The sequence below is a fragment of the Aquamicrobium aerolatum DSM 21857 genome (assembly GCF_900113935.1).
Taxonomy (GTDB): Bacteria; Pseudomonadota; Alphaproteobacteria; order Rhizobiales; family Rhizobiaceae; genus Aerobium; species Aerobium aerolatum.
This window is the reverse complement of sequence record NZ_FORF01000005.1, coordinates 114133-169555: the sequence shown is the minus strand read 5'-3', so window position 1 is coordinate 169555 and position 55423 is coordinate 114133. Positions and strand designations below refer to the sequence as shown.

Here is a 55423-nt window from a genome sequence, read left to right as displayed (position 1 = left end):
TCATGTCGTTCTGGAAGAAACTCTTCGGCGGTAGCGGCGAAGCGCGGGGCAAGGACGAGCCGGCTGCTGAGGCAATCGAGCACAATGGCTTCACGATTGTCGCGACACCCTTCGTCGAAGGCGGTCAGTACCAGACCTGCGGCGTCATCTCCAAGGAGATCGATGGCGAGCTGAAACAGCACAAATTCATCCGAGCAGACCGGTTTGCTTCGAAGGAGGATGCTATCGATGTCACGCAACGCAAGGCACGCCAGATCATCGACGAGCAGGGCGAGCGGATCTTTCAGTGATCTGAGCCGGGCGGGCGCGCTGGCCGCAGCAATTGTGCTTTTGAGCGGCTGTGCCGTCTATGGCGGAGCTGGCGCGGCGCGGATTAGCGACGGTACCGCGACAATATCTTCGGCCAGCGCGCGCGTCGGTCCTGAGGGCGTCTCCGCCCGCTCGCAGCGTAGCGTTCATCAGTTAAGGCCGGTATTTTAGACCGGCCCGGAGGAGGGATCGATCATGTCATTGCAAGGCAAGACGGTGTTCATTTCGGGCGGATCGCGGGGCATTGGCCTCGCCATCGCTCTGCGTGCAGCGCAGGACGGCGCGAATGTAACCATCGCAGCCAAGACGGCACAGCCACATCCAAAGCTGCCTGGGACGATCTATACTGCGGCGGAAGACATCGAGAAGGTGGGCGGCAAGGCGCTGCCGATCCTGTGTGACATCCGCGAGGAAGAGCAGGTAGCGGATGCCGTCGCCAAGACCGTGGAAACGTTCGGCGGTATCGACATCTGCATTAACAACGCCAGCGCCATCAACCTCACGGGTACGCTGGAAACCGATATGAAACGCTATGATCTGATGCACCAGATCAATACGCGCGGCACGTTTCTTGTTTCGAAAATGTGCATTCCGTACCTGAAGTTGGCGCAAAATCCTCATATTTTGAATCTGGCGCCGCCGCTCGACATGCAGCCCAAGTGGTTTGGCAATCACGTTGCCTACACGATGGCCAAATACGGCATGTCGATGTGCACGCTCGGCATGAGCGCCGAGTTTGCGCGCGACGGTATTGCGGTCAACTCGCTATGGCCGCTGACGGCTATCGACACGGCTGCCGTCCGCAATCTTTTGGGCGGAGAGGCTGTCTCGTCAATGAGCCGTTCGCCGGCGATCATGGCGGACGCGGCTTATGCCATTCTCAATCGCCCCTCGCGCGACTGCACCGGTAATTTCTTTATCGATGAGGAAGTGCTGAAAGCTGAAGGCGTGACAGACTTTTCCGTCTACGCGCCCGGCGCGACCGGACCATTGGCGGCCGATTTCTTTGTGCCGGACGAAGTTTTCGAGAACTCGGACACGAAGGTGGTGAGGTCGTTTGGGTAGGGATGTGAGGCAGTCGGCAGTGGGCAATAGGTAGTGCGGATTCCCATTGCCGATTGCCTACTGCCCATTCCCCATTAAAAAGCCCGGCCATCAATGATGACCGGGCTTTTCGCCTTATCCCCTTTTCAGGGGACGGGGCAGGGAAGGGTTACCGCGCTTGCGCGACAGGGGCGACAAGCGGGGTGATACGACGCATCGCTACGCGGCGGTTCTCACGCTCGGGAGCCTGGCTGTTCACCTTGAGATAGCGCTCGCCATAGCCTTGAGTGACGAGGTTTTCCGGCGGGATCCCGAATACGTTGGTCAGCGCCGCCGCAACAGATTCCGCTCGGCGATCCGACAGCGCGAGATTCGCCTGATCAGACCCCACAGCATCGGTGTGGCCTTCGATCAGGAAGGTCTCGGCAGGATTGCGCTCCAGCAGGCGTGCCATCGCGTCGGCGACTGATTCCAGACGGCCGATCTCGCTCTCCGAGATGGTCGCAGCACCAAATTCGAAGGTGATGGTGTCCATGTCCACGCGACGGACGCTGTCACGCACGCGCGCAGAATATTTGACTTCATCGATCGAATAGAGCCGACGGATCGGTTCGACGGGCGGTTGCTCGAAGAACTCGTAATAATCCTCCGGCTCCTGTGCGCGACGGGCATCCAGAATGTACTCGTCACGCGGAATGTCGATCCGCAGCGGGGGCAGATCGCGGGCAGGATCGCGCCACTGACGACGCTCGCCACGGTCGCGTTCGCGTTCACGGTCTTCTGCGTAGACCAGCACGTATTCATGGCCGTCCGGGGTGATCCGCGAGCGACGAACGACATCGCCATAGCGGTCGCGAATGGTGACGACCTGGACGCCATTTGGCCGCGTCACAGTCTCGCGAGTCCGGCCACGCGGCAACTCTTCGTAGTAGACCTCCGACGCGTCGCGTCCGATGCGGTCGCGATCATCACTCTGCACGATCGTCTGGCCGCCAAATTGCAGGATGATGCGGTCGCCGATCTCGCCAAGGACATCAGCGCCTTCGCGGCGTTCCCGGCGTTCGCTTCTACGCTCGATCCGGCGGCCTTCTTCTGCACGCAGCGGCTGGACTTCCACCGGAGCTTCAAGCTGCTGCGCTTCGGCATCGGTAGCTGGAGGCGGAGTGGCAGGCTGTGCCGGGGCTGTGGGGGCAGCCTCTGCGGCAGGCGCAGGCTGACCGGTTTCGCCTTCTTTCTGGCTGTCAAACAGCGGAGCTTCCTTCTCGGGAGCTGGAGCCGGAGCCACAGGTGCAGGCTCCGCCGGGGCTGGCGCAGCCGGTGCAGCTTCAGATGGCGTCGGTGCGGCAGGTTGCGCCGGTGTTTCGGCTGCAGGTTGCTCTGCTGGAGCTGGTGCTGCCGGTTGGGCCTCAGGTGTCGGAGCAGCTTGCGGGGTCTCCTGGGCGGGCGGCGTCTCGGGCACTGGAGGTTGTTCCGGCGTCGGAGCCGGTTCCTCTGCGGCAGGTGCCGTCTCTGCTGGCGGTGTGGCCGGCGCTTCCTGCGGGACCGGCGGCTGCGCGGGTGTGGGCTCAGCTGGGGCTTCCTGCGGAGCTGGAGGTGCTTCCGGTGTGGCTGGCTCCTCTACCGGGGGCGGAGCAGGCTGCTCGGGAGCGGGCGCAGGTTCTTCGGCCGGAGGAGGTGCGGGTTGTTCTGCAGGTTCTTCCACTGGTGGCGCGGGCTCATCGACTTCCGATTCCGGGGCCGACTGCTGCTCGGCCGGGGCGCTGTCGCCCTCTTGCTGCTGGCGGCGGCGCAGCTCTTCCTCGCTCAGCTCCTCATCCGCCTGTGCCAGAAATATCTGGCCGTGCGCGATGCGAGCATCCACGACTGAAGGGGATCCTGGGCGCTGGGGCGCTGCGATGCCACTGCCTGCGGCCATCACCAGAGCCAGCGCGGTGCCAGTCAAGATCCGTGTTTGCTTTTTCATCGTGGTCAACTCCTATGGGCTGGTCGTCCTTCAGCACGGGAACTATGTACGCTCCAGATGGTTCCAGATCGACCGAAACAGGGCCATAGACGGGCAAGCGCATGGCGAAAGCGTGACCATGCATCAAGGGACCTTGACCCGAGGTGCCCGTATGTCCCAAACGGGCAGCATGATGGATGCATTCTGGACTGAAAAGACTTTGGAGGAAATGTCGCCGCAGGAGTGGGAGCTTCTGTGCGATGGGTGCGGCAAGTGCTGTCTTGCGAAGCTTGAGGATGAAGACGACGGGACAATTTACTGGACCAGCGTCGGCTGCCGGCTTTTCAACGCCGAGACGTGCAGTTGCCGCGATTATCCCAATCGTCTGGCAACTGTCCCTGACTGCGTCGGCCTGACACCCGAGAAGGTGCGCACGATTCCTTGGCTTCCTTCGACCTGCGCCTATCGCCTCGTGGCAGAGGGCCGGGATCTCTATTGGTGGCACCATTTGGTTTCTGGGAGCCGCGGCACCGTCCATGAAGCGGGCGTTTCCGTACGCGGCAAGGTGACGGCCTGCGAGACCGAGCTTGCCGAGCCGGAAGACTATTTCGAGCACATGCTGGACGACGAGCCATGACCAGCACAATCAGGAGGGATTTTTATGAGTGAAGCTGACACAAACGCCCTGATCGAACGCTACATCGCCGCATTCAACGCCGGTGACAGCGAGGGCATGCTGGCCTGCCTGACGGAGGACGTGGCCCACGACCTCAACGAAGGCGGCCGCGAAATCGGCAAGGACAAGTTCCGTTGGTTCAACGGGATGATGAGCAAGCACTACCACGAGACGCTTGCAGACGTTGTGATCATGGTCGGGCAGGGCGGAACCCGCGCAGCCGCAGAATTCACCGTGCACGGCAAGTATCTTGCGACAGCCGAAGGCCTCCCCGAAGCCAACGGCCAGCGCTACACGCTGCCAGCCGGCATTTTCTTCGACATCGATGATGGCAAGATTTCGCGGGTGACGACCTACTACAATCTTGCCGAATGGACGGCACAGGTCAGCAAGGGCTGACACTGATGGATGTGCGCCGACTGAGCCGCACCGAAGCTGAAGCCGCGCTGGACGATCTTGCACGGCTTCGCATCGAGGTCTTTCACGACTTTCCCTATCTCTATGAGGGGGATATCGACTACGAGCGCCGGTATCTGTCGACCTATATGGAATCGGCGGGGTCGGTGATTGTCGGTGCGTTCGACGGGGCGGAACTGGTTGGCGCCGCCACCGCTGCACCGCTGACCGAACATTTTGAGGAATTCGCGGAACCGTTTGCCGCGCGTGGCCTCGACCCTGCCAGCTTCTTCTATTTCGGCGAATCCGTGCTGCGCAAAACCTATCGTGGCCGGGGCGTTGGCGTGCGCTTTTTTGAGGATCGCGAGCGCGCGGCGCGTGAATCAGGCTATAGCGCGTGTGTTTTCTCGTCCGTCATCCGTCCCGCCGACCACCCGCTGCGCCCTGTAGGCTACAAGCCGCTGGACGAATTCTGGGTTCACCGCGGCTATTCCCGCATCGATGGGCATACCACCGGCTTTTCCTGGTGCGATGTCGGCGAGACAGACGAAACCGTCAAGCCGATGGAATTTTGGGCGCGCCAGCTTCCCAGCTAATGCAGGGCTCTACGGCGATTTTGGCGCGAACCTGAACCGAGAATGAATGTCTGGTTCGAAACCTGTTCAGAGTCTGGGCGTTAGGGTGCTCTTATTCGAACCACCGGCACCCCAACAGCCACGGAGAAGCACCATGTTCAAGTTTTTCAAGATTGCCGCCCTGTCAGCCTTTGTCGGCCTTGGTGCGCTCGCCGCCGTTCCTGCCACTGCGCAGGCGCAGAGCGGGGGTGTCTATCTGGGCTTCGGCAACCAGGGCCCGACCCTTGGCATCCAGTTCGACGACCGCGGTCGCCATGATATGCGTGACAGGGGCTGGCGCGACCATCGCGGTCCGGATCGCCGCTACCGCGAACGTGGTTGCTCGGTTCGTGAGGCCGTGAACAAGGCGGAACGTATGGGTCTTCGCCGGGCTCGCGTCATCAGCGAAAACCGCCGCGTTGTGCGCGTAGAAGGCCGCGGCCATGGTCGCCGATCGGCAGTCATCACTTTCGCTAATGATCGTGGCTGCCCGGTCATCCGCTGAACTGGCCATGAAACAAACAAGGCCAGCTTGCTGAGCTGGCCTTAGATTGATTGCAAACCCCGTCATTTTTGGCGGGGTTTTATGCTGGTATCAGCTGCTGGAGCGTCAGGCGTTTATGACCTGCAGTACGGGCCAATTGGCCTGATTTCCGCATGCATTCTCGAGAAATCAAGCGCCTTCGACTATCGAAAAGCCTTCAAAGCGCGGAGACTCGATGTAACTTGGCTTCTGGTCCCCTGCGTTTTTGTGAGAATCTCGGAAGCTTTGAGATTTCGTCCATGCAGTGAAGTCGTCCTGGCTCTCCCAGACTGTGTGTGATGCATAGAGCGTGTAGCCTTCAGCTTCGTGGGTGGCACCACGCAGAAGATGGAATTCGCGAAACCCCTTCATCGATGAAAGGGACGAATCGCGATTGCGCCACACATCTTCGAAATCTGTCTCAAGGCCGATTTTGACTTTGAACCTGTTCATGGCGATGTACATCAGGCAAAACTCCTAACGTGAGAACGCGATCGGAAGACTGAATGTCCAGTTGGCGCGACCGGACGCTTCCGGGATCGGCGGGAAAGGTGCTGCGCGATTGACGGTTGCAAGTGCAGCCTGATCAAGCTGCTGCGAGCCCGAGCCGCGAGCGATTCGTACGCCACTGACGCTACCATTACGACTGACGGTGAAACTTACCAATACCTCGCCACGGTCACGTGCACGGGTTGATCGCGCAGCGCGCGTCAGCTTCCTTGCGACCTGTCCGGGGTAATTTGAAACTGCAGCGTTACCCACCTCGCTCGCGCGCTGATTTCCAGTATTCTGGTTCGCAGCCCGGCCTTGGGCAGAACCTTGCGCCGTGCCGCGGCGCGTGTCGGCATTGTTCTGGCCTGAATTGCCGGACGCCGCCGGGCGACGTTCCCGCTGACGAGTGACTTCCTGCTTGGGTTTTGGCTGTGGCTTTGCCTGCTGTTCGACTTTTTTCGGAGCTTCCGGACGATTGGTCGGAAGCGGTACATGAACGAGCGCTGCGACCTCCAGCTCAATCTCATCGACCGGTTCGACAATTTCCTGTTGGACAGGAATGACCGATTCCGGAACGACGATTGCTTCGTTCTCGACCGGTGACAGTGCCGCGACTTCGACTTCCGACGCTGCTTCGGCAAGGCGTGAAACGGCCACTTCAACCGGTTTCGCGATAACCGGCTCCACCGCCTCCGTCACGTCAATGGCTTCCACAACATCTGGCTGAGCTGATTCTACCGGCTCGGCATGGACCGGTTCCACTGCTTCGGCGATATCCCCGCTGGAAACCTGGTCGACTTCGGTAAAGCCCAGGGCGGCGAGATCCACTTCGATGGCCGGGCCACCGGCTATCTGGATGACGGGCTCCTCGGGCGCCCGCAGTGCCAGCCATGCTGCGCCAGCATGGGCGGTCGTCATGATGAAGGCAGCGGTGCACCAAAGCGCAATCTGGCGACCCGAGGTGCGACGCAGTTGATTTGACCAGGCAATGTCAGCAGGACAATTCATGACTACTGGCCTTGTTCCGTCGCTGGCTGTTCGGTCGCTGCAGCACCGGGGCTTGCATCGAGCCCGACCAACGCAATCTTGGTGTATCCTGCCATTCGAATGAGGTTCATGATGTTCATGAGGTCGCCATAGGCGACAACCTTGTCGGCTCGCAGGAAAACACGCGCGTCAGTGTCGCCATTGGTGGCACCGCGAATTGCCTCACCCAGTTCAAGATGGGTCACGGTATTGTTTCCAACCGCAACGCGCAGATCGTCCTGAATGGTCACATAGAGGGGCTCGTCTGGGCGCGGCTGTGCCTGGGCATTGGATGCAGGCAGGTCGACATTGATATCGACAGTGGCAAGTGGCGCTGCCACCATGAAAATGATCAGCAGGACCAGCATGACGTCAATGAACGGCGTAACATTGATCTCGTGGCTTTCAACCAGATCGTCATCGCCGCCGGACTTCAGGCTCCCTGCCATGATCGTTTCCTCAAATCCCGCGGCCAGCTGCGCGTGCGCTGGCTATAACGGCGCTAGGTGTTCCGGTGGCCTTGCGATCCAGGTCGCGGCTGATAAGCCTCTCCACCGCAGCAGACGTGTCCGCAAGCATCAGGCGATATCCTGCAATGGAGCGCGTGAAAGCGTTGTAGATCATCACGGCCGGAATCGCGGCAACAAGACCGAGTGCCGTTGCAAGCAATGCCTCGGCAATACCAGGTGCGACAATGGCAAGGTTGGTCGTTTGCGACTGGCTGATGCCAATAAACGAATTCATGATGCCCCAGACAGTGCCAAACAGGCCTACGAACGGCGCGATTGACCCGACAGTGGCCAGAATGCCGGTGCCGCGTGTCATGCGACGTGATGCCTGAGCCTCGATGCGACCAAGATGTGACGCGATGCGCTCCTTGAGGCCGGTTGCTGCTTCTGGGCTCCAGCCGTTGGCAAACATGGCAGCCGACATGACGGTCTCGTGTCCGGCAGCGCGTACAAGGAGTGATGCTGGTCCACCGTTCCCCGTCTCGATGGCACGGCCTGCTTCCTCAAGGCTTGTTGAGGCGATGATCTTTTCGAGCGCGTTGCCAAGAGTTCGTCTTGCCGCCGCGAGCTCGATCGTCTTGGCAAGCCAGATCGTCCATGTTGCCAAAGATGCAAGGGCAAGCCCGATCATCACGGCTTTGACAACCCAGTCTGCCGCCATGAACATTCCCCAGGGAGACAAATCATGGGGAAGCGTGGAGATTTGCGGAGACTGGCCTTCCAGAGCCTGAGCAGGTTCAGTGAAAAGCTGCAGCTGTTGCGCTTCAGCGCCGCCCAAAGTGACAAAAATTGCCCCGACGACGACCAAAAAGGCGGCTGCTGAACGAAATCTCGAAGATCGGTCTGTCATCTTTTTACTAAGTCTACTATGTTTGTCATGTTTACGAGCCCATGCCGTGGTTGTCCAGCGTCTGACGTCGTAAAATTTGCCATTCCATCAGGTTCCGAAGGCAACGTCTGTGCGCGTTTGGGCGTTCAGGGAGCGGATGCAGCTGCCGACTTCCAGCCCGTCCCCCTTGCATTCTGTGGCATCGTTGATCAGCACTCGCCCCAGATCGGCGCAGTCCACGCCGGTAAAGTCGAATTGCCGCACCTTGGTCTTGGACTGTGGAAGATCCTTGAAGTCGACGACCGTCATTCGGCTGACCATTCCGGCCTTGTTGAACAGGACCAGTTCGAAGCCGACGCTTGCAAGTTCGGCCTTGAGGTGGTTCGTCACCATGAAGGTGAAGCGGCACCCGTTGGCCGTGGGTTGAAGTGCGTTGAGCTCGACCACGAGCTCTGAAGCGGGGGATTGCGCCCCCGCCTCCTGTGCATGGGAGATGCCCGGCAAAAGGGACGATGCCAAAGTCAGGGCAAGCACGCTTCGCTTCAACATCATCGCCTCCCGTGGCTCAGTAGCCGAACTGCTTCGACAGGGAAATCTTGAACGTACGACCCTTTGAAGGCTCGTTGTGCAGGAATTCCTTGTATTGGGCGTTGAAGATGTTGTCGATGCCGCCAGCAACTTCCCAGCCCCGCATCTGACCCTCTTGCGGCTTCCAGGTGATGAACACGTTATGCACGTCGAACGGGCGGGAATAGCGTGTTGAGCCATTGGCCGGCGCGGTCCCGGTGTTCAGCGCAGAATTCTGCGGTGCCGAGACGAAACGGGCCTGCCAGCCGAAGCTGAGGTCGTAATCGGGCAGCTTTCCACCAAGCGTCAGGCCGAATTCGTGTGGCGCGACCGTCGGCAGATACTGATCGGTGCGTGTGTTCTTGCCGATGACATGCGAGTAGGACGCATTGGCAAACACGTAGTCGGAATCGTACGCCATCTCGACTTCCGCGCCGTAGATTCGGGCGCTGTCGAGATTCTTGTAGTGTTCGGTATAGCTGCCGGTCGGGCCGCAGACACCGCCGCTGCGGCAGCTGACGATCAGGTCTTTGACGTCGTTGTGGAAGCCTGTGACCTTGACCTGCAATCCGTCGCCCGGCTGGACGAGGTCGAATGCCGAAACGGCAAAGCCGAGTTCGAAATTGTCAGACCGTTCCTTGCGCAATCCATAGCTGGCGGCAAAGTCCCACTGGAACGTCTCGTCGAGCGTCGGGAACCGTTCGGTGTGAGCGTAGGAACCGAACACGGCGAAAGCGTCGTTGATCTTGTAATGTGCCGCGATCTTCGGCGAATAGGCCCAATCCGAAGTCGAGTCGGTCAGAGGCGTCGAGGCGCCTGGCGTCAGTGTCCGGTAGTCGATTCGCATGCCCGGAATCACGGTGAGCTGGTCATTCCAGACAAATTCATTCTGGACAAAAACGCCGTTCTTCATGTCGATGCCTTCGGGGTGGAAGCCGAAGCCGAACGGAATTCCGGTGTTGTACCAGCCCTGTGCATTCCGGGTCTGGTGCGACATCTGATAACCGTAGGTCAGATGGTTTTCCCAATTATCACCGCGCCAGGTGCTGGTGTTCTCAGCCTTCAGCTGGAAGGTCTGGTAGCTGAAATCCGTGTCGCAGAACATGACGGGCGTAGCAGTGCCGCTGGACGGGCAGACAAAGCCGACAGCCGGGATACCGGTAGCGTTGCGCTGCTTGACCGACGTGTCGGAGTACGAACCCTGGATTCGGAAGTCGAGCATGTCGTTGTCGGAGACCGGGTTCTCGTAGGAGAGAACAAAGGTCTTGTCGACGACGTGACGATCAACTGTACCGAACCCTGTCAGGCTTGGGGTTCCGCCCGGCAGGAATGAGCTGAGGGGACCACCGATCTGCGCATAGTCCTGGTACTTCGCGTCCGAATCCCAGTGCTGATAGGAGGCGCGGAATGTGCCCTCATCGCCGACCTTGCCGGTGAGCTTGGCCAGGCCGGACCAGGTGTCGAAGTCGGAGCTTTTCAGGATGCTGCCATCACCAGTCGTGGACGGGTCCGAGCGACGGTAATTGCCGGCAAGCAGAAAGTCGTAGTCCTGGTTGAGGCGGTGGGCCCAGACAAATGAGCCGAGTGCGCCGTCGCCATTCGAATTGTAGCTGCTCTTGAGGCGCAGCGCACCTTTATCGCCATCGGCGATGAAGTCGCTGGCATCCTTTGTGGTGAAGTTGACCACGCCGCCCAGCGCGCCGGAACCATACAAGGTTGACGATGCAGGGCCGCGCAGGATTTCCACACGCTTGAACAGTTCCGGGTCGGTGAACAAACCGCCCATGCGGTACTGCTCGTAGAATTTGGATGCGCCATCGACGTTGACGATGATGCGGCCTTCTTCGCCAGCATTTTCAGAACCGCCGATACCGCGAATGTTGAAGGACTGACCAAACATGCGGTCCGATCCGGCAGAATTGACGCCGGGCACGCCGCGCAGAACTTCGCTGACCGTGTTGGCCTGGGTGCGGTCGATGTCGTCCTGTTCCACGACTGTCACGGCCTGCGGCGTGTCGATTGCGACCTTTTCCGCGCCTGCACCGACCACGATGCGCTGAAGCAGCGTCACGCGATTCTGTTTTGCCGCTGCAGCAGGCGACTCACCTGCTTGCTGTGCCGAAACGCCTGTCACCCCAAGCGCAAATGCCATCGCCGCTCCGCCAAGCAGAATGGCACTCTGTCGAGCTACAAGCCCCATTTCCCTAACTCCTGGTTAAATGCTGGCTCGCGACGGCTCGCTTGCATTCTCAAAAAAAACACCGGCGTTTAATGTTGACTCTTTCACTCCGGTATTGCGCTTCGTATTAAACCTGATAATTAGTGTCAAGAAATCAATTGTGACAGCGCGTCAGCCATTTCCCAGCCAGCATCCGCGAGTCCGGACATTGAGAGGAACGGTATCGTGAATAGCTTTTCTCCTTATGGTCACACCTTGTCTCGTCGCGTGACGGCGACCGGCGTTCAGGAGGGACGACAGCACCCGATTGATGCGCGCCTGCAGGTGGTGGCCAGTGAGTCGCTGTTTCGTGGCGCACATGAAATTGGCATCGAGCACGAAGGCTCGATGTATCGCCTCAAGATTACCCGTCAGGGCAAGTTGATCCTTAACAAGTGATAATGAAACGAGTGCCGACAATGCCTACTGCCAAGCCTCTTCCCGACGAAATTCTCCGTCTGCAAGCTGAATACCCAAAGATGAGAGAGCGAGACTTTGTCGCGCAGATCGGCATCTCCGAGGCTGATCTCGTTGCAGCGAAGGTTGGTGCAGGAGCCCGTCGTATCGAGCCGCGGGTCAATGAAATTCTTGGCGGCCTTGGCGCGCTGGGCGAAGTCATGGCTTTGACCCGGAATGCCAGTGCTGTTCATGAGAAGGTCGGCGTGTATGACAAGCCTGTGCCGGGCAATCACGTCTCGATGATGCTTGGCGCAGATATTGACCTGCGTATTTTTCCAAAACTGTGGACGTATGGGTTCGCGGTGGAAAAGAGTGACGGTGAAGAGGTCCGCCGGAGCCTTCAGTTTTTCGACGCGGCCGGCGACGCCGTCCACAAGGTGCATCTGCGTCCCGCCTCGAATGTCGAGGCCTATGAGGCGCTGGTGACCTCGCTCCTGAGCGATGACCAGTCGCGGGTCGTCGAGACGACGCCGATCGAGCGGCAGATGTTTGCTCAGGAAGAAGCGGGCAGTGCCGAAGAGCTTCGCCAGCGCTGGGGTGCGATGACGGATGTTCATCAGTTTTTCGGAATGCTGCGTGAATTGAAGATCAATCGTCGCCAGGCGCTTGAGATGGTCGGTGACGACTATGCATGGGCGCTGGGCAGTGAGGCGCTGTCGGACATGCTGCAGCAGTCCTCGGCGCGGCAGGCGCCGATCATGTGCTTCATCGGCAATCATGGCTGCATCCAAATCCACTCCGGGCCTGTCGAGTCGATCAAGGTCATGGGGCCATGGATCAATATTCTGGATGCAGGGTTCCACATGCATCTGCGACTGGATCATATCCGGCAGGTTTGGGCTGTTCGCAAGCCGACCAAGGATGGGCATGTCACGTCTCTTGAGGCTTATGACGAAAATGACGAGCTGATCATTCAGTTCTTTGGTCAGCGCAAGGAAGGCGAGGGCGAGAGATCAGACTGGCGAGAGCTCGTCGAGGCCCTTCCGCGTGTGGCGCATACGGTCGCAGCGTAGGACAAATTGATGACAAATCGGCTTTTCACGAGGGCGCTGGTGACGGCTGCGGCAATGGTGGCGGCGTTGCCCGCCGCCGTTGCGCAGAACGATTCTTCACGCCTCGTTGCCATTGGTGGATCGGTTACGGAAATCGTTTATGCGCTCGGCGCAGAAGACCGGCTCATCGCGCGCGACACCACCAGCGTATTTCCCGAAGCTGCAAATAACTTGCCAGATGTCGGGTATATGCGCGCATTGTCGCCGGAAGGGGTCTTGTCCGTAGACCCAACGTTGATCGTGACGCTTGAGGGAAGCGGTCCACCTGAAGCACTCGAGGTTCTGGAAAAGGCACGCATCCCGATGGTTGTGGTGCCCGACCGGTTCGATGAGGAAGGCCTGCTTCAGAAAATCAGCATCATTGGTGATGTGCTGGGGATGCCCGAGGGCGCTGCAGCCCTTTCCAAAAAGGTTCAGGCAAAGATCGATGCGGCGCAGAAGGCGACGAGCGGCATAGGCGAACGGAAGAAAGTGCTGTTTGTTTTGTCGCTGCAGGGCGGGCGCATTCTTGCGTCGGGATCTGGCACGGCAGCCGATGGCATGATCAAGATCGCCGGTGCCCAGAATGCTGTTACGGAATATGCCGGATACAAGCAACTGACGGATGAAGCGGTGATCGAAGCCGCTCCTGATGTGATCCTTGCGATGGACCGGAGCGGCGACCATGCCGCGAAGGTTGACGATCTTCTTGCCCATCCTGCTATTGCTGCCACACCAGCTGGTCGGGCACACAATATTGTTCGGATGGACGGATCGTTTCTGCTGGGCTTCGGACCGCGCACCGGGGAAGCGGCGTACGATCTGGCCAAAGCCGTTTACGGCAATCTTGTCGTGGAACAGAAAGAGCCATGACTGTGCTGGAGTGGGTTCGGCTGGGGACAGGTCCGACAGACAGGCTTGAAGGAGATCGTTCGGGCCGCGCCCAGACCGTCATCGTCGTTCTTTCGATTGTCCTGGTGTTGGTTGCGCTGTTCAGCCTGACAGCAGGGGCGTCCGACGCTTCTGCGTGGGACGTGATGACAGGATGGATAGCACAAGACGGCACTGCGGACGCTGCCCTGACAGCACGGGACCGGATCATCATCTATGACATCAGGCTGCCGCGGGTCGTACTTGGAATGCTCATCGGCGCCGCGCTCGCGGTGTCCGGTGCAGTCATGCAGGGCTTGTTTCGCAATCCTCTGGCGGACCCCGGTCTTGTCGGCGTCTCTTCGGGCGCCAGCCTTGGTGCAATAACCGTGATCGTGCTCGGGACCAGCGTATTGGCGCCTCTGATGTCGATCTTCGGCCTTTATGCACTGCCGCTGGCTGCGTTTCTGGGCGGGCTCGGCACTACTCTGCTTCTCTACAGGGTTGCCACACGACGGGGCCAAACATCGGTGGCGACCATGCTTCTGGCCGGTATCGCGCTTGGGGCCATGGCTGGAGCATTTTCAGGCATATTGGTCTATCTGGCGGATGATCGGCAGCTGAGGGATCTGACGTTCTGGGGTCTCGGGTCGTTGGCGGGCGCGACGTGGACCAAGATCGCATCTGCAGGACCGATCATCTTGCTGGCACTGTTTGCGTCTCCATTCATGGCACGTTCGCTCAATGCCCTGGCTCTTGGCGAGGCAACAGCCCATCACCTGGGCATTCCGGTGCAGCGCTTCAAGAATGTCGCTATCGTTGTGGTCGCAGCAGCCACGGGTGCGTCTGTGGCTGTGTCGGGCGGTATAGGTTTTGTCGGGATTGTTGTTCCGCATCTCCTGCGGCTGCTGATCGGCCCGGACCACCGCTATCTTCTGCCAGCGTCAGCTCTGCTCGGAGCCTGTCTGCTTCTTTTGGCCGACGCTGTAAGCAGAACCATCGTCGCGCCGGCAGAATTGCCGATTGGCATTGTTACAGCCGCCGTCGGTGCCCCGTTCTTCCTCTGGATATTGCTGCGTCGACGCGGAATCCTGGACCTTTGAGGACAATGCCATGATTGATGCAACGGACGTTGAAGTCTCGATTGGCAGCCGCAAAATCCTGCACGGCATCAACTTCACTGCGCGAAGCGGTGAAGTCACGGCCATCGTAGGGCCAAACGGCTCCGGCAAGACGACATTCATGAAGTCCTTGTCCGGGGACATCAAGGCGAAGGGCTCCGTGCGGATCAATGGACGCGATCTGCGTGATCTCAAACCCTGGCAATTGGCCGGAGTGCGTGCGGTACTGCCGCAGGCGACCTCGCTGTCGTTCCCTTTCACGGTTCGAGAAATCGTCAGGCTGGGTGTCAATGGTGGCCGTTCGGGCGCAAACGCGAAGGTCGAGGACAGGCTTCCCGAGAAAGCCTTGGCCAAGGTGGATCTCGAAGGCTTCGCGGGCAGGTATTATCAGGAACTCTCCGGTGGGGAGCAGCAGCGCGTCCAGCTGGCACGTGTCTTGTGTCAGGTTTGGGAGCCAGTTCTGGATGGAGAGCCGCGTTGGCTGTTCTTGGATGAGCCGGTTTCAAGTCTGGATATCAAGCACCAGCTCGTAATCATGAAGATCGCGCAGGAATTTGCTGCCTCCGGCGGTGGAGTTGTGGCGATCCTTCATGACTTGAACTTGACATCGATGTTCGCGGACCATGTGACCGTCATCAGCCGGGGCACGGTCGCGGCGGCCGGCAAGCCGGCGGCCGTGTTTACCGATGAACTCATCGAAGAGGTTTTCGAATGCCGTCTTAAGGTTGGCGTACTGCCTGCCGGCGACGTTCCGTTCGTGCTGCCACAGTCTGCTTGCTAGGAGCTGACGTTCACCAGCTGCCGGTGTTGGGCATCGACGCCCAAGGTTCCTGCGCTGGCTTGGCGTCTCCTGCCTGGAGCAGTTCGATCGAAATACCATCCGGCGAACGTACGAATGCCATGCGGCCATCGCGGGGCGGACGATTGATGGTGACGCCATTGTCCATCAGGAACTGGCAAAGCACATAGATGTCGTCGACCTCATAGGCGAGATGTCCAAAATTGCGACCGCCCTGGTAGTCTTCGCTATCCCAGTTGAATGTGAGTTCCAGGAGCGGGGCCTTTTGCGCGATCCCCATGTCCTCATCTGACGGAGCTGCGAGGAAAACCAGCGTAAATCGTCCCTGCTCGTTCTCGATGCGGCGCACTTCGATCAGGCCGAGCTTGCGACAATAAAAGTCGAGTGAGGCGTCGAGGTCTTTGACGCGAACCATGGTATGCAAATAGCGCATTGAAAGCCTCTTTGGTTGGACTTGGTGAATATCATCCATATGGCGTAGTCCCTGCCGTGTCGCAACATAGCCAGCGCTGACAGGTGGACGCACAGTTGTTTTGTGGTATCCGCGCTGCGATATGTTGAAAACTACAGTACGGGTCTTGCTAATCCACTGACGCAAAGTGCTATCCTGTAGATCAGAATCAGTGTCTTGAAGCGAGGAAAGGTACGTCGGGATGGGGGATAAGGCCTCTTCAATGGGCCATCACGCGACCAATGACGATGCCTTGGCTCCGGAAACCGGTAGCGAGGTTGCGCTCGCGGAAGTCTCGGGCGCTATCAAGTGGTTTGACGTGGCAAAGGGCTACGGCTTCATCATTCCGGATGAAGCCTCGATCGGGGATGTGTTGTTGCACGTAACCTGTCTTCGAAAAGACGGGTTTCAGACTGCTCTTGAGGGGGCCCGTGTCGTTTGCCTGGTACGCCGCGGCGACCGGGGCATGCAGGCTTTCAAAGTCGTCTCGATGGACAGTTCGACCGCCGTTCATCCCGCTGAGCAGCCGCTTGAGCGTACGCATGTGAGTGTCACCGCAGAGAGTGGCCTGGAGCGTGCTTTGGTCAAATGGTTCAACCGCACGAAGGGCTTTGGCTTCCTTTCGCGGGGTGAGGGCACTGAAGACATCTTCATCCATATGGAAACATTGCGTCGTTTCGGTCTCGCTGAGTTGCGACCCGGTCAGGTCGTGCTTGTACGTTTCGGTCGCGGCGACAAAGGCCTTATGGCTGCCGAAATTCACCCTGATATCGGGACCTTGCCGGTTTCTCACTGACGCCGTCGGTTGCCGGCTCGGGAACTATTCATGATCCGTATCGTGTGGGCTGCAATAGCCTTGTTCACAGGGTTTGTGACAGCCGGCTCGCCGCTGCCAGCATATAGTCAAGTTGCATTTGCGCAGGGTGAACCCATGATCCTGCCGGTCGACGCGCAGCCGCTTGTGGTTGATGCCTCCACCGGCCAGCACAAATTCACCATTGAAGTGGCAGCTACCGATCCCCAGCGCTCGGCGGGATTGATGTTCCGCGATGACATGGACGACGACCACGGCATGCTGTTCGTTTTTGAACGGACGCGCCGGCTGTCGTTCTGGATGCAGAACACCCCGATGCCGCTTGATCTGATTTTTATCAATGAGAACGGGGAAATCGTGGCGATCCGGTGGGGCAAGCCGTTTTCGACCGACTCCATCGGGCCTCTCACCCCGGCGCGGTTTGTACTTGAACTCAAGGCCGGAACCGCGCAGAAGGCCGGTATCACCGAAGGGGATCTGGTGCGCCACCCCATTATTGATGCGATTGCCGGGGCGCGGTGAGGTTGCCTGGTACTGGCGCTATATGTCGCCGCGTGAGGACTGAATTGAATGCAGACTTTCTCTCATCAGGGCTTTGACATTGCCTACACGGACCGTGGTGCTGTCACCGGCACAGGCGAACCGATCCTGCTGGTGCACGGATTTTCATCCAGTGTGCATGTGAATTGGGTCGCTCCGGGGTGGATCAAGACCCTGACTGAAGCGGGCTATCGCGCCATCGCGTTCGATCATCGCGGTCACGGGCAAAGCAGCAAGAGCTATGACACTGCCGATTACACGCCGCAGGCGATGGCAGGCGATGCGGTAGCACTGCTCGACCATCTTGGTATCGGCACTGCCCATGTGTTCGGATATTCGATGGGCGCGCGCGTATCGACATTTATGGCGCTTTCCGAACCGGACAGGGTTCATAGCCTCATTCTTGGCGGCTTGGGTTATGGCATGGTTGACGGTGTCGGGGACTGGGATCCGATCGCTGAAGCGCTGATGGTGGACGACCCTGAAAGTGTGACCCACGCTCGCGGCAAGATGTTCCGCAGCTTTGCAGACCAGACCAAAAGCGATCGCAAGGCGCTCGCAGCCTGCATTGCCACCTCGCGCGAACTCATCAGCGAGGAAGAGATCGCACGTGTCACGCAGCCGACGCTGATTGGCGTTGGAACGAAGGACGATATTGCCGGTTCCGCACAGCAGCTCGCTGCGCTGATGCCCAACGCTATCGCGTTCGACATTGAAGGGCGCGATCATATGCTCTCGGTTGGCGACCGCACGTTCAAGGCGGCTGTACTCGACTTTCTCAAGGATCATCCGATTTCATGACGCCATCTGTGATCGAATTTAGCGGAGCCGAAGGCAATCTGATCGTTGGCGACCTTTGGGACGGAAAGGGCCATCCAATTCTGTTCCTCCATGGCGGGGGACAGACCCGTCATGCTTGGACGAAGACCGCGCAGCGCGTCTCGGCACAGGGAATGAGTGCGATCACGATCGACCTGCGCGGCCATGGTGAGAGCCAGTGGGCCGCGAGCGGCAACTATACGTTTGCAGAGTATGGCGCTGATGCGGCCGCAGTGATCGCGCAGGTTGCAGACCGCTTTCACGCAGCGCCCGCCGCCGTCGGAGCCTCGCTCGGCGGTCTGTCCTTGCTGATTGCGGAGACGCGGTTTGGTCCATTGCTGGACTCGCTTGTGTTGGTGGACATCACGCCGCGCATGGACCCGGAGGGGGTTGCCAAGGTGCAGGGCTTCATGGGCGCGCAGATGGAAGAGGGGTTCGGTTCGCTGGAAGAAGCGGCAGACGCCATCGCGGCCTATATGCCCAACCGGCCAAGGCCGCGCTCGCTGGAAGGGCTGCGCAAGAACCTACGTCTATGTGAAGACGGTCGCTATCGCTGGCACTGGGATCCGGCGTTCATGTCTCCCGAGCGGGGTATCAATCGCAACGGCAAGGAGACGATGCTCGAGCTGATTGCAAATGTCCCAAATCTGCATTTGCCGATCCTCCTCGTTCGCGGCATGGAATCTGAACTCGTGCACGAGGATTTCGTGCGAGAGTTCGTCGAACTGGCGCCGTCTGCGCGCGCCGTAGACGTTGCGGGTGCCGGTCATATGGTTGCTGGCGACAAGAATGACGTGTTCTGCGCTGCCGTGCTGGATTTTCTGACCGACCGTGAAGTCGCCTGAAGCGAGCTTATATTTTAAGCCAGTCATCGCTGAATCTGACGCACGAGACGCCGGCAAAGCGCCTTAGGCGCTCCAGTTCGGTTTCCAGCTTGGCAACCAGCTGCTTGGTGGGTTTCACGTCAGGCTCAAGCCAGAAAGCCCGAACCGTGAGGCAATCCCTGTTGCGCTCCGCCTTGACGTCGATGCGACCGATCGCACGGTCGCCCCGCATGACCGGATAGACATAGTACCCATATTGCCGTTTGGATTCAGGGACGAAGATCTCGATCCTGTAGTGAAAGCCGAATAGCCGTTCAGTGCGCGCGCGATCGCGAAGCAGCGGATCAAACGGGCTGAGGATCCGCACGCGGTCGCGGGGTGGTGCGGCTTGCCGCGCCTTGTCGACCACGCCGGGAAGGGCAAATGCGATGCGCGGCTTTCCCTGCCCATTCGTTTCGACTTCGACACGCTCAAGTTCATTTGCATGCGCGGTTAGCCATCCGTCCACTTCCGCTGGCTTTAGCAATGCCCAGAAGGCGGCTATCTCACCGCGCGTGGCAAAGCCGAGCCTTGCAAGTGCCTGGCGGCAGGCCCAGTCGACAAACGCGTCGTGGCCGACTTCGCTGGCCCTGTGCACATGCGGCACGACCCGCTCGGTCAGATCATAAACCTTTTGGAACCCTTCGCGGCGGGCGATTGCCAGATCACCAGTGCGCCATAGGAACTCCAGCGCCGCTTTCGACGGATGCCAGTCCCAGCAACCGGTCGAGGGCTTGTTGCCTTCGAATTCACGCGCCATCACCGGGCCGTTATTCGTGATGTGGCTCAAAATGCCCGCCAGATCGCGGTCGAACCCGTCGTTCCCGAAATGTGATTTCCAGCGGGTACGAAGCCGCTCCTTTTCACGTGCAAAACGGTGTCGCCAATAGGGAAAGAATGAACTGGGAATAATTGCCGCGTCATGTGTCCAGTTCTCAAACAGCCGACCGTCTTTCTCCAGCAGGTGCTGCAGATCGTGGCGGCGAAAGGAGGCGTGACGCGAGAACAGGATATGATGGTGCGCGCGCTCCAGCACGTTGACGCTGTCCACCTGCACATAGCCAAGTTGCTCGATAGTCGATGCCAATTGGTCACGGCGCACTGTGCCGCTATTTCGACCATCGAGGCCATAGAGTTGCATGAGGTGCCAGCGCGCTTGCTGGTTGGTAATCCGGTAAGCCATGGCGGTGACTATCGACGTTGCAGGCTTGCGGTTCCACCCGAAAATATTAGCATCCGGGGAAGCCGGCTGATCGTACTGACAGCCTTGTGTCAGTACATCGCATCAGGCTCCGGAAAACTGCGGCGGCCGCTTGCCAAGAAATGCCGCGCGCCCTTCGCCATAGTCAGAACTCTCGAACGTTGCGTCGCCGAGTGCGTTTGCGCGAGCGTAGTCGTTGGCGTCCTTGCTGAGCACCGCGCGAATGGAAGCCTTTGAAGCTTTTACCGACAGCGGGGCGTTGGAGGCGATGACGGTCGCAAGTTCAGCGGCACGCATATCAAGTCCGCCGGGCTCCACGATCTCGAGAATGAACCCCGCGTCAAGGGCTGCGGCAGGATCGAGCCTTGCAGCGGAAAAGGCGAGATATTTGGCCAATTGCGGCCCCACGGCATTGACGATGTCGGACATTGCATCTGCCGGATAGGCAAGTCCCAGACGCGCAGCGGGAATGGAGAAAAGGGCATTCGAAGAGGAAATTCTCAGGTCGCACGCCGCGGCCATGCCAAAACCGCCGCCAAAGCAGATGCCGCGGATCGCCGCTATGGTTGGCACCTGACAGTTGCGGATCGCGGCAAAGGTTGCCGAATTGCCAGCCTCATAGACACGCGCGCTTTCGGCCGTCGCACGCAATGTCTCGAATTCGGCGATATCGGCTCCGGCACAAAAGTCGTCACCCGCGCCTTTCAGAATGACTGCTCGAATTGATGTGTCCATGGAAGCGCGCTCGAACAACGTGGTCATCTCGCGCCACATCGCATTGTTCATGGCATTCTTGCGCTCTGGCCGGTTAATCGAGATCGTGAGCACACCTTTTTGTAAGCTACTCACAAGGAGATCAGATTGCTGATTTTCGACGTTGGGCATTAAAATTGATCCGCTTGGAGCTATATCTATGAGAACGCGGTTCATTTGACTTCGTCGGGCGATTATGTTTCGCACCTGAGAAGGCAAGATGATTGACAGGGAGCCTACCGATGAGTGGCACGCATGCAGTCAGGTCGGCAACGGTTTCGATGGACCCTATATGGGGATCAGTCAGAAATGAAGCCGTTGAGGCGGTTGAGCGCGATCCGCTGCTGGCCGCGTTCATGTATTCGACCATCATCAACCACGAGACGCTCGAAGCGGCTGTGGTTCATCGCATCTCACAGCGGCTCGACCATCCCGATCTCGGTGCGGATCTGATCCGCCAAACTTATCTGGAGATGATGAGGCACGGCGTGGACTGGAGTGTCGAGATGCGGGTCGACATTCAGGCTTATTACGAGCGCGATCCGGCCTGTGATCGTTTTCTGATGCCTGTGCTTTATTTCAAGGGCTTCCATGCGATCCAGACTCATCGTCTTGCGCACTGGCTTTGGCATCAGGGCCGTCGGGATTTCGCATTCTACCTGCAAAGCCGTTCGTCGGCGCTTTTCCAGACCGACATCCACCCCGCCGCACGTTTGGGGAAAGGAATTTTCATCGATCACGCTACCGGGCTTGTGATTGGCGAAACTGCGGTTGTCGAGGACAATGTCTCGATGCTGCACGGGGTGACGCTCGGCGGCACCGGAAAGGCCAGTGGCGATCGTCACCCCAAGATACGCCATGGCGTCCTGATTGGGGCCGGAGCGAGCATTCTCGGCAATATCGAAGTCGGTCATTGCGCCAAGATTGCAGCAGGCTCGGTGGTGTTGAAGTCGGTTCCACACAATACGACCGTGGCAGGCGTGCCGGCGCGGGTGGTCGGCGCGACCGGATGTGACGAGCCATCTCGGGCCATGGACCAGTTACTGAACGGCAACGACTGACACAGCTGGTGGCAGTTGCCGTGAAAGCCCGCCTGCGGGGTTTACATGCGAGGCGAGGGCGTGTCAGAAGCGGCGCTCCCACGCATATCCATTTTGGAGAACCGGTTTGAAACCTGACGAAATCAGAAAACTCGACGCATATTTCAAGCGCACCTTCCAGAACCCCCAGCTGGAGGTGAAGGCACGGCCACGCAAGAACGATTCGTGCGAGGTTTATGTGGGTGACGAATTTCTCGGCATCATCTTCAAGGACGATGATGATGGCGAGCTGTCCTACAATTTCTCGATGGCGATTCTCGACATCGATCTTGGATAAGACCAGCTCAGTTCTGGATGACGCTGCCGGCAAATTTGCGAATGGCGGCGTCCAACTCTTGCCATGAGCCCGCCAGTTCGGCGGGCATGCGATAGACAAGGTTCAGGCCGTTGCCGACATGAATGTCGCGCTCGCATGGTGCAAGCGACTGTTTGGCCTGCTCTCCTGCAAGGCAGCGGGCCACGAATGGCCTTGATGTGCCGTTCCCGCCAACGATCAAAACTTCGTCCACGTATCCTGATTGCTCTGTGAACGGATGGACGGTCAGGCCGTTCGGTCCAGGTCTGCCTTCGTTTTCTACCAGCGATCGATAGATCGGTTCGTAGCGTCCGCTCATGTCGCGCGACATGATCCGTTGTTCAAACGAGAGAAACAGGAGTTTCTTGCTGCCATTGAGGTGGTTGAACTCGTCTCTTGTTTCGTTGCTGTAGCCGGCCATGTCCGGCCAGTGCAGATAGAGGTCAAGGCGGTTCGTCGTTCCGTCTCGCCGCGCGCTGTCGAAGCGAATCATATTGGCGGGCACCGCAAGAACGTCATTGCCAATGACGATTTCATGCACGACACGGCTGTCCGTGTGTCCTGCCATCGCAATTTCGCGGCCGATATGCTTGCCTGCGATGCTGATCACGCCGGCAAACATGACCAAAAGCAGCAAAGTGATGAAGAGCTTGCGCATGAATGTCGAGCGCGTTGTGATGTACCCGTCATCGGCAAGCGATTGAATGGTCTGCTCGTGCACGACAATGACTCCCGCTTCGGCGGAGACATTGCCGTTTTATGGTAAATCTGCGGTAAACGCGGTTCGGAAAACTGTCTTGCGCAGCTCCCGACCTGATTCAAAATCTGCGGGTAGAGCCTTGAAATCACCGCTTGTTTCCTAGGTGCCTTCCTATCGTTGCGGAGCGTGCTAATGAGAGTGTGAGAAGTGATTTGTGGGAGACAGCCATGCCGATCTATGCACTCGAAGGCCAGGAGCCGGAGTTTGAAGATGACACTGTCTGGGTTGCGCCGGATGCAACGATTGTCGGCAAGGTCAGCCTCGCGAGGCAGGTGGGGGTCTGGTTCGGCGCGGTGATGCGTGGAGACAATGAGCGCATCTCAATCGGTGCGCGCAGCAATATTCAGGAGCATTCCATGCTTCACACCGACCCCGGCTTCCCGTTGACGGTCGGCGAGGGCTGCACCATCGGGCACCGCGCTATTCTTCATGGCTGCACCATCGGAGATAATTCGCTGGTCGGAATGGGAGCGATCATTCTGAATGGTGCGAAAATCGGAAAAAACTGTCTGGTTGGTGCGGGAGCGCTGATCACCGAAGGCAAGGAATTCCCCGATAACTCGCTGATTGTCGGGTCACCGGCAAAGGCGATCCGCGTTCTCGACGATGAGGCTGCCGAGCGCCTGAAGCTGTCGGCGGCTTCATATGTCTCCAATGCCGCGCGCTTTGCAAAAGGCATGAAACAGATTGGGTGACCGCGCGTCGCGATAACGCTGTCGATCATGCAACCCCGACGCGCACCGCGCGTTGGGCATTGTCGGTCAGTTGGATCGAGGGAACAGCGCTTGACGATCATTCGGCCTGACATTCTAGAAAATCGTCATACCAGCAAGGCAGTTTCGTTTTTCGACAAGCTCTACAAAATCGTTTTGTGTTCGTAGCATGAGCGCGTTAGAGACGAATTTGCGGGAGCCGTCGTAAGCAAGCAGGAGGCGCTGTTGCATCAACTGGACAACAAGCTGCCCGATAGCGGAGCCGACGACATATTGCTCGTCCCGGCCGCTGACATCTACGACGACAATGGTGTCCTGCGCGGCTCGTTCCTCGCCCATATCGGTGCGGCTATCGCCGACCGCGATACGCTTGCTCTGGAGCGCGATGTCGCGTCGCTTCACCAGTCCGAAATCGGTCATCTTCTCGAAGCCCTTCTGCCGGATCAGCGACGCGCGCTCGTGGAGTTGATGGGCGCTGCCTTCGACTTTACGGCGCTGACCGAAGTCGATGACGCGATCCGCATGGACATCGTCGACCACCTTCCGAATGAACAGATTGCGCAGGCCGTTCAGGATCTGGACTCCGACGATGCCGTCTACATTCTGGAAGATCTCGATGCCGAAGACCGGGATGAGATTCTTGCGCAATTGCCGTTCACGGAGCGCATTCGTCTCCGCCGTGCGCTGGATTACCCAGAGGAAACGGCCGGACGGCGCATGCAGACGGAGTTCGTCGCTGTCCCGCCTTTCTGGACCGTGGGCCAGACCATTGACTACATGCGTGAAGACCAGAACCTGCCTGAATCGTTCAGCCAGATTTTCGTCATCGATCCGACGTTCCGGCTGCTCGGCGCGATAGATCTCGACCGCATCCTTCGCACCAAACGGGTTGTGAAGATCGAGGACATCATGCACGAGACGCGCCATGCGGTTCCTGCAACGATGGATCAGGAAGAAGCGGCGCAAATCTTCGAGCAGTACGACCTTCTGTCTGCTGCCGTGGTGGACGAAAATGAACGTCTTGTCGGTGTACTGACCATCGATGACGTGGTGGACGTGATCCAGGAAGAAGCGGAAGAAGATCTGATGCGCCTTGGCGGCGTGGGTGATGAGGAGCTGTCTGACAGCGTGCTTGTCGCCTCCCGTTCGCGCATTCCGTGGCTGCTGGTCAATCTGGTGATGGCGTTTGTGGCAGCGTCGGTGATCGGCCTGTTCGATGCGACCATTCAGCAGATCGTGGCGCTGGCGATCCTCATGCCAATTGTTGCCGGAATGGGGGGCAACGCCGGCTCTCAGACGATGACGGTGACCGTGCGTGCGCTCGCCACGAAAGATATCGATATCTACAATGCCGGGCGCATCATTCGACGCGAGATGGGCGTTGGCCTTCTCAATGGCATGATATTCGCCACGCTCATTGGTCTCGTGGCAGGTTCATGGTTTGCCGACCCGGAACTGGGGGGCATCATTGCCGTATCGATGGCGATCAATCTTTTCGTCGCCGCGCTGGCAGGCATCTTGGTGCCGCTGACACTTGACCGTTTTGGTGCGGATCCTGCTGTCGCATCAGCGGTTTTCGTCACCACCATCACCGATGTCGTCGGCTTCTTCACATTTCTTGGTCTGGCCACCTGGTGGTTCGGGTTTCTCTAACGCGTGTCGCGTTGTTCGGGAATTCCTGCGTACATCGCCACCGCTGACCAGGTTGGTGTGGGGTAAGACCTCACAACCATGTACGACAACGCATTTCGTGCTATAATTGACTTTTACGTAAATGCCGTGCGAAATCATGCAACGGTTTCATGACAGGATGCCGCGCGGATGCGGGAATATTACACGATCACTGAATTGACGCGCGAGTTCGAGATTTCGACGCGGACACTTCGTTTTTATGAAGACGAGGGGTTGATCGCGCCTGTGCGACGCGGGCGCACACGGCTCTTTCGTCACTCGGATCGCACATTGATCAAGCAGATCATGCGTGGCAAGCGACTGGGTTTTTCCATCAATGAAATTCGCGAGATCATCCAGATGTATCGTGAGCCGCCCGGCGAGGTCGGGCAGCTCAAGCTGATGATGAAGCGTATCGAGGAAAAGCGTGAGTCGCTGCGACAGAAGCGGCGCGATCTGGAGGAAACGCTGTCAGAGCTCGACCACGCTGAAGAAGCCTGCGTGGAGCGGCTCGTGGAGCTGGGCGTCAATACCTGACACCCGTCCGCCTTATCAGATCCAGCGTCTTACCTTCTTGCAGTAATCGCGGAATCTTTTGCCGAACTGCGCTTCAAGGTGCCGTTCTTCCGGTTCGATTGCCAGCTTCTGCGTCGCGAATGCTGCGACAATGGCGAAAATTATGAACCAGACGATCCCGGTTATCAGCGCAAGACCCAGCATGATGGCGGTGTTGCCCAGATAAATCGGATTGCGCGAAAATGCGAACGGGCCTTTGGTCACGAGATGTGTGGCGGCCTGATGCGGCTTTACCGTCGTTTTGGCATTTAGAAGTGTGCGGATAGCGGACACGATCATGGCAAGCGCCAGTGCGACCAGCAGCAGCCCGACAGCAAACAATATTTCGCCGAGCGGATTGGGAATCCAGGGCAGGGGAAACAGCCAGTTGGCAATGATCGCCAAGGCGATTGCGCTTACATAGATCAACGGCGGCCATGGCATCGTGCTGGGCCTGGATGATTGTGAACTCATTCTACCTGCTCCCCCGGTAATGTGACGTCTGCTTCGAACGTGCACGCCTCGACCATTTGCTGCAAGCGTCGAGAGGTCTCGGCGGAAGGGCGGCCTTCAAAAACCTCATCAAATCGGTTTTCGGCTTCAAGCTTGGCCAGAACACAGTTGCAATAGATCGAACAGAAGTCGGCATCATGGGTGTTGGCGCATTGCGCCGTACAAGCGCCGGAGAACTCCACATCGCGCGCGATCTGCGCAGGTGGGGCGATCTGGGTAATCGTCCAAATCAGGGCAATCAGCACTGGCTGATGGATGAGATAGAAGGCGAGGCTATGCTGTCCGGCCTTTTGAAGAACTCGGGTTGAGGGCGGCAGATGCCAGTGGCGCAGCCGCTCGAACAGACCGAATCGTTCGGCTATCCGCGCGCCTGCGATCCCGAGCAAGACAGGCCCAAACCACGGGAAAAGCGGTACAAAATCATTTGATCGGGGGCGGGTTTCCGAAAGGCCGATCCACCAGAGAGCGGGGTGGTCGAAGAATGAGCTGCGCAGATAGTTTGGAGCAAGGATCACCAGAATCGCGACGAGTATCGTGGCTATGGCCGGGAGGCGGATAAAGGCGAGGCCCAGGACGCTGGCGAGTGCGATCTGATGCAGAATACCGAAGAAGATGAAACCAGACGGGACAGCGATGTAAGTGACGAGCGAAATGGCTGCTGCGGCTGCGGCAACCATCGCGACCCGCTTGAGGAATGGGCGCCAGCGAATGCCGCGTGCATGCGCGAGTACGAGGCTGACGCCGACGAGAAACAGAAATGACGAAGCGATGCAGCGGGCGAACAGTTTCCAGCCGCCACTGGCAGCGGTCCCCGGCATCACATAGCCGAAGAATTCCAGATCCCAGTTAAAGTGGTAGATCGCCATCGCGAGCAGCGCGATGCCGCGAGCTAGATCGATCAGTTCAAGACGGCCTCTGGCGGCTACCGGCTGATTCACTCATTATCTCCGCTTCGTGTCTACCCGCCCTCATATGCGATAGCATGAAACGAAGCCGTATTGTGACCATGAAACCCCGCAGCGCCAGTTCAGACGAGAACAGGCTGGCGCGAGCGTTCTTCCTCGCCGAACACCTGAATGTAGCGTTTGATCTCTTCCGGATCGCCTGTCGCCTTTTCGGGATTGTCAGACAGCTTCACCGCTGGACGCCCATTGGCGCTCGTGACCTTGCAGACCAGCGAGATTGCACGCAGCGCGTCATTATGCGCGGGAGCGCAGTCCTGGAAGTCGTTGGTGAGGTTCGTTCCCCAGCCAAACGACATCCGGACCTTGCCGTTGAAATGCTGGTAGGCCTTGATGATCGTATCGACATCGAGCCCATCGGAGAAAATCAGCAGTTTCTCTGCCGGATCACGCCCATGGTCCTTCCACCATTGCATGATCCTTTCGCCGCCTTCGATCGGCGGCGCGCTGTCAGGGCGGAAGCCGGTCCAGTCTGCCACCCAGTCAGGCGCGTTGCGCAGGAACGAGGCCGTACCAAAGGCGTCCGGCAACACGATCAGCAGATTTCCACCATAATAGCTCTGCCACGCCTGCATGACCTTGTATGGCGAGTTGCGCAGATCTTCATCGTTTTCAGTCAACGCTGCCAGCACCATGGGAAGCTCGTGGGCATTGGTTCCCAGCGCTTCAAGGTCGGTGTCCATTGCCAAGAGCACATTGGAGGTTCCGCTAAAGCTGTCGCCGATGCCTTCCTTCAAAGCTTCGACGCACCAGCGTTGCCAGAGAAACGAGTGGCGGCGACGTGTTCCGAAGTCTGAAATCCGGATCTCCGGGTGCTTGCGCAGACGCTCGACCTTCTCCCACACTTTCGCTTTTGCGCGTGCATAGGTGACATCGAGGGCGAACGGCCCCATCGACTTCAGCGCGGCCCGCGAGCGCAGTTCATTGATAATGGCAAGAGCGGGAATCTCCCACATCGTCGTTTCGGCCCAGCGTCCGTGGAAGTGAAGTTCGAACTGGCCATCGCGCTTCGTCAGTTCGTATTCGGGCAGGCGAAAATCCTGAAGCCATTTGAGAAAGTCGGGTTCGAAAATCTGCCTCCGCCCATAGAAGGTGTTACCGGCGAGCCAGATCATCTCCTTCTTGCTCATGCGCAGTGTGCGGGCATGGTCGAGTTGCGCCCTCAATTCCTGTTCATCGATTTCGTCTGCCAACCGCACAGACTTGTTGCGGTTGATCAGGGAAAATGTAGCATCAACATCGCGATAGACGCCCCAGATCATCTGCAGCATCAACAGCTTGTAAAAGTCTGTATCTAGCAGGCTGCGGATGATCGGATCGAGCTTCCACGTGTGATTGTACACCCGGCGAGCGATGTCGGTCTTGGGCACGTCTGGCCTCCTGTCGTGGCGCAACGGTCTTCATATGCCATGGATTCCTGATGGTTTCCGGCTGTGTCGCGTGGTTCTTTTCGCGCACAGAAATATATATTTCAAATCCAAAAAGCGCTGGGGCCGTGTTTCGCGCGAGATAGATCGTCACAAAAGCCGATTTCACTTCCAGCCTGTCTGCCTTAAGTTGCCTCCTCCTCACCGGGCGGCTCTTCCGCCCTTTTCCCATATGGAGAAATTTTGCATGGAAAAGCGCAGGCTTGGTCACACCGACCTGATGGTGACCAAAATCTGTCTTGGTACGATGACGTTCGGCGAGCAGAACACTGAAGCGGAAGGTCATCAGCAACTTGATCTGGCGCTGGATCGCGGCGTCAATTTCATCGACACAGCCGAACTTTATTCCATCCCGCCAAAGGCCGAAACACAGGGTCGCACTGAACTCTATATCGGCAATTGGATGCAGGCGCGTGCAAGCCGGGACAAGGTCATACTGGCAACGAAAGTTGTCGGTCGCACTGCTGATACGTGGTTTCGTGGCGACCGGCCATCGCGACTGGTGCGTGCCGATATCACGGACGCAATCGATAAGTCTTTGAAAAGACTGCAGACTGATTACGTCGATCTCTACCAGATCCACTTTCCCGACAGGCTGGTGCAGTGGGGCGCCAATCCAAGCCGTGTGCGGATTCCCGGAGTTGGCAGGGCGGCGGATGAGACGCCGATCAGCGAAACGCTGGCCGTTTTTGACGAGCTGGTGAAGGCCGGGAAAATCCGCCATTACGGGCTTTCAAACGAAAGCACCTGGGGCTTGATGAAATTTGCCGCCGAGGCCGAAAAAGGCGTCGGCCCCAGGCCGGTGTCGATTCAGAATGCCTACAACTTCTTGAATCGCAACTTTGAGGTCAACCTCGCGGAGGCCTGTGAGCGCGAGGAGGTCGCGCTGCTTGCGTATTCTCCCTTGGCGCAGGGCTATCTCACTGGAAAATATGACGAGGGCGCGATGCCAGCAGGGTCACGCAAGCAATTGTTCGACCGTCTGCAACGCTATGAAACGCCCGGTGCGGCCGAAGCAATCAAGGCCTACAATCAGCTGGCACGCGAGTTTGGAATGGAGCCGGCGCTCTTTGCCAGCGCGTTTGTGACGCATTCGGCGATTGTTACGTCCAACATAATTGGCGCTACGACGATGGAGCAACTGAAGGTCGCATTAGCGTCGGCGGACGTGGTCTGGACGCCGGAAATGCAGAAAGCGGTCGACAAACTGCATCAGAAGTTTGGCAACCCTTGTCCGTGATTTGGTCTTTGGGTGCGATTGTTTGGTCAATCGCACCCAAAATTTTGTCAATTTAGCGCTTTGCAGTGATGAGAATGGCTCCTGAAGCGTCTTGCAACGTCAGTTCGCCTTCATCGGTGAGTTGGAAATGGGCTGTCTTCTCCAATGCGTCGAAGAGGAGACGCTCCTGAGCCATCAATGGTTCGGAGCAGGCCATCATTGTTGCTGCCGCATTGCCGAATGAGATCGTGCCCGGCTCGATCGTGTAAGCGCCACGCACGTTGTTGCAGGCTTTTCCGAAGAAGTTTCCGTCGCTGCCCAGCGTGAATGTCAAACCGTCAATGGCCGGGGTGTCGCCGAAAGAGCTTATTTTCCACTCGATATTCTGAATTTCGTCTGGTGCGGTCAAATCGAATGGGGCCGATGCTTTGTGAGGACGTAGCGAGAGGGTTCCAACGTCGACTGAATTGCCGGTAATTTCGACTGGGGCTTCGTCAGACAGCCATTCGACCCGATCGTTGATATAGATTGCGCCGCGCACGACATATTTTGCATCGCGCTCCAGGCGTTCGCCATCAACCTCGAACTGGAAGCTGATTGGTACCTGTCGTCCGTTCAATGTCTCGCGAAACTCCGCGGCCACCGAAGCGCCGTCTGCAGCGTTTTCGGCCTTGAGCTCAACGACTGCCGTAGCGGTTTCCGGCAACGCGATGCGCTGCAGGTAGAGCAACTCCCCAGACACGGCGATTGTCGCTGGCTGTGAGGCGAAGCCGGCGGTCGTCGGCACAAGCATGGCGAGTGCGGCAACCGAAAGTGAGAAACGGCGTCGGGTGATGCGTGAAATGGTGAATGCCAATTCCTGGCTCCATGTTCAGATGCGATGTCGGTGATATTGCGTGCCGCGCATGAACCGATGATGAATGCGCGCGGATTGGAGAAAATGAATGCAGATTCACGTCTGTTCGCTGGCAAATGTACCCAAAACCATCGAGGCCGTGAGGCCGTCGCGGTTGGTGACATTATTGACGGCTGGAATGCCGTTCGAGCGTCCTGCCGGCATCGCACCGGAGAATCACCTGCTGCTGTCGATGAACGACATTGCCGTGGCGCAAGACGGGCTGGTGCTACCAGGGCGCGAGCATGTCGAGAGACTGCTGGAGTTTGTAAGCCTGTGGGATCAAAGAAGCCCGCTGCTTATTCATTGCTTTGCGGGAATCAGCCGCTCGACGGCTGCTGCCTATATCGCGGCGGCAGCCCTTTCACCGGATCGTGACGAGGTTGAATTGGCAAAGGCGCTACGTCAGCTTTCGCCGTCTGCCACCCCTAATCCGCGTCTAATCGAACACGGTGATGCGATACTCGGTCGCAATGGTCGTATGGTTGGCGCTATTCGCGCAATTGGCCGTGGCTGCGATGCTTACGAGGGTAATTCATTCGCTTTGCCGCTTAAACTGTGATCTTGATGGGCAAGCCTGACGAAAACGTGCTGGCGTACGCGCACGATAGGGTAGACATTCAAGTGAGTTGAGCGCGAGATCGCGCACGCCATGGCAACGTTGGACTTGCTTCCGGGGGACGGCTGCGCTAACCCTCGCCGCGTTGCAACAAAAGCCTTTGCCGTGGCGAACCTGTGGGGCCGTCGCGGTTTTGCCTCTACCCCGGAACTGCGGTTCTGGCGGGGCGGTCTACGGAAAAAGACTATGAGCGAACTTCTCAGTTCCTATTTGCCTATCGTGGTTTTCATTGGGGTAGCCCTTCTGGTTGGGGTCGCGCTTCTCGTCGCGCCTTTCCTGGTCGCGTATCGCAACCCCGATCCTGAAAAGCTGTCGGCCTATGAGTGCGGGTTCAACGCATTCGACGACGCGCGCATGAAGTTCGACGTGCGCTTCTATCTGGTCGCCATTCTCTTCATCATCTTCGATCTGGAAGTCGCTTTCCTGTTTCCTTGGGCGGTCGCGTTTGGCGAGATCGGCTGGTTCGGATTCTGGTCGATGATGGTGTTCCTCGGAGTGCTGACCATTGGGTTCATCTATGAGTGGAAGAAGGGAGCGCTGGAATGGGATTGAATGACGGTTCCACGACGCTGATCGCTCCAAAGCCGAAGGGTCTGATCGATCCGAATACGGGCAAGCCGATCGGTTCCGACGACGCATTTTTCGGCGAGATCAATTCCGAACTCTCCGACAAGGGCTTCCTGGTCACTTCGTCCGAAGCGCTCATCACCTGGGCACGTACCGGTTCGTTGATGTACATGACCTTTGGTCTGGCCTGCTGCGCCGTTGAGATGATTCACTCGGCCATGCCGCGTTATGACAGCGAGCGCTTCGGTGTTGCGCCGCGCGGTTCACCGCGCCAGTCGGACGTGATGATCGTGGCCGGTACGCTCACCAACAAGATGGCTCCGGCTTTGCGTAAGGTCTATGACCAGATGCCAGAGCCGCGCTACGTCATCTCGATGGGCTCGTGCGCCAATGGCGGCGGCTACTATCACTATTCATATTCCGTGGTTCGTGGCTGCGACCGGGTTGTGCCTGTCGATATCTACGTTCCAGGTTGCCCGCCTACGGCGGAAGCGCTGTTGTACGGTATTCTTCTCCTGCAGAAGAAGATCCGTCGCACCGGCACGATTGAGCGGTAAGAGGCGACCATGAGCGAGGCTCTCACAAAGCTTTCCGGCTATCTGTCTGAACGCATCGGCGCCAAGATCCAGGAAACGGTGATCTCCTACGGAGAATTGACCGTTCTGGTGGATGGCGACGACTTCATTTCGGTGCTGCAGTTCCTGCGCGATGATCCGGAATGCAAGTTTGTCTGCTTTATTGATGCGTGCGGCGCCGACTATCCTGGTCGCGCCAAGCGTTTCGATGCCGTCTATCATCTGCTTTCGCCGCAAAAGAACCTGCGTATCCGCGTCAAGGTGCATGCAGACGAGGAGACACCGATTCCGTCGGCGACTTCCGTCTATCCCGGCGCAGACTGGTTCGAGCGTGAAGCGTACGACATGTACGGCATCCTGTTCTCCGGGCACCCAGAGTTGCGCCGCATTCTGACCGATTACGGTTTTGAAGGGCATCCGCTGCGCAAGGATTTCCCGCTGACCGGCTTTGTCGAAGTGCGCTACGACGAAGAGGTCAAGCGCGTTGTTTACGAGCCTGTCGAACTGAAGCAGGAATTCCGCAACTTTGACTTCCTCTCGCCATGGGAAGGCACTGAATATGTGCTGCCGGGCGATGAGAAGGCCAAGACGAACTGAGGCATTCCATGGCTGAAACCGCAGTACGCAATTTCAATATCAACTTTGGTCCGCAGCACCCGGCGGCGCACGGCGTTCTGCGCCTTGTGCTCGAGCTCGATGGTGAGGTCGTGGATCGCGTGGATCCGCATATCGGTCTGTTGCACCGCGGAACCGAGAAGTTGATGGAGCACAAGACCTATCTGCAGGCTGTGCCTTATCTCGACCGGCTCGACTATTGCGCCCCGATGAATCAGGAACATGCCTTTGCACTGGCTGTCGAGCGCTTGCTCGGCATCGAGGTGCCAAAGCGTGGGCAGTTGATCCGGGTGCTCTACAGTGAGCTTGGCCGCTTGATGTCGCACATCCTGAACGTGACGACGCAGGCCATGGACGTTGGTGCGCTGACGCCGCCACTGTGGGGCTTCGTCGAGCGCGAGAAGATGATGGTGTTCTACGAGCGCGCATCGGGGTCGCGGATGCACGCGGCGTATTTCCGTCCGGGTGGCGTGCATCAGGATCTGCCGAACCAGCTGGTCGAAGACATTGGCAACTGGCTGGATGTGTTCCTCAAGGCGGTCGATGATCTTGATGACCTGTTGACGCCAAACCGCATCTTCAAGCAGCGCAACGTCGACATTGGAGTCGTGTCGCTTGAGGATGCGTGGGCGCGCGGTTTCTCAGGCGTGATGGTGCGTGGTTCCGGCGCTGCCTGGGATCTGCGCAAGTCGCAGCCTTACGAGTGCTATAGCGAGCTTGAGTTCGATATTCCGATTGGCAAAAACGGTGACTGTTACGATCGCTATCTCATCCGCATGGAAGAGATGCGGCAGTCAGCCCGGATCATGCGTCAGTGTGTTGATCTCTTGCTTGGCAAGGAGCGTACCGGACCTGTTTCAACCACCGACGGCAAGGTCGTTCCGCCGAAGCGGGGCGAGATGAAGCGGTCGATGGAAGCGCTGATCCATCACTTCAAGCTTTACACCGAGGGCTATCGTGTCCCTGCCGGCGAGGTCTATGCCGCTGTGGAAGCTCCAAAGGGTGAGTTCGGCGTTTATCTGGTGTCCGATGGCACCAACAAGCCGTATCGCTGCAAGTTGCGTGCCCCCGGGTTTGCGCATCTGCAAGCTATGGATTTCATGTCGAAGGGCCACCTGCTTGCGGACGTGTCCGCCATCCTTGGCTCTATCGACATCGTATTTGGTGAGGTCGACCGTTAATGTCTGTTCGCCGTCTCGCAGATGCCAGCGTCCAGCCAGCAAGCTTCGCGTTCAGCGCGGAGAATGCGATCTGGGCGCAGCACACCATCAACAAATATCCTGAAGGGCGCCAGCAATCGGCTGTCATTCCGCTGCTGATGCGCGCGCAGGAGCAGGACGGATGGGTGACCAAGGCAACAATCGAATACGTGGCCGACATGCTCGACATGCCGTATATCCGCGTGCTCGAAGTCGCCACGTTCTACACCCAGTTCCAGATCAAGCCGGTCGGCACCCGTGCGCACATCCAGGTGTGCGGCACGACGCCGTGCATGCTGCGCGGATCGGAAGCGCTGATGGATGTCTGCCGTTCGAAAATTCATCCGGAGCAGGGCCAGCCCAACGAGGCAGGCACGATGTCGTGGGAAGAAGTCGAGTGCCAGGGTGCGTGCGTGAACGCGCCAATGGTCATCATCTTCAAGGATGCCTACGAAGACCTGACGCCGGAGCGGCTCGCTGAAATCATCGACGAGTTCGAAGCCGGAAACGGCGCTTCGGTGCCGACGGGTCCGCAGAACGGCCGCGTATTTGCCGCGCCTGCCACGGGTCTGACGTCGTTGACCGATGAGACGGCTGTATTGAAGTCCACGCGTGACCAGGCTGCTGCTGCGGCCAAGACGTCGGATTGAGGAGGTCGGGATGCTTCAGGATAAAGATCGCATCTTCACCAATATCTACGGCATGTTCGATCAGTCGCTTGCCGGTGCGCAGCGGCGCGGGCTTTGGGACGACACCAGGGGCCTGATCGACAAGGGTCGCGACTGGATCATCAACGAGATGAAGGCTTCCGGCCTTCGTGGTCGTGGTGGTGCCGGATTCCCGACCGGTCTGAAATGGTCGTTCATGCCCAAGGAAGTCGGCGAGCGGCCGCACTACCTCGTCGTCAATGCCGACGAATCCGAGCCGGGCACCTGCAAGGACCGAGAAATCCTGCGCCACGACCCGCACACGCTGGTCGAAGGCTGCGTGATTGCCGGTTTTGCGATGGGTGCTCATGCCGCTTACATCTATATTCGTGGCGAGTTCATGCGCGAGCGTGAAGCGCTGCAGCGCGCTATTGACGAGGCCTATGATGCAGGCCTGCTCGGCAAGGACAACAAGTGCGGCTGGGACATGGACGTCTACGTCCACCACGGCGCTGGTGCCTATATCTGCGGCGAAGAGACCGCGCTGCTGGAAAGCCTTGAGGGCAAGAAGGGCCAGCCGCGCCTGAAGCCGCCATTCCCGGCGAATATGGGCCTCTACGGTTGCCCGACGACGGTCAACAACGTCGAGTCGATCGCGGTGGCGCCGACGATCCTGCGTCGCGGCGCGTCGTGGTTCTCGTCGATGGGCCGTCCGAACAACGCCGGCACCAAGCTGTTCTGCGTTTCGGGCCATGTGAATACGCCGTCGACTTTCGAAGAAGAGATGTCGATCCCGTTCCGTGAGATGATCGACCGCCATTGCGGTGGCATTCGCGGTGGTTGGGACAATCTGCTTGCGGTGATTCCGGGCGGTTCGTCCGTTCCGCTGGTGCCGGCACATGAGATCATCGACGCACCGATGGACTTTGACGCGTTGCGCGATCTGAAGTCGGGCCTCGGCACGGCTGCGGTGATCGTGATGGACAAGTCGACGGACATCGTGAAGGCGATTGCGCGTCTGTCGTATTTCTACAAGCACGAGAGCTGCGGTCAGTGCACGCCATGCCGCGAAGGCACTGGCTGGATGTGGCGCGTGATGGAGCGTCTGGTGCGTGGCGAAGCGCAGAAGCGCGAAATCGACATGCTGCTCGACGTCACCAAGCAGGTGGAAGGCCACACGATCTGCGCGCTGGGCGATGCGGCCGCATGGCCGATCCAGGGTCTGATCCGTCACTTCCGTCCGGAGATCGAGCGACGTATCGATGAATTTTCGCGCAATGCGCACCGGGCAGAACCGGTGCTGGTTGCAGCGGAGTAGGAAACAGTCTGACGCAGGTTCAGGGAGGGGCATGATGCACCGCCTGGAGACCAACGAAAGATGCCAGAGATGAGCACGAGCGAACAGATCAGGGCAGGCGACGACCTTACAATGCCGCAAGAGATTGCGGGCGTTGTGAACCTGCTTGCTCATCCGTTGGCCGGCATGTCTGCTGCTACCGCGGTCGGTTTTGCGATGGCGAGCCATGGCTTCGGGCTCTGGCTCGGCGCCATGACAGGTGTCGCGGAAGCGTCAGGAAAGCTCTTTCAACAGACGGACGCGCCGGTCGTTTCTCCGAAAACAAAGCGCTCGCCGCTGAAACTGGTCACATCACAACCGGCCCGGAGCCGGGAACCCGTTTCGAAAGCAGCGGTGCGTGAGAAAGTGGCAATCACGAAGCCTGATGTGCCGGACGATCTGAAGGTCATTTCGGGGATCGGTCCGAAGCTTGAAAAGGTACTCAACGGACTGGGCATCTGGACATATGCGCAGATTTCCGGTCTGAGCGACACGGATGTCGCCAGGCTTGATGAGAAGTTGGGTTTTTCGGGCCGTATCGGTCGCGACGGTTGGGTTGAGCAGGCGAAGGCGCTGCAGCGTAGTTGATGACGAGACGGCAGGGACGGCACGCCGTCCAGTGTAAATTTTGCGGATTTCCGCGGGGTTGAGGCAATATGGCTAAAATTAAGGTAGACGGCAAAGAGATCGAAGTCCCCGATCACTACACGCTGTTGCAGGCTGCGGAGCAGGCTGGCGCGGAAGTGCCGCGTTTTTGTTTCCACGAGCGTCTGTCGATCGCCGGCAACTGCCGCATGTGTCTGGTCGAGGTGAAGGGCGGCCCGCCAAAGCCAGCAGCGTCTTGCGCCATGGGTGTTCGTGACCTGCGTCCCGGACCGAATGGCGAAGCGCCGGAAATCTTCACCAACACGCCGATGGTCAAGAAGGCCCGCGAAGGCGTGATGGAATTCCTGCTGATCAACCATCCGCTCGACTGCCCCATCTGCGATCAGGGCGGCGAATGCGACCTGCAGGACCAGGCGATGGCCTTCGGCGTCGACGCGTCGCGCTATTCCGAGAACAAGCGCGCGGTCGAGGACAAGTATATCGGGCCTCTGGTCAAGACGATCATGACGCGTTGCATTCACTGCACGCGCTGCGTTCGCTTCACCACCGAAGTGGCCGGCATTTCCGAACTCGGCCTGATCGGTCGCGGCGAAGACGCCGAGATCACCACCTATCTCGAGCAGGCGATGACGTCCGAGCTGCAGGGCAACGTGATTGACCTCTGCCCGGTTGGCGCACTGACCTCGAAGCCCTACGCTTTCCAGGCGCGTCCGTGGGAACTGACCAAGACTGAATCCATCGACGTGATGGATGCTGTCGGGTCGGCCATCCGCGTTGATACCCGTGGACGCGAAGTCATGCGTATCCTGCCGCGTATCAACGAGGCGGTGAACGAGGAGTGGATCTCCGACAAGACGCGCTTCATCTGGGATGGTCTGCGCTCGCAGCGTCTCGATCGTCCGTACATTCGTCGTGACGGTCGCCTTCAGCCGGCAAGCTGGGCGGAAGCTTTTGCTGCCGTCAAGGACGCGGTCGCCAAGACAAGCGGTGACAAGATCGGTGCGATTGCAGGTGATCTTGCAACCGTTGAAGAAATGTACGCGCTGAAGGGCCTGATGGCCTCGCTTGGCTCGGCGAATATCGATTGCCGCCAGGATGGTGCTGCGCTCGATCCATCGGCAGGACGTTCGACCTATATCTTCAACCCGACCATCGACGGGATCGAAGATGCGGATGCCGTGCTGATCATCGGCTCGAACCCGCGCTTTGAAGCTTCGGTGCTCAACACCCGTATTCGCAAGCGCTGGCGCGCCGGCAATTTGCCGATCGCTGTCATTGGCGATGTTGGCGATCTGCGTTACGACTACGAACAGCTTGGGGCTGGCACTGAAACGTTGTCGCAATTGGCTGACGGTGCGCTGCAGTTCCATTCCGTACTTAAGAACGCCCAGCGTCCGCTGATCATCGTCGGGCAGGGCGCTCTGGCGCGCACCGACGGCGCAGCGATCCTTTCGCTCGCTGCCAAGCTGGCGGCGGATGTCGGCGCGGTTTCCGACGAGTGGAACGGCTTTGCGGTTCTTCACACAGCAGCAGCGCGGGTTGGCGGTCTGGATCTGGGCTTTGTGCCGGGCGAGGGCGGCAGGGATGCATCGGCGATGATGGGCGCGCTTGACGTGCTCTTCCTGCTGGGTGCCGACGAGTTCAACATGAACATGATCGGTTCGGCGTTCACGGTCTATATCGGTAGCCATGGCGATGCCGGCGCACACCGCGCAGACGTGATCCTGCCGGGCGCGACCTACACCGAAAAGTCGGGCACCTTCGTCAACACCGAAGGCCGCGTGCAGATGGCGCATCGTGCAGGCTTTGCACCGGGTGAGGCCAAGGAAGACTGGGCGATCCTGCGCGCCATGTCTGAAGTTCTCGGTGCAAAACTGCCGTTCAACTCGCTGCCGCAGTTGCGTGATCAGCTGTACGCCGAACACCCGCATTTTGCCGGTATTGACGAGATCGCAGCAGGCAATGCTGCCGATGTGTCGGCACTTGCAAGCAAGCAGGGGACAATGACCAAGGCGCCTTTCGCCTCGCCGGTCAGCGACTTCTATCTGACGAACCCGATTGCACGAGCGTCGGCTGTCATGGCTGAGGCTTCGGCTCTGGCCAAGGGCGGCTTCAAGCAGGCGGCCGAGTAGGGACTGGGACTGATGAATTCCTTTTTCACAGATTACGTGCTGCCGACGCTGATCATGCTGGGACAATCGGTCCTGCTGATCGTGGCGTTGCTCGTCGGAATTGCATTCCTGCTTTATGCGGACCGCAAGGTCTGGGCTGCCGTGCAGCTTCGCCGCGGACCGAACGTCGTGGGGCCGTGGGGGCTGCTTCAGTCATTCGCCGACCTTCTGAAGTTCGTGTTCAAGGAGCCGATCATTCCATCGGGCGCGAACAAGGGCGTATTCCTGCTCGCACCGCTGATCTCGGTGGTGCTGGCAGTTGCAACCTGGGCGGTGATCCCGGTCAACGAAGGCTGGGCAATCGCCAGCATCAACGTCGGCGTTCTTTACATTTTCGCGATTTCCTCGCTGGAAGTGTATGGCGTGATCATGGCTGGCTGGGCGTCCAACTCGAAGTACCCGTTCCTGGGTGCGTTGCGATCTGCCGCTCAGATGGTGTCGTACGAAGTCTCGATCGGCTTCGTTATCGTGACGGTTCTGCTGTGCGTCGGTTCGCTCAACCTGTCGGACATCGTGTTGTCGCAGCGTGATGGACTTGGAACCATGGTCGGCCTGCCGAACACGTTCCTCGACTGGCACTGGCTTGGCCTGTTCCCGATGTTCGTCATCTTCTTCATCTCGGCACTGGCAGAAACCAACCGTCCGCCATTCGACCTGGTTGAGGCCGAGTCGGAACTCGTTGCCGGCCACATGATCGAGTATTCGTCGACGCCCTATCTGCTGTTCATGCTCGCCGAATATGTGGCGATCGTGCTGATGTGCGCGTTGATGACGGTGATGTTCCTGGGCGGCTGGCTGCCACCATTCGACTTCGCACCGTTCACCTGGGTTCCCGGTGTTATCTGGTTCGTTCTCAAGCTGTGTCTCGCGTTCTTCATGTTCGCGATGGTGAAGGCATTCGTCCCGCGCTACCGCTATGACCAGCTGATGCGTCTGGGTTGGAAGGTGTTCCTGCCGATCTCGTTGTTCATGGTTGTGGCAACCGCCACCTTCCTCAAGTTCATGGAGTTGTGGGCAGCATGAGCGCCGGGCTGATCGGAGCCATAACAGGTCTGGCGGTAGCCATCGGAAGCGTCGTCTTCCTGCGGGCACTGTCCAGCCGGGTCGACCTGCCTGAAACACGGCAGGTCCTCAAGGTTTCCGGTTTGGTCCAACTCGTCGCACTCCCACTCATGGGCTGGTTCGCCGGCTCGTATTTCGCTGGAGAATAGGAAATGTCCGCTCTTGCACATGCCGCCAAGTCGTTGCTCCTGACGGAGTTCGTCGCGGCATTCTTTCTGTCGATGCGGCAGTTTTTCGCGCCCAAGGCGACGTTGAACTATCCGCATGAAAAGGGAATGCTTTCGTCACGCTTTCGTGGTGAGCACGCGCTGCGTCGCTACCCGAATGGCGAAGAGCGTTGTATCGCTTGCAAGCTTTGCGAAGCGATCTGCCCTGCGCAGGCCATTACCATCGAGGCCGGACCACGCCGCAATGACGGTACACGTCGCACGGTTCGTTACGATATCGATATGGTGAAGTGCATCTATTGCGGCTTCTGCCAGGAAGCATGCCCGGTTGACGCCATTGTCGAAGGGCCGAATTTCGAGTTCTCGACCGAGACGCGCGAAGAACTTTATTACGACAAGGAAAAGCTGCTCGCCAATGGCGACCGGTGGGAGCGCGAAATCGCGCGAAACCTTGAAATGGATGCGCCCTACCGCTGAGTGGGGCAAGAGTGGACTGGGCGCAGCGCCTGGTCTAAGAGACACGCGGAATCGACACCCGACCGGGTGCGGCCGGAGAGGGGCGCTCATCTGCAGCCCTTGAAAGGAACCGGGGGAACCCATGCTGACAGGACTAGAGGCGATATTCTTCTATCTGTTCGCCTTCGTTGGAGTGGCGGCGGCCTTCATGGTCATCTCTGCACGTAATCCAGTGCACTCGGTGCTCTACCTTATTCTCACCTTCTTCAACGCTTCGGCGCTGTTCCTGCTTACAGGCGCAGAGTTCCTCGCGATGATCCTGTTGGTGGTTTATGTCGGCGCTGTGGCAGTGCTGTTCCTTTTCGTCGTGATGATGCTGGACGTCGATTTCGCCGAACTGAAGCAGGGCACACTGCACTACGCGCCGGGTGGCGCACTGGTCGGGCTGATCCTCGCGGCGGAGCTGATCATCGTGCTGGGCGGTTACACATTTGTACCGGAACTGGCGAAGCAGGCTTCGCAGCCGACCCCGGCGCTGGCTGACCGGCACAACACGGCGGCCATCGGCGACATTCTTTACACGGACTACGTCTACTTCTTCCAGATCGGCGGGCTGATCCTGCTGGTGGCCATGATCGGCGCGATCCTCCTGACACTGCGGCATAAGCCAGACGTGAGACGTCAGGATGTCAGCGAGCAGGTTCGCCGCTCGCCAGCGACCGCCATCGAGGTCAAGAAGGTCGAGACGGGCAAGGGTATTTGATCATGGAAGTCGGCATCGCACACTACCTTACGGTATCGGCACTTCTGTTCACCATCGGCGTGTTCGGGATCTTCCTGAACCGCAAGAACGTGATCGTCATCCTGATGTCCGTTGAACTGATCCTCCTCTCAGTGAACATCAATTTCGTCGCCTTCTCCGCTGTTCTCGGTGACATGGTGGGACAGGTGTTCGCGCTGTTCGTACTGACGGTTGCCGCAGCAGAGGCGGCGATCGGTCTTGCAATTCTCGTCGTCTTCTTCCGCAAACGCGGCACGATTGCCGTCGAAGACGTCAACATGATGAAGGGCTGAGCGGGACATGTATCACGCTATCGTCTTCTTTCCGCTCCTCGGATTCCTGATCGCCGGCCTGTTTGGCCAGTCGATCGGCGCAAAGGCTTCGGAATTCGTCACGACTGGCCTGCTGCTGGTCGCGGCGGTGCTCTCCTGGGTGGCATTCTTTCAGGTCGCTTTGGGTGACACGGCTGCGTTCACCTTGCCAGTATTGCGGTTCATCGAAGTCGGCGGGCTCGACGTGTCCTGGGCATTCCGGATCGATACGCTGACCGTTGTGATGCTGGTGGTGGTGAACAGCGTCTCGGCGCTCGTGCACCTCTACTCGATCGGCTATATGAGCCACGATCCGCATCGTCCGCGCTTCTTTGCCTATCTGTCGCTGTTTACGTTTGCGATGCTGATGCTGGTGACGTCGGACAACCTCGTCCAGATGTTCTTCGGCTGGGAAGGCGTGGGCCTGGCGTCCTATCTGCTCATCGGGTTCTGGTTTCAGAAGCCGTCGGCAAACGCCGCTGCCATCAAGGCCTTCGTCGTCAACCGCGTTGGTGACTTCGGCTTCCTGCTTGGCATGTTCGGCGTGTTCGTGATTTTCGGTTCGGTTAATTTCGACACGATCTTTGCTGGCGCCGGCACCATTGCTGCCAATCCGGAGAGCGCAAACGAAGGCGTGTTCCAGTTTCTCGGCTGGACGCTGACACTCGGTGGCGCTGTGACCGCGACCTGCCTGCTGCTCTTCATGGGCGCTATGGGCAAGTCGGCACAGGTTCCGTTCCACACCTGGCTCCCGGACGCCATGGAAGGCCCGACGCCGGTTTCGGCACTGATTCACGCGGCAACCATGGTCACTGCAGGCGTGTTCATGCTTGCGCGTCTGTCGCCGGTGTTCGAGCTCTCCGACACGGCTCTGCTGGTCGTGACAATCATCGGTGCAATCACGGCGTTCTTTGCGGCGACGGTCGGCCTGGTGCAGAACGACATCAAGCGCGTGATCGCTTATTCGACCTGCTCGCAGCTTGGCTACATGTTCGTTGCGCTTGGCCTCGGATTCTATTCCGCTGCCATCTTCCATCTCTTCACGCACGCCTTCTTCAAGGCGCTGCTGTTCCTTGGCTCGGGTTCGGTGATCCATGCCGTCTCGGACGAGCAGGACATGCGCAAGATGGGCGGACTGCGCAAGCTGATCCCGACTACCTACTGGATGATGATCATCGGTACGATCGCGCTGACGGGTGTCGGCCTTCCGGCGACCTATATCGGTACCGCGGGCTTCTTCTCCAAGGACGCGATCGTGGAAGGCGCATTTGCCGGCCAGAACGCTGCTGCAAGCTTCGCCTTCGTCATGCTCGTCATCGCTGCGGTGTTCACCAGCTTCTACTCGTGGCGCCTGATCTTCATGACGTTCCACGGCAGGCCGCGTGCGTCGGAAGAGGTGATGCACCATGTGCATGAATCGCCTCCGGTCATGCTCGTACCGCTCTATCTGCTGGCGGTTGGTGCATTGTTCGCCGGTTTCGTGTTCTACGGCGATTTCCTTGGCGGCAATTATGACGGCTTCTGGAAGGGTGCGCTGTTTACCGGTGCGGACAACCATATCCTGCACGACTATCACGAAGTGCCGTTCTGGGTGAAAGCATCGCCGTTCGCGGCCATGATCGTCGGCTTCCTGACGGCGTACCACTTCTACATCCGTTCGCCGGAAACGCCCAAGCAGCTCGCTGCTCAGCATCGCGGCCTCTACCAGTTCCTCTTGAACAAGTGGTACTTCGACGAGCTGTACGACTTCTTGTTCGTGCGTCCGGCAAAGCGTCTGGGCCGCTTCCTGTGGAAGAAGGGCGACGGGGTCGTTATCGACGGGTTTGGCCCGGATGGCATTGCCGCCCGCGTCAACGACATCACTGATCGCGCCGTGAAACTGCAAAGCGGCTATCTCTACCACTACGCATTCGCAATGCTCATCGGCGTCGCCGCTCTGGTGACGTGGATGATGCTCGGGGGTTCGAACTGATGACCGACTGGCCAATTCTTTCCACGGTCACCTTCCTGCCGCTCGTCGGCGTGTTCCTGATCCTTCTGATCAAGGATGAAGGCACCGCTGCGCGTCGCAATATCCGCAACATCGCGCTGATGACGACGGTGTTCACCTTCGCGCTGTCGCTTTTCATCTGGGCTGGCTTTGATGCGTCCTATGCCGGCTTCCAGATGGTGGAAAAGCGTGAGTGGCTGGACTCCGGCATCTCGTACCATCTGGGTGTCGACGGCATTTCGATGCTGTTCGTGATCCTGATCACGTTCCTGATGCCGCTGTGCATCCTGGCTTCGTGGGTTTCGGTCGAGAAGCGCGTCAAAGAGTACATGATCGCGTTTCTGATCCTGGAAACGATCATGATCGGCGTATTCTGCGCCCTCGATACGGTTCTGTTCTACGTCTTCTTTGAAGCCAGCCTCATCCCGATGTTCATCATCATCGGCGTCTGGGGCGGCCAGCGTCGCGTCTATGCGTCGTTCAAGTTCTTCCTCTACACGCTGCTCGGCTCGCTGCTGATGCTGCTCGCCATCATGGCGATGTACTGGCAGGCTGGTACGACGGATATTCCGACGCTGCTGTCGCACGGCTTCCCGGAAGGAATGCAGACATGGCTGTGGCTGGCGTTCTTTGCATCCTTTGCAGTGAAGATGCCGATGTGGCCGGTTCACACATGGTTGCCGGATGCGCACGTTGAAGCGCCGACAGCCGGTTCGGTGATCCTGGCGGCAATCCTGTTGAAGATGGGTGGCTACGGCTTCCTGCGCTTCTCGCTGCCGATGTTCCCGGATGCCTCGCTCTACTTCCAGCCGTTCGTCTTCACCCTGTCGGTGATCGCGATTGTGTACACGTCGCTCGTCGCGCTGATGCAGGAAGACATCAAGAAGCTGATCGCCTACTCGTCGGTGGCGCATATGGGCTACGTCACGATGGGCATCTTCGCGATGAACGTCGAGGGCGTGCAGGGCGCGATCTTCCAGATGCTGTCACACGGCTTCATCTCGGGTGCGCTGTTCCTCTGCGTCGGTGTGATCTACGACCGCATGCACACCCGTGAAATCGACGCCTATGGCGGCCTCGTGAACATCATGCCGAAATATGCGGTGGTGTTCCTGATCCTGACGATGGCCAATGTGGGCTTGCCGGGGACAAGCGGTTTCGTCGGCGAATTCCTGACACTGCTTGGCGTGTTCAAGGTCAACACCTGGGTTGCCCTGTTCGCAACGACCGGTGTGATCCTGTCGGCTTCCTATGCCCTGTGGCTTTACCGCCGCGTGGTCTATGGCGCGCTGACGAAGGAAAGCCTGAAGAGCATGCTCGACCTGTCAACGCGCGAGAAGGCGATCCTTTATCCGCTCGTGGCGCTGGTGATCCTGTTCGGCTTCTATCCATCGCCAATCTTCGACGTGACCTCGGCTTCGGTCGACGCGCTCGTCAATTCCGTAACCTTGTCGATCGAGGCCACACAGGCCGCGGCGCTCAACCAGTAAGACCCGGACATTACCATGACGGCAGACCTTTCCTTGAGCCTGACCCTCGCCACGCCAGAGATCATCCTGGCCGTGGGCGCGCTGGCGCTCCTGATGATTGGCGTCTTTTCGGGCGAGCGTGCACATACGACCGTGACCGGACTGGCGATCGCGCTTCTGCTCGCCTCCGGCGGTTGGATGCTGATGTTCGGCCAAAATGGCGCAGCGTTCTCGAACTCGTTCGTCAACGATCCTTTTGCCTATTTCATGAAGGGGCTGACGCTGATCGGCGCCATCGTGACGCTCGTCATGTCCGTGGGGCATGCACGACAGGATAATCTCGACAAGTTCGAGTATCCGGTGCTGATCGTACTTTCGACGCTCGGCATGCTGCTGATGGTCTCGGCCAATGACATGCTCTCGCTCTATATGGGCCTGGAACTGTCGTCGCTGGCGCTCTACGTGATTGCGGCCATCGACCGCGACCGTGCCCGCTCGACGGAAGCGGGCCTGAAGTACTTCGTACTTGGTGCGCTGTCTTCCGGCATGCTGCTTTACGGCGTGTCGCTGGTTTACGGCTTCACCGGAAACACCAACTTTGACGCCATCGCCAACGCGCTAGCAGGTGGCGAGCGTCAGCTTGGTCTGGTGTTCGGTCTGGTCTTCGTGCTGGCAGGCCTGGCGTTCAAGATTTCCGCAGTGCCGTTCCATATGTGGACCCCTGACGTTTACGAAGGTGCACCGACACCGGTGACCGCCTTCTTTGCGGCAGCTCCGAAGATGGCGGCTATGGCACTTCTGGTGCGCGTGACGGTCGGTGCGTTCGAGCCGGTCGCGGTCGACTGGGTTCAGATTATTGTCTTCGTCTCGATTGCCTCGATGGTTCTGGGTGCATTTGCAGCGATCGGCCAGACCAACATCAAGCGGCTGATGGCCTACTCGTCGATCGCGCATATGGGCTTTGCTCTGGTTGGCCTTGCTGCCAACACGCAGGAAGGCGTGCGCGGCGTCGCAATCTACATGCTGATCTATCTGGTCATGACGCTCGGCGCCTTCGCATTCATTCTCGCAATGCGTCGCGGCGGGGCGAATGTCGAGCGGATCGAGGATATGGCCGGCCTGTCGCGCACGAACCCGATGATGGCTGCGATCATGACCATCCTGCTCTTCTCGCTCGCAGGTATTCCACCTTTCGCCGGGTTCTGGGCGAAGTGGTACGTGTTCATGGCGGCCATCAACGCAGAGCTTTATGCATTGGCGGTGATTGGTGTCCTGTCGTCGGTCGTGGGTGCCTTCTACTATCTGCGACTGATCAAGGTCATGTGGTTCGATGAACCGGCAGGCGGCTTCGAGCCAATGTCGAGCGAACTGCGTCTTGTACTCGGACTGTCCGGTGCCTTCGTTCTGTTCTACGTCCTCGTCGGTGGTCCGATCAGCCAGGTGGCAGAAGCTGCAGCGAAGACGTTCTTCTGACGTGGGGTTCTCCCTGTCACCATTGGCTGCGTCCGAGGGTTATCGGCTCGCAGCCTTTGATCGGGTAGGGTCCACGAACGCAACTGCGCTGGAGCTTGCCCGAGAAGGCGACGCGGGAAAAATCTGGCTCGTTTCCAAAAGGCAGGAAGCGGGCCGTGGCAGGCGAGGGCGCCCTTGGGAAACCCCTGAGGGCAATCTCGCCGCAACATTGTTGCTGGTGCCCTCGTTCGACCTGAAGAATTCGGCTACGCTTGGGTTCGTTGCGGGTCTGGCATTGGGGGATGCACTCGATGCAGTCATTCCTCATGCAAAATTTGCGGTAGGAATGGATGGTGGCACGGCCCGCTCTGGCGGGCGTTTCGAGCTGAAATGGCCGAACGATGTGCTGGCGGATGGCGCAAAGCTCTCCGGTATTCTGCTTGAGTCGACGATGCTCGAAAACGAGCGTTTTGCGCTTGCAATCGGCATTGGCGTCAACGTCGTCGCGTCTCCGCGCGAGGTACCCTATCCCGCCACTTCTCTTGCCGAACTGGGAGCGAAATGTGACGCGGAGACGTTGTTTCTGGCTCTCTCAGACGCGTGGATGGACAACATGCGCGCCTGGGACGAAGGCAGAGGACTGAAAACGATACGCCAACGCTGGCTGACACGCGCGGCCGGGCTTGGCAGCGAAGTCGCTGTGCAGGTGGACGGCCAGGTCGTTCGTGGCGTTTTCGAAACCATCGATGACGAGTGCCGTTTCGTCATTCGCAAGGCGAATGGCGAGGCAGTGGTCATTACAGCCGGTGACGTGCATTTCGGCGCTGTGGCGTCGGCTGCTCCGGTCTGAAGAAAAGGAAGCCGTGATGGCAAAAAATAACGGGGCTGAACTTGTTTTCTGCCCGCTCGGCGGTGTCGGCGAAATCGGAATGAACTTTGCGCTCTATGGTTTCGGACCAAAGGGCAGACGCAAGTGGATTGTGGTCGATGTGGGGGTCACTTTCCCGGATGCTAACCTGCCGGGCGTAGACCTGATCCTGCCGGATACGCGCTTTGTCGAAAGCGAAGCGGACAACATCGTCGGCATCATCATCACCCATGCGCATGAAGATCACTACGGCGCGCTGCTGGATATCTGGCCACGCATCCGCAAGAAGGTCTGGATGACGCCGTTCAGCCACGGGCTGTTGCTGGCGAAGAAGCAGATGGACGGCGGACCGGAAATTCCGGTCGAGATTTTCCGGGCGGGCGAGCGGTTTGAGGTCGGGCCTTTCGACATCGAGGCAATCGGCGTCACCCACTCGATCCCGGAGCCAGTTTCGCTGGCGATCCGCACTCCAGTTGGTACGGTGATTCACACGGGAGACTGGAAAATCGATCCGGCGCCAACGATTGGCGAGCGGATCGATGAAGCGCGGTTCAAGGCACTTGGCGAAGAGGGTGTGACCGCGCTCGTCTGCGATTCGACCAATGCGTTACGTGAGGGCGATTCACCGTCAGAGGAAGAAGTGGGCGAGGGCCTGCGGGGCGTGATCGAGGCTGCGGCGGGACGCGTCGCGATCACGACGTTCTCGTCCAATGTCGGACGTATCCGCTCGATCATGCTGGCCGCACGCGATGCGGGGCGTCAGGTTCTGGTGCTTGGCTCATCGCTGAAGCGGGTCATCAACGTCGCGACGGAACTGGGCTATCTGGAAGGACTTCCCGAGGTCGTCAGCGAAGACGAATACGGCTACATTCCGCGCGAAAATCTCGTGATCCTGTGCACCGGCAGCCAGGGCGAGCCGCGCGCTGCGCTCGCAAAGCTTGCACGCGACGAGATGCGCAACGTTGCACTGACGCCGGGTGACACGGTCGTCTATTCGTCGCGCGTTATTCCCGGCAACGAAAAGGCGATTCTTGAAACCAAGAATTTGCTGATCGAGCAGGGCATCAAGATCATCGAAGATGGTGATGCGCTCGTTCATGTCTCTGGCCACCCACGGCGCAATGAACTGCGCAAGATGTACGAGTGGACCAAGCCGCGCGTCCTCGTGCCTGTCCATGGCGAAGCCGCTCATCTTGTGGCGCATGGCGCACTTGGACTTGAGTGCGGCATTCCGGAAGTCGCGCAAGTGCGCAATGGCGACATGATCCGTCTTGCGCCAGGGCCTGCCGAGATTGTCGATCAGGTACCGTTCGGTCGTATCTTCAAGGATGGACGGCTCATCGGTTCAGAAGACGAGATGGGCATCAAGGATCGCCGCAAGCTGTCTTATGTCGGACATGTGGCGGTGAATGTGGTGCTGGATGATCGCCACGAAATCGCGGGCGATCCCGATGTCGTCGCCATTGGCGTCGCCAGAACTGACGCGCGCGGCGAGGACATGGAAGATCTGATGCTGGATGCAGCAATCGGTGCGATTGAGAGCATTCCGCGTGCGCGTCGCAAGGATCTCGATCTTGTCGCGGAGGCTGTACGACGCGCGGTGCGTGCAGCGGCAAATGAAGCCTGGGGCAAAAAGCCGATTGTGACGGTTTTCGTGACGCGCTAACCAACACCAAGCTGGAGTGGAGGACGTCGATGTTGGGTCGCCTGAATCATGTGGCGCTGGTGGTGCCGGATCTGCAAGCTGCCTGTGCGCACTATCGTGATGTGTTGGGCGCGAACGTCTCGGCACCGCAAAGTCTTGCAGAGCACGGTGTAACAGTTGCCTTCATCGATGTCGGAAATACGAAGATCGAATTGCTGGAGCCGTTTGGGGAAGGATCAACGATCCTGCCGTTTCTGGCGAAGAACCCGTCCGGTGGCATGCATCATGTATGCTATGAGGTAGACGACATTCGCGCCGCACGCGACCAGCTCATTGCGGGCGGTGCGCGCGTGCTGGGAGACGGCGAGCCGCGGATCGGAGCGCATGGCAAGCCGGTGCTTTTCCTTCATCCGAAGGACTTTTTCGGCACATTGATCGAACTCGAACAGGTCTGAGGGTGCGATGAACTGGCTTTCTATTTTTGCGATCTACTTCATCACGTGGTGGGTGGTCTTGTTTGCGATGTTGCCGATCGGCGTGAAGACGCAGGATGAGGACGGTGATGTCACCCTTGGCACCGTGGCGAGCGCGCCCAGGGGCCCGCATATGCTGCGTGCTGTCATTTTGACCACGCTGGTCTCCGGGGTGATCTTCGGAGCTTTTTATGTGGCTGTGGTCTACTACGGATTCTCGTTCAACGACCTGCCACGTTTCGGCCCCCTGGCGCGTTGATCTGAATTCTGTGCCGTCGCAGTCGGCGGCACAGTCGATCCTTATCCGATAAAGATCTTGCGAGCTTTCCATTGAGAAGGGAAGTTGGGGCCGTTGCGAACTGCCCAAAAAAAATGCAAGGCCGAAGCCTTGCAATTTAAACGCGTCCGATCTGCTTTCCGATATTCGGCGGCTGCGGGTTACCGCGCCTAGATCGCATCCTCCCAAGACTTTGACAGCGTAGGAGAGCGAATTATTGCTTCGCCCTTTCGTTATGGAGGTACAATAGACCAACACTTTGCCGGATGTCACGAGAAATATTGCGTAATTGTGACGTAAATGTGCTGCGCTGCACAAAATTGCGCCACTCTTCATTGTCTTAGTGGAAGCCATTGCCGCAGGCCTGGTCAGAGGGCCGTTGGGTTTTCAATTGGCCTTTAAATGGCTATGAACGCCACGCAAACATTCTTTCCGCGTGGTGATTCCGCCGCGCTGTCTTTTACGGAAATCACCATGCGTCTGTCGCGTTACTTTCTGCCTATCCTCAAGGAGAACCCCCGCGAAGCCGAGATCGTTTCGCATCGCCTGATGCTGCGTGCCGGCATGCTGCGTCAGCAGGGGCAGGGCTCTTTCTCGTGGCTGCCGATGGGCAAGCGCGTGCTGGACAAGGTGTGCAACATCATCCGTGAGGAACAGGACCGCGCAGGCGCACAGGAAATCCTGATGCCGACGATCCAGTCGGCGGAGCTGTGGCGCGAAAGCGGCCGCTATGACGCCTATGGCAAGGAAATGCTGCGCATTCAGGATCGTCACGATCGCGAGATGCTGTTCGGCCCGACCAACGAAGAGATGGTGACGGATATCTTCCGTTCCTACGTCAAGTCTTACAAAGACCTGCCGCTGAACCTCTATCATATCCAGTGGAAGTATCGCGATGAGGTGCGTCCGCGCTTCGGCGTCATGCGTTCGCGCGAATTCCTTATGAAGGACGCCTATTCGTTCGACATCGACTTTGAGAGCGCCCGCGCTGCCTATTATCGGATGTTTGTCTCTTACCTGCGTACATTTGATCGCGTGGGCATGAAGGCAATTCCGATGAAGGCCGATACCGGCCCCATCGGTGGCGATCTCTCGCATGAATTCATCATCCTCGCAGAGACAGGCGAAAGCGCCGTCTTTTGCCATCGCGACTTTCTCTCGATGGACGTGCCGGGCGTTGATGTGAACTATTCCGACGATGCGTCCATCGCTGCGATCGTCGACGCATGGACAACGCCTTACGCGGCCACCGAGGAGATGCACGACGAAGCCACCTGGTCGGCGGTCTCAGAGGGCGAGCAGGTTTCGGCTCGTGGCATTGAAGTAGGTCACATCTTCCACTTTGGTGACAAATATTCCGCTCCAATGGGCGCTACCGTCACCGGGCCTGATGGCAAGGAACACGCGGTGTCGATGGGCTCCTACGGTATCGGCCCGAGCCGACTGATTGCCGCCATCATCGAGGCAAGCCACGACGAGAATGGCATTATCTGGCCGGAAGCCGTCGCGCCGTTCGATCTTTCGCTGATCAACATGAAGGTTGGCGATGCCGCGTGCGACAGCGCATGCGATGATATCTACACGCAGCTGACCAATGCGGGCGTCGATGTTCTTTATGACGACACGGACCAGCGCGCCGGCGGAAAGTTTGCGACTGCTGACCTTATCGGTCTTCCCTGGCAGGTGATCGTCGGACCGCGCGGTGTTGCTGCAGGTGAAGCAGAAATCAAGAACCGCAAGACCGGTGAGCGTGAAACCCTTCCGCTGGCCAATGTCGTGGCGCGACTCAGGAAAAACGCATGAGTGAAGCCGGGGCCAGCGCGACTCCAAGGGGAGCCAAACCATTCTCCATTTTCGAACGCATGGTGGCCTGGCGCTACCTGCGCTCGCGGCGGAAGGATACGGTGATCTCCGTGATCTCGCTGATCTCGTTTGTCGGGATCATGCTTGGCGTCGCCACATTGATCATCGTCATGGCGGTGATGAACGGCTTCCGAGCGGAGTTGATGACCCGCATTCTCGGCGTCAACGGGCATCTGATCGTCCAGCCGATCGACCGGGTGTTTGACGACTATGCGCAGGTTGCCGGGCGGATCGAGGGGGTGGATGGCGTTCGCTATGCCATACCGCTGATTGAAGGTCAGGTCTTGGCGACAGGAAGCGTCGGTGCCGGCAGTGGTGCCCTCGTGCGAGGTGTGCGTGAACAGGACATCGACAAGATGGATCTGGTCGCCAAGAACCTTCGCCAAGGCACACTCGACGGCTTCGATGGCTCCGAGAAGGTCGCGATTGGCAAGCGCATGGCCGACAATCTTGGCCTCGCCGTCGGCGACGGTATCCAGCTTGTTGCACCGGAAGGCGATGTGACGCCGTTTGGCGTGACGCCGCGCCAGAAGATCTATCCGATTGGCGCGATCTTCGAGGTCGGCATGTCGGAATACGACGCGTCGATTGTCTTCATGCCGCTCAGCGAAGCGCAGATGTTCTTCAATAGCGAAGGGCTGGTGCAGTCCGTCGAGGTGTTTCTCGATGACCCTGACGCAGTCGATGCGATGCGGACCAAGGTGGAGGTCGCGGCAGAGCGGCAGGTCTACCTGACCGACTGGCGACAGCGAAACCAGACGTTCTTCTCTGCACTGCAGGTCGAGCGCAATGTGATGTTCATGATCCTGACGCTGATCGTGCTTGTGGCGGCGCTCAACATCATCTCCGGCCTGATCATGCTGGTGAAGGACAAGGGGCGCGATATCGCCATTCTGCGAACCATGGGGGCGTCGAGCGGTTCGGTGATGCGAATCTTCATGATGACCGGCGCGGCCATCGGGGTGACCGGGACCATCGCAGGCGTGCTTCTTGGAGTGGTCGTCTGCCTGAATGTCGAGAAGATTCGGCAGTTCTTCTCCTGGCTGTCAGGCACGACATTGTTCAATCCGGAGCTCTATTTCCTCAGCCAGCTTCCGGCGAAGATGGATGTGCAGGAGACGATATCCGTTGTGCTGATGGCTCTGGTTCTTTCCTTCCTGGCTACCCTGTTTCCGGCATGGCGGGCGGCCAAGCTCGATCCGGTTGAAGCGTTGCGGTACGAATGATGACGCGCACGGTACTTCTCGAACTCAAATCCATTGATCGCCGCTATGATGAAGGGTCGCGCAAGCTGACCATTCTGGATGCGGCCGACTTCGTGCTTCATCATGGTGAAATGGTCGCGTTGGTCGCGCCGTCCGGTGCCGGCAAGTCGACGCTGCTTCACACGGCGGGCCTGCTCGAATGGCCTGACGCGGGAGATGTGATTCTCAATGGCCGGGCTTGCGGGCGACTTTCGGACGATGAGCGCACGGCGATTCGCCGAAACGACATCGGTTTCGTCTACCAGTTCCACCACTTGCTGCCGGAGTTCACGGCGCTTGAGAATGTGATGATGCCGCAGCTGGTGCGTGGGCTCAAGCCTGCGCAGGCACGCGAGCGCGCCATGCAGTTGCTCGACTACATGAAGATCGGGGCTCGTGCCGAGCACCGTCCGGCGGAGCTGTCGGGGGGCGAGCAGCAGCGAGTTGCGATTGCGCGTGCGGTCGCCAACGGGCCATTGCTTCTCCTGGCTGACGAGCCAACCGGCAATCTTGATCCCGCGACTGCAAGCTATGTGTTCGATGCGCTGGAGGCGCTGGTACGCCAGTCGGGGCTGTCTGCGTTGATTGCGACTCACAATCACGAACTGGCGGCGCGCATGGATCGTCGCGTAACGCTTGCCGAAGGCAAGGTTGTAGAACTTCCCTGATTTTTCAGTATTTCTGCCTGAAAGGGCGAAGCCGGCCTCGGGGAAGGCCGGCTTCTGAACCCGGTCATTTGGGGACGGGGTGGGGACTCGACCGGGTTATTCCTATGGGTTCTCGTTGCTAAAGCGCGTCGCGATCTTTCAGATACGTTCCTTGCGCTTTAGCTCGTTGTTTTCACGCATATCTTTAAAATGGTTTCCCCTTTCGGGAGACATGCTTTAGCGACCGCGAACACTGCCCACGAGGACATCGCGCCCGTCTTCAACTGCCACCCAGCGGCCCGCATGTGACGGGGACTGACGCTTGAGGAAGCGGTATTCTGTCTCATTCCAGGACAGGATAAGCGGTTCGAGATTGTCCAGAATGAAATCGCCGAGATGAGTATTGATGGTCAGGACAGCATGGCCATCGCCGTTAGGCTGGCGCACAACAGTAATCAACAGGTTGGACTCAGGAACACCTGCCTGGATCAGTCGCTTGCGCTTTTCGAGCACGTAGTCTTCGCAATCGCCGTAGCCGTTGACGGGGTAGGACCAGTATTCCTCGACCCCCCACATTTCCGCATCGGTGCGCGGGGTGACTGAAGTGTTGACGACATTGTTGATTTCCACGATTCGCGCCCAGAGCTCGCGGGTGAGTTCAACCGGCTTGGCCTGACGCGTCGGGCCACATTCCTGCGCCGTACGCTGACAGAATTCGTAGTGCCCGACCGGCTGCGAAGACAAGCCGCCGGTAGGCATGAAGGGTTGGGCGATTGCGGTGGCGGCTCCAACACAGAGAGCAGCAGCTGCTGCAAACGCGATCAGGATTTTCTTTTGCATCGCCATGGTCTCGTCTCCCCGTTGACGAGATCACAATGACAGGTGCATCTTTAGATGGCGCAAAATGTCGAAGTAGAAATTACCTCAATGTGAGTTCAAATTGAAGATGTATTGAACTCAATAGGTAATAAAATACGATTCAAATAGTATTAGAATTTATCGAAAATGCCACCGACGATTTTAACCTCTCGGTAGGGGGGGCGGATGTGCTGGCTGGCACTGGCAGAGCTGCGACCTGCAGTGTCTGCGAATGCGAACATGGGAAGGAACGGGTGGAGGAGGCGGCCGCGCCTGACAGGCGCATGGATCGTGCGCAGGGAGCTGGTGCGCACCCTTAAAGCACTTGGCGCTTTTGAGGGAGTGGTTTAGCGATCGAAATGTTCGAGCAGAGTGTCTTCACGCTGCAACGCGGCGAACTCAATGGCAATCCCGTCCTCAAAATGTCTCACGACCCGGCCACGCATTGTACCAAGCGTCACCGGCAAGCCGATCGCGGGCTTGACGTCGATTTCGATTGCAGCGCCCGAGAGAGACAGATCCACGATCCGGCAGCGATACTGGCGCCCA

At 58.7% G+C, this 55423-nt stretch carries 62 protein-coding genes (1 of these 62 cut by a window edge); 45 read left to right on the top strand and 17 right to left on the bottom strand.

Annotated features, from left to right (window positions below; all coding sequences use genetic code 11):
* The first annotated feature begins 2 nt into the window (after positions 1-2).
* Together BMZ42_RS05975 and BMZ42_RS05970 are read left to right on the top strand one after the other, a co-directional pair.
* The gene (locus tag BMZ42_RS05975; RefSeq protein WP_091519818.1) at positions 3-290 is read left to right on the top strand and encodes an HlyU family transcriptional regulator; all 288 of its coding nucleotides are present in this window, start codon (positions 3-5) and stop codon (positions 288-290) included.
* A gap of 214 nt (positions 291-504) precedes the next feature.
* Positions 505-1374 (top strand): SDR family oxidoreductase, encoded by an 870-nt coding sequence (locus BMZ42_RS05970; RefSeq protein ID WP_091519815.1) that lies wholly within the window; start codon positions 505-507, stop codon positions 1372-1374.
* Positions 1375-1522: 148 nt separating this feature from the next.
* Here BMZ42_RS05970 and BMZ42_RS05965 read toward each other — a convergent pair whose 3' ends face one another.
* Positions 1523-3316, bottom strand: coding sequence for an OmpA family protein (locus BMZ42_RS05965; protein WP_091519812.1), 1794 nt, complete (start codon positions 3314-3316; stop codon positions 1523-1525).
* 151 nt (positions 3317-3467) lie between these two features.
* Here BMZ42_RS05965 and BMZ42_RS05960 point away from each other — a divergent pair, with 151 nt between their 5' ends.
* The 4 genes from BMZ42_RS05960 (at position 3468) to BMZ42_RS05945 (ending at position 5486) form a co-directional block, all read left to right on the top strand.
* On the top strand, positions 3468-3932 hold the full coding sequence (locus tag BMZ42_RS05960) for a YcgN family cysteine cluster protein (RefSeq protein ID WP_420492451.1): 465 nt from the start codon (positions 3468-3470) through the stop codon (positions 3930-3932).
* 24 nt (positions 3933-3956) lie between these two features.
* The gene (locus tag BMZ42_RS05955; protein WP_091519810.1) at positions 3957-4370 is read left to right on the top strand and encodes a ketosteroid isomerase-related protein; all 414 of its coding nucleotides are present in this window, start codon (positions 3957-3959) and stop codon (positions 4368-4370) included.
* Entirely contained in the window at positions 4343-4963 is a 621-nt protein-coding gene (locus BMZ42_RS05950) for a GNAT family N-acetyltransferase (RefSeq protein ID WP_244523173.1), read from the top strand. The genes BMZ42_RS05955 and BMZ42_RS05950 overlap by 28 nt, the downstream gene beginning before the upstream one ends.
* Positions 4964-5096: 133 nt before the next feature.
* Positions 5097-5486, top strand: coding sequence for a hypothetical protein (locus BMZ42_RS05945; RefSeq protein ID WP_091519808.1), 390 nt, complete (start codon positions 5097-5099; stop codon positions 5484-5486).
* A gap of 168 nt (positions 5487-5654) precedes the next feature.
* On the opposite strand, the gene hmuQ is transcribed toward BMZ42_RS05945, so the two are convergent.
* The 6 genes from hmuQ to BMZ42_RS05915 form a co-directional block, all read right to left on the bottom strand.
* On the bottom strand, positions 5655-5969 hold the full coding sequence (hmuQ, locus tag BMZ42_RS05940; protein WP_091519805.1) for a heme-degrading protein HmuQ: 315 nt from the start codon (positions 5967-5969) through the stop codon (positions 5655-5657).
* A gap of 12 nt (positions 5970-5981) precedes the next feature.
* The gene (tolA, locus tag BMZ42_RS05935; RefSeq protein WP_091519803.1) at positions 5982-7004 is read right to left on the bottom strand and encodes a cell envelope integrity protein TolA; all 1023 of its coding nucleotides are present in this window, start codon (positions 7002-7004) and stop codon (positions 5982-5984) included.
* 2 nt (positions 7005-7006) lie between these two features.
* Positions 7007-7471 (bottom strand): TonB system transport protein ExbD, encoded by a 465-nt coding sequence (exbD, locus tag BMZ42_RS05930; RefSeq protein ID WP_091519801.1) that lies wholly within the window; start codon positions 7469-7471, stop codon positions 7007-7009.
* A gap of 10 nt (positions 7472-7481) precedes the next feature.
* Positions 7482-8381 (bottom strand): tonB-system energizer ExbB, encoded by a 900-nt coding sequence (gene exbB / locus BMZ42_RS05925; protein WP_091519799.1) that lies wholly within the window; start codon positions 8379-8381, stop codon positions 7482-7484.
* 87 nt (positions 8382-8468) lie between these two features.
* Positions 8469-8909 (bottom strand): hypothetical protein, encoded by a 441-nt coding sequence (locus BMZ42_RS05920; protein WP_244523172.1) that lies wholly within the window; start codon positions 8907-8909, stop codon positions 8469-8471.
* 16 nt (positions 8910-8925) lie between these two features.
* Entirely contained in the window at positions 8926-11127 is a 2202-nt protein-coding gene (locus tag BMZ42_RS05915; protein ID WP_091519793.1) for a TonB-dependent receptor domain-containing protein, read from the bottom strand.
* Between the two features lie 204 nt (positions 11128-11331).
* On the opposite strand from BMZ42_RS05915, the gene hemP reads away from it, so the two are divergent.
* The 5 genes from hemP (at position 11332) to BMZ42_RS05890 (ending at position 15407) form a co-directional block, all read left to right on the top strand.
* Positions 11332-11544 carry a hemin uptake protein HemP gene (gene hemP, locus BMZ42_RS05910; RefSeq protein ID WP_420492450.1) on the top strand — a complete coding sequence of 71 codons (213 nt, stop codon included), beginning with the start codon at positions 11332-11334 and terminating at the stop codon, positions 11542-11544.
* An 80-nt stretch (positions 11545-11624) separates the two neighbouring features.
* A complete protein-coding gene (locus BMZ42_RS05905; protein ID WP_091519902.1) occupies positions 11625-12617 on the top strand; it encodes a hemin-degrading factor in 993 nt (330 codons plus the stop codon).
* 9 nt (positions 12618-12626) lie between these two features.
* Complete coding sequence (locus tag BMZ42_RS05900; RefSeq protein WP_091519788.1) at positions 12627-13508, top strand: heme/hemin ABC transporter substrate-binding protein; 882 nt, start codon at positions 12627-12629, stop codon at positions 13506-13508.
* Entirely contained in the window at positions 13505-14608 is a 1104-nt protein-coding gene (locus BMZ42_RS05895; RefSeq protein WP_091519786.1) for a FecCD family ABC transporter permease, read from the top strand. The genes BMZ42_RS05900 and BMZ42_RS05895 overlap by 4 nt, the downstream gene beginning before the upstream one ends.
* Positions 14609-14618: 10 nt before the next feature.
* Positions 14619-15407 (top strand): heme ABC transporter ATP-binding protein, encoded by a 789-nt coding sequence (locus BMZ42_RS05890; protein ID WP_091519783.1) that lies wholly within the window; start codon positions 14619-14621, stop codon positions 15405-15407.
* A 10-nt stretch (positions 15408-15417) separates the two neighbouring features.
* On the opposite strand, the gene BMZ42_RS05885 is transcribed toward BMZ42_RS05890, so the two are convergent.
* The gene (locus BMZ42_RS05885; RefSeq protein WP_091519781.1) at positions 15418-15858 is read right to left on the bottom strand and encodes a VOC family protein; all 441 of its coding nucleotides are present in this window, start codon (positions 15856-15858) and stop codon (positions 15418-15420) included.
* 241 nt (positions 15859-16099) lie between these two features.
* Here BMZ42_RS05885 and BMZ42_RS05880 point away from each other — a divergent pair, with 241 nt between their 5' ends.
* The 4 genes from BMZ42_RS05880 to BMZ42_RS05865 are packed head-to-tail and all read left to right on the top strand — an operon-like array spanning position 16100 to position 18894.
* On the top strand, positions 16100-16672 hold the full coding sequence (locus BMZ42_RS05880) for a cold-shock protein (protein WP_420492452.1): 573 nt from the start codon (positions 16100-16102) through the stop codon (positions 16670-16672).
* Between the two features lie 30 nt (positions 16673-16702).
* A complete protein-coding gene (locus BMZ42_RS05875) occupies positions 16703-17212 on the top strand; it encodes a DUF192 domain-containing protein (protein ID WP_091519777.1) in 510 nt (169 codons plus the stop codon).
* A 48-nt stretch (positions 17213-17260) separates the two neighbouring features.
* Positions 17261-18031, top strand: coding sequence for an alpha/beta fold hydrolase (locus tag BMZ42_RS05870; protein WP_091519774.1), 771 nt, complete (start codon positions 17261-17263; stop codon positions 18029-18031).
* A complete protein-coding gene (locus tag BMZ42_RS05865; protein WP_091519772.1) occupies positions 18028-18894 on the top strand; it encodes an alpha/beta fold hydrolase in 867 nt (288 codons plus the stop codon). The genes BMZ42_RS05870 and BMZ42_RS05865 overlap by 4 nt, the downstream gene beginning before the upstream one ends.
* 7 nt (positions 18895-18901) lie before the next feature.
* Here BMZ42_RS05865 and BMZ42_RS05860 read toward each other — a convergent pair whose 3' ends face one another.
* Together BMZ42_RS05860 and BMZ42_RS05855 are read right to left on the bottom strand one after the other, a co-directional pair.
* Positions 18902-20095 carry a winged helix-turn-helix domain-containing protein gene (locus tag BMZ42_RS05860; protein WP_091519770.1) on the bottom strand — a complete coding sequence of 398 codons (1194 nt, stop codon included), beginning with the start codon at positions 20093-20095 and terminating at the stop codon, positions 18902-18904.
* Between the two features lie 102 nt (positions 20096-20197).
* Positions 20198-20998 carry an enoyl-CoA hydratase-related protein gene (locus tag BMZ42_RS05855; protein WP_091519768.1) on the bottom strand — a complete coding sequence of 267 codons (801 nt, stop codon included), beginning with the start codon at positions 20996-20998 and terminating at the stop codon, positions 20198-20200.
* A gap of 110 nt (positions 20999-21108) precedes the next feature.
* Here BMZ42_RS05855 and cysE point away from each other — a divergent pair, with 110 nt between their 5' ends.
* Positions 21109-21927 (top strand): serine O-acetyltransferase, encoded by an 819-nt coding sequence (gene cysE, locus BMZ42_RS05850; RefSeq protein ID WP_091519765.1) that lies wholly within the window; start codon positions 21109-21111, stop codon positions 21925-21927.
* A 106-nt stretch (positions 21928-22033) separates the two neighbouring features.
* Positions 22034-22243: a DUF3126 family protein gene (locus BMZ42_RS05845; protein WP_091519763.1), complete on the top strand. Its 210-nt coding sequence runs from the start codon at positions 22034-22036 to the stop codon at positions 22241-22243.
* A 7-nt stretch (positions 22244-22250) separates the two neighbouring features.
* Here BMZ42_RS05845 and BMZ42_RS05840 read toward each other — a convergent pair whose 3' ends face one another.
* Positions 22251-22982 (bottom strand): hypothetical protein, encoded by a 732-nt coding sequence (locus BMZ42_RS05840; protein WP_244523170.1) that lies wholly within the window; start codon positions 22980-22982, stop codon positions 22251-22253.
* Between the two features lie 206 nt (positions 22983-23188).
* On the opposite strand from BMZ42_RS05840, the gene BMZ42_RS05835 reads away from it, so the two are divergent.
* The 3 genes from BMZ42_RS05835 (at position 23189) to BMZ42_RS05825 (ending at position 25942) form a co-directional block, all read left to right on the top strand.
* Positions 23189-23716: a gamma carbonic anhydrase family protein gene (locus tag BMZ42_RS05835; RefSeq protein WP_091519761.1), complete on the top strand. Its 528-nt coding sequence runs from the start codon at positions 23189-23191 to the stop codon at positions 23714-23716.
* 252 nt (positions 23717-23968) lie between these two features.
* Positions 23969-25387, top strand: a complete 1419-nt coding sequence (mgtE, locus tag BMZ42_RS05830) for a magnesium transporter (protein WP_091519897.1) — start codon at positions 23969-23971, stop codon at positions 25385-25387.
* A gap of 168 nt (positions 25388-25555) precedes the next feature.
* Positions 25556-25942 carry a MerR family transcriptional regulator gene (locus BMZ42_RS05825; RefSeq protein WP_091519759.1) on the top strand — a complete coding sequence of 129 codons (387 nt, stop codon included), beginning with the start codon at positions 25556-25558 and terminating at the stop codon, positions 25940-25942.
* A 15-nt stretch (positions 25943-25957) separates the two neighbouring features.
* Here BMZ42_RS05825 and BMZ42_RS05820 read toward each other — a convergent pair whose 3' ends face one another.
* The 3 genes from BMZ42_RS05820 to pncB all read right to left on the bottom strand — a co-directional run bounded on the left by BMZ42_RS05820 (position 25958) and on the right by pncB (position 28805).
* Positions 25958-26434: a methyltransferase family protein gene (locus BMZ42_RS05820; RefSeq protein ID WP_091519756.1), complete on the bottom strand. Its 477-nt coding sequence runs from the start codon at positions 26432-26434 to the stop codon at positions 25958-25960.
* On the bottom strand, positions 26431-27411 hold the full coding sequence (locus BMZ42_RS05815) for an acetyltransferase domain-containing protein (protein ID WP_091519754.1): 981 nt from the start codon (positions 27409-27411) through the stop codon (positions 26431-26433). Before BMZ42_RS05815 ends, BMZ42_RS05820 begins: the two co-directional genes overlap by 4 nt.
* An 89-nt stretch (positions 27412-27500) precedes the next feature.
* On the bottom strand, positions 27501-28805 hold the full coding sequence (pncB, locus tag BMZ42_RS05810) for a nicotinate phosphoribosyltransferase (RefSeq protein ID WP_091519752.1): 1305 nt from the start codon (positions 28803-28805) through the stop codon (positions 27501-27503).
* 244 nt (positions 28806-29049) lie between these two features.
* On the opposite strand from pncB, the gene BMZ42_RS05805 reads away from it, so the two are divergent.
* On the top strand, positions 29050-30102 hold the full coding sequence (locus BMZ42_RS05805) for an aldo/keto reductase (RefSeq protein WP_091519750.1): 1053 nt from the start codon (positions 29050-29052) through the stop codon (positions 30100-30102).
* Between the two features lie 52 nt (positions 30103-30154).
* Here BMZ42_RS05805 and BMZ42_RS05800 read toward each other — a convergent pair whose 3' ends face one another.
* Positions 30155-30937: an META domain-containing protein gene (locus BMZ42_RS05800; RefSeq protein WP_091519747.1), complete on the bottom strand. Its 783-nt coding sequence runs from the start codon at positions 30935-30937 to the stop codon at positions 30155-30157.
* An 88-nt stretch (positions 30938-31025) separates the two neighbouring features.
* Here BMZ42_RS05800 and BMZ42_RS05795 point away from each other — a divergent pair, with 88 nt between their 5' ends.
* From BMZ42_RS05795 to BMZ42_RS05680, 24 genes are all read left to right on the top strand, one after another.
* On the top strand, positions 31026-31538 hold the full coding sequence (locus BMZ42_RS05795; RefSeq protein WP_091519744.1) for a tyrosine phosphatase family protein: 513 nt from the start codon (positions 31026-31028) through the stop codon (positions 31536-31538).
* Positions 31539-31781: 243 nt separating this feature from the next.
* Positions 31782-32147, top strand: a complete 366-nt coding sequence (locus BMZ42_RS05790; RefSeq protein WP_091519742.1) for an NADH-quinone oxidoreductase subunit A — start codon at positions 31782-31784, stop codon at positions 32145-32147.
* Positions 32138-32719 carry a NuoB/complex I 20 kDa subunit family protein gene (locus BMZ42_RS05785; RefSeq protein ID WP_091519739.1) on the top strand — a complete coding sequence of 194 codons (582 nt, stop codon included), beginning with the start codon at positions 32138-32140 and terminating at the stop codon, positions 32717-32719. The genes BMZ42_RS05790 and BMZ42_RS05785 overlap by 10 nt, the downstream gene beginning before the upstream one ends.
* A 9-nt stretch (positions 32720-32728) precedes the next feature.
* Complete coding sequence (locus BMZ42_RS05780; protein ID WP_091519735.1) at positions 32729-33334, top strand: NADH-quinone oxidoreductase subunit C; 606 nt, start codon at positions 32729-32731, stop codon at positions 33332-33334.
* 8 nt (positions 33335-33342) lie between these two features.
* The gene (locus BMZ42_RS05775) at positions 33343-34533 is read left to right on the top strand and encodes an NADH-quinone oxidoreductase subunit D (protein WP_091519733.1); all 1191 of its coding nucleotides are present in this window, start codon (positions 33343-33345) and stop codon (positions 34531-34533) included.
* Positions 34533-35201 carry an NADH-quinone oxidoreductase subunit NuoE gene (gene nuoE / locus BMZ42_RS05770; protein WP_091519730.1) on the top strand — a complete coding sequence of 223 codons (669 nt, stop codon included), beginning with the start codon at positions 34533-34535 and terminating at the stop codon, positions 35199-35201. The genes BMZ42_RS05775 and nuoE overlap by 1 nt, the downstream gene beginning before the upstream one ends.
* Before the next feature lie 10 nt (positions 35202-35211).
* On the top strand, positions 35212-36516 hold the full coding sequence (gene nuoF, locus BMZ42_RS05765) for an NADH-quinone oxidoreductase subunit NuoF (protein WP_091519728.1): 1305 nt from the start codon (positions 35212-35214) through the stop codon (positions 36514-36516).
* 69 nt (positions 36517-36585) lie between these two features.
* A complete protein-coding gene (locus tag BMZ42_RS05760; RefSeq protein WP_244523169.1) occupies positions 36586-37122 on the top strand; it encodes an NADH-ubiquinone dehydrogenase in 537 nt (178 codons plus the stop codon).
* A gap of 68 nt (positions 37123-37190) precedes the next feature.
* On the top strand, positions 37191-39272 hold the full coding sequence (gene nuoG, locus BMZ42_RS05755) for an NADH-quinone oxidoreductase subunit NuoG (RefSeq protein WP_091519722.1): 2082 nt from the start codon (positions 37191-37193) through the stop codon (positions 39270-39272).
* A 12-nt stretch (positions 39273-39284) separates the two neighbouring features.
* On the top strand, positions 39285-40334 hold the full coding sequence (nuoH, locus tag BMZ42_RS05750) for an NADH-quinone oxidoreductase subunit NuoH (protein ID WP_091519720.1): 1050 nt from the start codon (positions 39285-39287) through the stop codon (positions 40332-40334).
* Positions 40331-40522 carry a hypothetical protein gene (locus BMZ42_RS05745; protein WP_091519717.1) on the top strand — a complete coding sequence of 64 codons (192 nt, stop codon included), beginning with the start codon at positions 40331-40333 and terminating at the stop codon, positions 40520-40522. The genes nuoH and BMZ42_RS05745 overlap by 4 nt, the downstream gene beginning before the upstream one ends.
* A gap of 3 nt (positions 40523-40525) precedes the next feature.
* On the top strand, positions 40526-41017 hold the full coding sequence (gene nuoI / locus BMZ42_RS05740) for an NADH-quinone oxidoreductase subunit NuoI (protein WP_091519715.1): 492 nt from the start codon (positions 40526-40528) through the stop codon (positions 41015-41017).
* 121 nt (positions 41018-41138) lie between these two features.
* The gene (locus BMZ42_RS05735) at positions 41139-41759 is read left to right on the top strand and encodes an NADH-quinone oxidoreductase subunit J (RefSeq protein WP_091519712.1); all 621 of its coding nucleotides are present in this window, start codon (positions 41139-41141) and stop codon (positions 41757-41759) included.
* Positions 41760-41761: 2 nt separating this feature from the next.
* Complete coding sequence (gene nuoK, locus BMZ42_RS05730; protein ID WP_091519710.1) at positions 41762-42070, top strand: NADH-quinone oxidoreductase subunit NuoK; 309 nt, start codon at positions 41762-41764, stop codon at positions 42068-42070.
* A 7-nt stretch (positions 42071-42077) separates the two neighbouring features.
* The gene (nuoL, locus tag BMZ42_RS05725) at positions 42078-44060 is read left to right on the top strand and encodes an NADH-quinone oxidoreductase subunit L (RefSeq protein ID WP_091519708.1); all 1983 of its coding nucleotides are present in this window, start codon (positions 42078-42080) and stop codon (positions 44058-44060) included.
* Positions 44060-45568, top strand: a complete 1509-nt coding sequence (locus BMZ42_RS05720; protein ID WP_091519706.1) for an NADH-quinone oxidoreductase subunit M — start codon at positions 44060-44062, stop codon at positions 45566-45568. The genes nuoL and BMZ42_RS05720 overlap by 1 nt, the downstream gene beginning before the upstream one ends.
* 15 nt (positions 45569-45583) lie before the next feature.
* Entirely contained in the window at positions 45584-47020 is a 1437-nt protein-coding gene (nuoN, locus tag BMZ42_RS05715) for an NADH-quinone oxidoreductase subunit NuoN (RefSeq protein WP_091519703.1), read from the top strand.
* 1 nt (position 47021) lies between these two features.
* Positions 47022-47849: a biotin--[acetyl-CoA-carboxylase] ligase gene (locus BMZ42_RS05710; RefSeq protein ID WP_091519700.1), complete on the top strand. Its 828-nt coding sequence runs from the start codon at positions 47022-47024 to the stop codon at positions 47847-47849.
* Between the two features lie 16 nt (positions 47850-47865).
* Complete coding sequence (locus tag BMZ42_RS05705; protein WP_091519894.1) at positions 47866-49533, top strand: ribonuclease J; 1668 nt, start codon at positions 47866-47868, stop codon at positions 49531-49533.
* A gap of 29 nt (positions 49534-49562) precedes the next feature.
* Positions 49563-49967, top strand: a complete 405-nt coding sequence (mce, locus tag BMZ42_RS05700; protein WP_091519699.1) for a methylmalonyl-CoA epimerase — start codon at positions 49563-49565, stop codon at positions 49965-49967.
* A gap of 7 nt (positions 49968-49974) precedes the next feature.
* Positions 49975-50244 carry a DUF1467 family protein gene (locus BMZ42_RS05695; protein ID WP_091519696.1) on the top strand — a complete coding sequence of 90 codons (270 nt, stop codon included), beginning with the start codon at positions 49975-49977 and terminating at the stop codon, positions 50242-50244.
* A gap of 492 nt (positions 50245-50736) precedes the next feature.
* Positions 50737-52065 carry a proline--tRNA ligase gene (gene proS, locus BMZ42_RS05690; protein ID WP_091519890.1) on the top strand — a complete coding sequence of 443 codons (1329 nt, stop codon included), beginning with the start codon at positions 50737-50739 and terminating at the stop codon, positions 52063-52065.
* On the top strand, positions 52062-53351 hold the full coding sequence (locus BMZ42_RS05685; RefSeq protein ID WP_091519695.1) for a lipoprotein-releasing ABC transporter permease subunit: 1290 nt from the start codon (positions 52062-52064) through the stop codon (positions 53349-53351). Before proS ends, BMZ42_RS05685 begins: the two co-directional genes overlap by 4 nt.
* Positions 53351-54037, top strand: coding sequence for an ABC transporter ATP-binding protein (locus BMZ42_RS05680; RefSeq protein WP_091519892.1), 687 nt, complete (start codon positions 53351-53353; stop codon positions 54035-54037). The genes BMZ42_RS05685 and BMZ42_RS05680 overlap by 1 nt, the downstream gene beginning before the upstream one ends.
* Before the next feature lie 216 nt (positions 54038-54253).
* Here BMZ42_RS05680 and BMZ42_RS05675 read toward each other — a convergent pair whose 3' ends face one another.
* The gene (locus tag BMZ42_RS05675) at positions 54254-54862 is read right to left on the bottom strand and encodes a transglutaminase-like cysteine peptidase (protein WP_420492449.1); all 609 of its coding nucleotides are present in this window, start codon (positions 54860-54862) and stop codon (positions 54254-54256) included.
* A 359-nt stretch (positions 54863-55221) separates the two neighbouring features.
* Positions 55222-55423, bottom strand: partial view of a PilZ domain-containing protein gene (locus BMZ42_RS05670; protein WP_091519692.1) — the final stretch only. Its footprint extends 407 nt past the window's final position; 202 of the gene's 609 nt are visible here — the last part of the coding sequence; its start codon lies off the right edge, out of view — the gene reads right to left on this strand; its stop codon occupies positions 55222-55224.

Bases quoted from the DNA above. Each gene is read 5' to 3' on its own strand.
- BMZ42_RS05885 (WP_091519781.1), bottom strand. From the start codon at position 15,858: ATGCGCTATTTGCATACCATGGTTCGCGTCAAAGACCTCGACGCCTCA.
- BMZ42_RS05855 (WP_091519768.1), bottom strand. From the start codon at position 20,998: ATGCCCAACGTCGAAAATCAGCAATCTGATCTCCTTGTGAGTAGCTTA.
- BMZ42_RS05705 (WP_091519894.1), top strand. From the start codon at position 47,866: ATGGCAAAAAATAACGGGGCTGAACTTGTTTTCTGCCCGCTCGGCGGT.
- nuoL (WP_091519708.1), top strand. From the start codon at position 42,078: ATGTATCACGCTATCGTCTTCTTTCCGCTCCTCGGATTCCTGATCGCC.
- mce (WP_091519699.1), top strand. From the start codon at position 49,563: ATGTTGGGTCGCCTGAATCATGTGGCGCTGGTGGTGCCGGATCTGCAA.
- BMZ42_RS05790 (WP_091519742.1), top strand. From the start codon at position 31,782: ATGAGCGAACTTCTCAGTTCCTATTTGCCTATCGTGGTTTTCATTGGG.
- BMZ42_RS05695 (WP_091519696.1), top strand. From the start codon at position 49,975: ATGAACTGGCTTTCTATTTTTGCGATCTACTTCATCACGTGGTGGGTG.
- BMZ42_RS05835 (WP_091519761.1), top strand. From the start codon at position 23,189: ATGCCGATCTATGCACTCGAAGGCCAGGAGCCGGAGTTTGAAGATGAC.
- BMZ42_RS05890 (WP_091519783.1), top strand. From the start codon at position 14,619: ATGATTGATGCAACGGACGTTGAAGTCTCGATTGGCAGCCGCAAAATC.
- BMZ42_RS05880 (WP_420492452.1), top strand. From the start codon at position 16,100: ATGGGCCATCACGCGACCAATGACGATGCCTTGGCTCCGGAAACCGGT.
- BMZ42_RS05775 (WP_091519733.1), top strand. From the start codon at position 33,343: ATGGCTGAAACCGCAGTACGCAATTTCAATATCAACTTTGGTCCGCAG.
- BMZ42_RS05865 (WP_091519772.1), top strand. From the start codon at position 18,028: ATGACGCCATCTGTGATCGAATTTAGCGGAGCCGAAGGCAATCTGATC.
- BMZ42_RS05950 (WP_244523173.1), top strand. From the start codon at position 4,343: ATGGACGGCACAGGTCAGCAAGGGCTGACACTGATGGATGTGCGCCGA.
- BMZ42_RS05860 (WP_091519770.1), bottom strand. From the start codon at position 20,095: ATGGCTTACCGGATTACCAACCAGCAAGCGCGCTGGCACCTCATGCAA.
- BMZ42_RS05680 (WP_091519892.1), top strand. From the start codon at position 53,351: ATGACGCGCACGGTACTTCTCGAACTCAAATCCATTGATCGCCGCTAT.
- BMZ42_RS05825 (WP_091519759.1), top strand. From the start codon at position 25,556: ATGCGGGAATATTACACGATCACTGAATTGACGCGCGAGTTCGAGATT.
- BMZ42_RS05795 (WP_091519744.1), top strand. From the start codon at position 31,026: ATGCAGATTCACGTCTGTTCGCTGGCAAATGTACCCAAAACCATCGAG.
- BMZ42_RS05780 (WP_091519735.1), top strand. From the start codon at position 32,729: ATGAGCGAGGCTCTCACAAAGCTTTCCGGCTATCTGTCTGAACGCATC.
- BMZ42_RS05960 (WP_420492451.1), top strand. From the start codon at position 3,468: ATGTCCCAAACGGGCAGCATGATGGATGCATTCTGGACTGAAAAGACT.
- nuoG (WP_091519722.1), top strand. From the start codon at position 37,191: ATGGCTAAAATTAAGGTAGACGGCAAAGAGATCGAAGTCCCCGATCAC.
- BMZ42_RS05875 (WP_091519777.1), top strand. From the start codon at position 16,703: ATGATCCGTATCGTGTGGGCTGCAATAGCCTTGTTCACAGGGTTTGTG.
- BMZ42_RS05975 (WP_091519818.1), top strand. From the start codon at position 3: ATGTCGTTCTGGAAGAAACTCTTCGGCGGTAGCGGCGAAGCGCGGGGC.
- BMZ42_RS05920 (WP_244523172.1), bottom strand. From the start codon at position 8,909: ATGTTGAAGCGAAGCGTGCTTGCCCTGACTTTGGCATCGTCCCTTTTG.
- BMZ42_RS05895 (WP_091519786.1), top strand. From the start codon at position 13,505: ATGACTGTGCTGGAGTGGGTTCGGCTGGGGACAGGTCCGACAGACAGG.
- BMZ42_RS05720 (WP_091519706.1), top strand. From the start codon at position 44,060: ATGACCGACTGGCCAATTCTTTCCACGGTCACCTTCCTGCCGCTCGTC.
- nuoN (WP_091519703.1), top strand. From the start codon at position 45,584: ATGACGGCAGACCTTTCCTTGAGCCTGACCCTCGCCACGCCAGAGATC.
- nuoE (WP_091519730.1), top strand. From the start codon at position 34,533: ATGTCTGTTCGCCGTCTCGCAGATGCCAGCGTCCAGCCAGCAAGCTTC.
- cysE (WP_091519765.1), top strand. From the start codon at position 21,109: ATGAGTGGCACGCATGCAGTCAGGTCGGCAACGGTTTCGATGGACCCT.
- nuoK (WP_091519710.1), top strand. From the start codon at position 41,762: ATGGAAGTCGGCATCGCACACTACCTTACGGTATCGGCACTTCTGTTC.
- nuoI (WP_091519715.1), top strand. From the start codon at position 40,526: ATGTCCGCTCTTGCACATGCCGCCAAGTCGTTGCTCCTGACGGAGTTC.
- BMZ42_RS05945 (WP_091519808.1), top strand. From the start codon at position 5,097: ATGTTCAAGTTTTTCAAGATTGCCGCCCTGTCAGCCTTTGTCGGCCTT.
- BMZ42_RS05870 (WP_091519774.1), top strand. From the start codon at position 17,261: ATGCAGACTTTCTCTCATCAGGGCTTTGACATTGCCTACACGGACCGT.
- BMZ42_RS05820 (WP_091519756.1), bottom strand. From the start codon at position 26,434: ATGAGTTCACAATCATCCAGGCCCAGCACGATGCCATGGCCGCCGTTG.
- BMZ42_RS05805 (WP_091519750.1), top strand. From the start codon at position 29,050: ATGGAAAAGCGCAGGCTTGGTCACACCGACCTGATGGTGACCAAAATC.
- nuoH (WP_091519720.1), top strand. From the start codon at position 39,285: ATGAATTCCTTTTTCACAGATTACGTGCTGCCGACGCTGATCATGCTG.
- BMZ42_RS05970 (WP_091519815.1), top strand. From the start codon at position 505: ATGTCATTGCAAGGCAAGACGGTGTTCATTTCGGGCGGATCGCGGGGC.
- BMZ42_RS05735 (WP_091519712.1), top strand. From the start codon at position 41,139: ATGCTGACAGGACTAGAGGCGATATTCTTCTATCTGTTCGCCTTCGTT.
- BMZ42_RS05955 (WP_091519810.1), top strand. From the start codon at position 3,957: ATGAGTGAAGCTGACACAAACGCCCTGATCGAACGCTACATCGCCGCA.
- tolA (WP_091519803.1), bottom strand. From the start codon at position 7,004: ATGAATTGTCCTGCTGACATTGCCTGGTCAAATCAACTGCGTCGCACC.
- hmuQ (WP_091519805.1), bottom strand. From the start codon at position 5,969: ATGTACATCGCCATGAACAGGTTCAAAGTCAAAATCGGCCTTGAGACA.
- BMZ42_RS05675 (WP_420492449.1), bottom strand. From the start codon at position 54,862: ATGGCGATGCAAAAGAAAATCCTGATCGCGTTTGCAGCAGCTGCTGCT.
- BMZ42_RS05745 (WP_091519717.1), top strand. From the start codon at position 40,331: ATGAGCGCCGGGCTGATCGGAGCCATAACAGGTCTGGCGGTAGCCATC.
- BMZ42_RS05760 (WP_244523169.1), top strand. From the start codon at position 36,586: ATGAGCACGAGCGAACAGATCAGGGCAGGCGACGACCTTACAATGCCG.
- BMZ42_RS05900 (WP_091519788.1), top strand. From the start codon at position 12,627: ATGACAAATCGGCTTTTCACGAGGGCGCTGGTGACGGCTGCGGCAATG.
- proS (WP_091519890.1), top strand. From the start codon at position 50,737: ATGCGTCTGTCGCGTTACTTTCTGCCTATCCTCAAGGAGAACCCCCGC.
- exbD (WP_091519801.1), bottom strand. From the start codon at position 7,471: ATGGCAGGGAGCCTGAAGTCCGGCGGCGATGACGATCTGGTTGAAAGC.
- nuoF (WP_091519728.1), top strand. From the start codon at position 35,212: ATGCTTCAGGATAAAGATCGCATCTTCACCAATATCTACGGCATGTTC.
- BMZ42_RS05915 (WP_091519793.1), bottom strand. From the start codon at position 11,127: ATGGGGCTTGTAGCTCGACAGAGTGCCATTCTGCTTGGCGGAGCGGCG.
- exbB (WP_091519799.1), bottom strand. From the start codon at position 8,381: ATGACAGACCGATCTTCGAGATTTCGTTCAGCAGCCGCCTTTTTGGTC.
- BMZ42_RS05905 (WP_091519902.1), top strand. From the start codon at position 11,625: ATGAGAGAGCGAGACTTTGTCGCGCAGATCGGCATCTCCGAGGCTGAT.
- BMZ42_RS05685 (WP_091519695.1), top strand. From the start codon at position 52,062: ATGAGTGAAGCCGGGGCCAGCGCGACTCCAAGGGGAGCCAAACCATTC.
- BMZ42_RS05965 (WP_091519812.1), bottom strand. From the start codon at position 3,316: ATGAAAAAGCAAACACGGATCTTGACTGGCACCGCGCTGGCTCTGGTG.
- BMZ42_RS05785 (WP_091519739.1), top strand. From the start codon at position 32,138: ATGGGATTGAATGACGGTTCCACGACGCTGATCGCTCCAAAGCCGAAG.